This is a genomic window from Rhodococcus sp. T7 (assembly GCF_009872365.1).
GTDB lineage: Bacteria > Actinomycetota > Actinomycetes > Mycobacteriales > Mycobacteriaceae > Rhodococcus_F.
On sequence record NZ_WXYH01000110.1, the window covers coordinates 1 to 56,238 of the forward strand.

Here is a 56,238-nt window from a genome sequence, read left to right on the forward strand (position 1 = left end):
GGGGACAGTGGTGGCCGCACCCGGAATCAGGTGATGGCGGATTTGTTGTTCGACCGCGGCACCGGGGCCTCGGTGGCGTCGGGGGTGCCGGTGGCGGTGAATCTGGTGATCTCCGACGAGGCCTTGTTGGCAGGTGAGAGCGAGGCGGCGGATGTGGCGGGGTTCGGGCCGGTGCCGGCGGGGATCGCGCGGCAGTTGGTGGCGGATGCTCTAGATGGTGATACCGCGGTGACCTTGCGAAACGTGTACTCGTGTCCGTTGTCGGGGGCGTTGACGGCGATGGAATCGCAGTCGCGGGCGTTCCCGAAAAGTTTGCGGACGTTGATCGATCTGCGGGATCGGACGTGCCGGACGCCGTGGTGTGATGCGCCGATCCGGCATCACGATCACATCCTGTCCCGCCGCAACAAGGGTGCCACCACCGCGCACAACGGGGCCGGTTTGTGCGCGGCGTGCAATTACGCGAAGGAAGGCGACGGCTGGACCGCCGGCCCCGTCAGGCGGCACGGCCGCACGCATCTCTTCGACCTCGGCACCCCGACCAGGCATCACTATCGGTCGGCGGCCCCGCGCCTGCCGTCCGCGGCGCGACGGTCGGAGATCGAGGCGATCCTGATCGCACATCTGCGAGCGTCATGAACTCGAACCGGGTCGCCGCCGCGCGAAACGTCTCACGAAGCGGTGAGGGCGAACACCCGCATCGTGCGGTTCGTTCGGTGCTCGTAGACGCCGTAGACGCGCACCATCTCGTCGAATTCGCGATAGATCCGGGTCCACTCCGGTTCCGTGAGGAGGGTTGCGGTGACGGGGATGTTTTTCCCGCCGATGGTGACCTGCGCGTTCGGCTGGGCGAGGAGGTTCGCCGACCACGCCGGGTGGTGGTCCTGCCCGAAGTTGCTGCCCACGACGAAGATCTGCTGTCCTTCGCGGTAGTACAGGAGCGGGCTCGTCCGCGGCGCGCCCGACTTCCGACCCGTGGTGGTCAGCAGGACCACCGGTGCGGCGATGGGGCCGAGGATCGTGAAGCGTCCCCGGCTCTTCTGCAGGAGCAGGCGATCCACGCCTGCGAGGTTCCGGATCACCCACGATCCGGGTCGGGTGGCGGCAAACTTGGCGGCGGGTTCGCGGAGGAAGCTGGTCTCGCTGCCCCATCGGACGTCGGGGAAGGGTGATTCGGCCATACGCCATCTGACCGCCGGGCGGGAGCGGTGTCAATCACCCGGGAGGAGGTGTCCGGATACGCTATGGCCATGGCTGCGCCCGCGACACCCTCGCCCGTGAATCCACCCGTACGTCCTCAGCCGTCGAGTATCTTCATCGCCTCACCGGAGGGGGACACCGGAAAGTCCACCATCGCGCTGGGTGTCCTGCAGATGCTGTGTGCGTCGGCGGCGAGGGTGGGTGTCTTCCGTCCCATCGCCCGGTCGACGGAGGAGACCGATTACATCCTCGAATTGCTCCTCGAGCACACGACGGCGGACCTCGGGTACGAGGAGTCGCTGGGAGTCACGTACGAGCATGTCCACGCCGACCCGGAGGGTGCGCTCAGCGAGATCGTCGCCCGGTATCACCAGGTGGCGGCGCAGTGCGATGCCGTCGTGGTGATCGGCAGCGACTACACCGACGTGGCCAGCCCGAGCGAGCTCGGCTACAACGCCAGGATCGCCGTGAACCTGGGCGCACCGGTGTTGCTCGCCGTGAAGGGAGTCCGGCGCACCCCCGAGGAGGTCGCGCAGCTCGCGCAACTCGCCATCGGTGAACTGACCGCCCACCACGCGCACCTTCTGGCCGTGGTCGCCAACCGGTGCAACCCCGACGAACTCGACGCCGTCACCGACGCGTTGGCGTCCACCGGTGTGCCCGCGTGGAGTCTGCCCGAGATCCCGCTGCTGGTCGCACCGACGATGGCCGAACTTCTCGAGTCGATCGACGGCAGCCTGTTCAGTGGCGACCCCGAGTTGCTGCACCGGGAGGCGCTGCGGGTGCTGGTGGGCGGAATGACGGCCGAGCACATTCTCGAACGGCTGACGGAGGGCACGGTGGTGATCGCCCCGGCCGACCGGTCCGACGTGCTGCTGGCGATGGTGAATGCGCATGAGGCCGAGGGGTTCCCGTCGCTGGCGGGCATCATCATGAACGGTGGGCTGGTGCCGCACCCGGCGATCGCGAAGCTGATGGCCGGCCTGAAGCCGCGGTTGCCGATCCTCACCACCGATCTGGGCACGTTCGACACGGCCAGTGCGGCAGCTCAGACCCGTGGCCGGGTGGCGGTCGGCTCGCAGCGCAAAATCGACACCGCCCTGAGTGTCATGGAACTCCGGGTGGACGCGCCGACGCTGCTGGACCGGTTGAAGCTGCCCATCCCATCGGTGGTCACCCCGCAGATGTTCGAGTATCAGCTGATCGATCGTGCCCGCCGGAACCGCAAGCACGTCGTGCTCCCGGAGGGAGGTGACGACCGCATCCTCCGGGCGGCCGGGAGGCTGCTGCAACGGCAGGTGGCGCAGCTGACCATTCTCGGCGACGAGGTGCAGGTACGTCGCCGCGCGGCGGAACTCGGTGTCGACCTGGCGGACGCGCAGGTCCTCGACCCGCGGACGTCCGAACACGCCGGTCCGTTCGCGGAGGAGTACGCGCGGCTCCGCGCCCACAAGGGCATGAGTGTGGACCGCGCCCGCGAGGTGATGACCGACATCTCGTACTTCGGAACCATGATGGTGCACTTGGGAATCGCGGACGGCATGGTTTCCGGTGCCGCGCACACCACGGCGCACACCATCCGGCCGTCGTTCGAGATCATCAAGACGCAACCGGGTGTGTCGACCGTGTCGAGTGTGTTCCTGATGTGCCTGTCCGATCGGGTTCTCGCGTACGGAGACTGCGCGGTGGTGCCCGACCCCACGGCCGAACAGCTGGCCGACATCGCGATCTCCTCGGCGCAGACGTCGTCCCAGTTCGGCATCGATCCGCGCATCGCGATGCTGTCGTATTCGACGGGCGACTCCGGCAGCGGCGCGGATGTCGACAAGGTGCGCTCCGCGACCAAACTGGTGCGGGAACGCCGGCCGGACCTGTTGGTGGAAGGCCCCATTCAGTATGACGCCGCCATCGAGCAGAGCGTGGCGGACAAGAAGATGCCCGGTTCGGAGGTGGCGGGCAAGGCGACGGTCTTCATCTTCCCCGACCTCAATACCGGCAACAACACGTACAAGGCGGTTCAACGGAGCGCCGGTGCGATCGCCGTCGGGCCGGTGTTGCAGGGGCTCGCCAAACCCGTCAACGACCTGTCTCGAGGCGCGCTGGTCGAGGACATCGTGAACACCGTGGCCATCACGGCGATCCAGGCGCAGGGAGCAGAGCAGTGACCGAGGGTTCCGTACTGGTACTTAATTCCGGTTCGTCGTCGATCAAGTTCCAGCTGATCCACCCGGACACCGGGAAGTCGTCGGCGTCCGGGCTCATCGAGCGGATCGGGGAACCCGAGGGGCGCATCGTGTACCACCACCGCACCGGGCTGGCGGAGCGTCACGTCCACATCGCCGACCACCGCGCGGGGCTGAAGATGTTGTCGGACATCGTCGCCGAGGTGGGTCGCCCGCTGCGGGAGGCGGGGATCGTCGCGGTCGGACACCGCATCGTCCACGGCGGCGACGTGTTCTACGAACCTACGATAATCGAAGACTCGGTGGTGCAGGCCATCTCGGACCTGTCAACCCTTGCGCCGCTGCACAATCCGGCGAACGTGATCGGGATCGAGGTGGCGCGGGAGGAGTTGCCGGACATCCCGCACGTCGCGGTGTTCGACACCGCGTTCTTCCACACCCTGCCTGCGGAGGCGTCGACGTATGCGATCGACCGGAACGTCGCGCAGGAGCATGCCATCCGGCGGTACGGCTTCCACGGCACCTCGCATCAGTACGTGTCGGGGCGGGCGGCCGAGTTCCTCGGCCGGGACCTGTCGGAGCTGAATCAGATCGTGCTGCACCTCGGGAACGGCGCGTCGGCGTCCGCGATTCGCGGGGGACTGGCCGTCGACACGAGCATGGGCCTGACTCCGCTCGAGGGGCTTGTCATGGGCACGCGGTCCGGCGATGTCGATCCCGGGGTGATCCTGCACCTGCACCGCAGCGGCATGGGTGTCGATCAGATCGACGACCTGCTGAACCGGCATTCCGGACTCAAGGGACTGTCGGGGGTCAACGACTTCCGGGCACTGCTGGCACTCGTCGGCGAGGGCGACGAGGACGCGGCGCTGGCCTACGACGTGTACGTGCACCGGCTCCGCAAATACATCGGCGCCTACCTGGTGGAACTGGGTGGCGTGGACGTCATCACGTTCACCGGGGGAGTCGGCGAGAACAACGTCGACGTCCGCCGCGACAGCCTGGCGGGGCTGGGCCGCCTCGGCATCGTCGTCGACGACGACCGCAACCGCGAAGGTTCCCGTGACGCCCGCCGCATCTCGGCGGACGAGTCCGACGTCCAGGTGCTGGTCGTGCCGACCAACGAGGAGTTGGCGATCGCCCGCGCCGCGGTGGAGCTGATCGGGGCCTGAGCGTTACAGCAGACTCCTGGGCCTGATGGCGTTGGCGAGATCCACCAGCGTGTACCGGTGAGTGCGCTCGGGGGCGTTGCGGGCCAGCGCCCGCAGACCGGCCTCGGCGCCCTTGCGCAGGCCCCGTTCGGTGAACGGCACACCCAGGATCTGCTCGAGTTCCGTCTCCGACGTGTGACCGGCACGCATCCAGTCCAGTGCCGTGCCCAGTACGAGCGTGCGCATCTGCAGTGCCCGGCTCTCCTCGGGTGCGAGCGCGGTGACGCGGAGCGCCGCCTCCCGCAGCGCCAGCTCGTCGATCTCCTCGATCGGCCGTCCGGACAGCAGCATCAGCACACTCGTCATCCGGGCCATGGTGAAGTGCCGGGACGTCGGGGGAACCTGATCGAGGGCGGCGATGGCGCCGGGCAGATCTCCGCGTTCGGTGAGTTGGCGGGCCAGCCCGAATGCGGCACTCACGATGCTGTGGTCGGTGCGCCACACCGTCCGATAGTACGTCTCGGCGAACGTCCGCCACCGGTGGGAATCGGAGCTTTCGCAGTGCTGCAGAATCAGTTCGGCGGTGGCCGCCAGCGCGAGTTTGGGAGCCGTCTCACCGGGCATCGCCTGCAGCACGGACTCGAACCGGGAGAACGCCGTCTCGTGCTCGCCGTCGATCAGCGTCGCGAGTCCGGCGTACCAGTCGACGCGCCAGTTCCCGCCCATCTCTGCCTCCACATCGCGGAGGAGTGTGGTGGCGGTGGCGGCGTCCCCGAGGTCGAGGTGCGCCTTGATCTCGGCGAGGGTCAGTTCCCGGGAGAACGACACGTCCAGGTCGTCGACGACCCGCTCGATCCCGTTCTCGCGGGCGTGCCGAATGGAGTCCAGGGTCTGCTGCGGTTCGCTGTGCACCGCGGCTGCCAGGAGTTGGGCGTTGGGATCGGCCGGGTCGATCAGCGGCACCGCCAGCGCCTGCGCCACCGACAGCGGGTCGAGATTCCTGTCCCGTTCGACGCCGTCGACGTACACGTCCGTCTGCTCGACCGCATCGTCCGTGCCGAAAGTCGTTCGCTGCTTGCTGAACACCGTCGACAGTCCGGGATGCTCCTCGCCGGTCTGCTGCGCGAGCACCTCGCGGAGGACTGCGGTGAGCTGACCGGACATCTCCTCGGCGGACGCGAAGCGCCTGCGCGGATCGGGGTCGGTGGCACGCAACAGGAGCCGGTGGAAGAACTCGTATTCCGCGAGCACCGGCGCCTGTTCGGGGGACGGGATCCCGTCGAGGTACCGGCCCTTCTCGGACGGCATGTCGAGCGTCAGCACCGCGAGTGTGCGCCCCACCGTGTAGATGTCGGAGGCCACGGTCGGGCCGGTCCTGACGATCTCCGGCGCCTGATATCCGGGCGTGCCGTACAGGTACCCGTAGTCCTCGATGCCGGCGACGGCGCCGAGGTCGATCAACTTCAGGGCGTCCTCGGTGACCATCACGTTGTCGGGTTTGAGGTCGTTGTACACCAGACCGGTGGAGTGCAGATATGCCAGCGCGGGAAGGATTTCGAGCACGTACGCGATGGCCTGCTCGACGGGCATACGCTCGGGCCGGGTGTGCGTCGACAGGACGTCGCGTAGCGAATGACCGCCCACGTACTCCATGACGATGTAGCCCATCGGCGTCCCGTCCGCCCGGGGATGCTCCACGAAGTTGAAGATCTTCACGATGCTCGGGTGCGCCACCTCCGCGAGAAACTGACGTTCGGCCACCGCCACGGCCTGAGCCTCGGCGTCGCCGAAGTGCAACAGCCCCTTGAGAACCACCCACCGGTCGCTGACGTTGCGGTCGATGGCCAGGTAGATCCAGCCGAGGCCGCCGTGCGCGATGCAGCCCTGCACCTCGTACTGGCCGCCGATGAGGTCGTTCGGCTCGAGGAGGGGCCGGAAGTCGAAAGTCGCTCCGCACGAAGGGCACAGACCGAACTCGGAGGCCTCGGACGTGGGGCCGCCGCGGCCGACCGGCTTGTTGCACTTCCAGCAGAAGCGCTTGGCCTCAGGGACCTTCGGGTCGGTCATCACCGCCGACGCCGGGTCGAGTGTCTTGACGACGGGCACCTCGACGAGTCCGCCGCCGAGACGCAGGCGCTGCCCGGATCGGGTGCGCGGTGAGCGCGTCGAGCGACCGGTGCCGGACGCACCGGACGGCCGGGACGTCGGCGAAGCAGCCTGGGTGGCCGGCCCGTCGTCCAGTTCTTCCCGAACTGCTGCCTGCGTGGCCTCGTCCAGTTCTTCCCGGACTGCGGCTCGCGTGGCCTGGTCCAGTTCTTCCCGGACGGCGGCCTGGGTGGCCAGGTCCGGGTCGGTGGACTCGGGGTTCTTCGAATGTTGCGGCATGCGTCCCCTCAGTCCTGGTACACGGCGGATGGCGGGGCGGGGGACGGGCCCAGCACCGACAGCCACCGGTCGTACATTCTGGTCCAGGTTCCGTCGCCGCGGATCCGTTCGAGCGTGCGGTTGACGAACCGCACGAGGTCCTCGTTCGTCTTGGTGATGCCGATTCCGTACGGTTCGGCGCCCATGCTGTCCCCGACGATCTCGAGGTACGGGTCCTGGGACGCCAGGCCGGCAAGGATCGTGTCGTCGGTGGTCACCGCGTCGACCTGCCGCTGCTGCAGGACGACCAGGCAATCCGACCACATGGGGACCGTGAGGATCTCGGCGGTGGGCGCGACCTTCTGCAACCGGGTGAGCGACGTCGTGCCGCGGACGACGCAGACCCGCTTTCCGTCCAGGTCGGCGGCGCTGCGGATCGGGGAGCCCTTCACGACCAGAACCCGCTGCTGCGCCGCGAAGTACTCGGAGGAGAACGCCACCCGTTCCTTGCGGTCGCAGGTGATGGTCATCGTCTTCGCGACAATGTCGACCATCGACTCCTGCAGCGCCTTCTCACGATTCGCCGACGTGAGGATGCGGTAGTCGAGCCGGTCCGGGTCGCCGAACAGGTCTCGTGAGATCTCCCGGGCGACGTCGACGTCGAAGCCCTCGATGGCGCCGGTCGCGGGATCGCGGAAACTCATCAGGTTGCTGCCCGTGTCGAGTCCGACGACGAGACGTCCCCGCGCGCGGATGGCGTCGACCGTCGGCATCGGCGTGTCGGTGTCGGGGAACGGGCGCAGGCTCGCGGTGGGATCGCCGCAGTCCTTCTCGGGAGTAGGCGGGGCGGCGCTGGTCTCGGGGGCCGGTGCCGCGGCGGCAGGAAGCGGGGGTTCGGTGTAGGACACGCTCGGGGATCCGACGTGCTCCGGGGCGGCCTCCGCGCACCCGCCGATCAGCAACGCGGCCGCCAACAGCACCAGCGCGACCCGGTGCCGCCTCACTGGTATTCCCTCAACCGGGGCCACAACCCGATGATAATTCCGCAGAGCGCGACGAGTGTGAGGACGACGGCGCCGGAGCCGAGCGCGGTGAGCACCCGGGCTGCGGATTCGACGTTCGACCGCAGATGGTCGCGGGCGGTCCCGATGCCGTCGGTGAGCGCGTCGTCGACGGCATCGAACTGGGCCGCGGAATCCGAGGGTCCCGGCCCGATCGCAACCGTTGCCGCCGAGACGAAGTCGCCCTTCGCGAGGATCTCGTTCATGCGATCGTGCGCCGACGACCAGCTTTTCCAGGCCTCCTCGGCCCGTGCCACGTCGTCGTGGCCGACCGCGCGGTCGCCGTCGTGCGGATAGCCCGACAGCAGGGTGTCGAGTTGACCGGACTTGTCCTCGAAGGCGGCGTCGTAGTCGCCGTTGGAATCCCGGCGGACCAGTTTGAGTGTCTCCTCGGTGCGGGCCTGCTGCGCCAGGATGCGCGCCGCGGTCAACTCGTGCATCGGGCGGGCACCCTGGGTCAGCGCGCGCTTGGTGTCGACCGAGGAGACCACCCCGGCGACGAGCATCCACACCAGGAGTATGGCGGTGCACGACGACGCCAGGATCAACCCGAGATTGAACGTGCGCCTGCTGAGCCGCGCGAGGACGACCTGTGCGACGAGCAGTGCGACGAGTGCGACGAGGACCAGGATCAGCGCCGTCCAGGGCGGACGGGAGTAGTCGCGCTGGATGTCCGCGACGTCCGCTTCCTGCCGGGCGTGCAACTCCTGGGCCTTCGGCAGCATGCTCGTCTGCATCAGCGTCGACGCCTCGCTGAGGTAGGCCGCGCCCACGGGATGACCGGTGCGGTTGTTGGCCCGCGCGGTCTCGACGAGACCGGAGTAGACGCTGAGGTCGGTGGAGATGGAGGCGAGCAGGCGCCTGCTGTCCACGTCGCCTGCAGCGAGCCCGCCGGACGCGTACACGAGGTCGGAGGAGGCCGTGCCGAGCGCCTGCGCGTACGTGTCCCGGAGTTCGGGAGGTTCGAGACCGCCGGAGATGAACGCCGTCGTCGCCGCGGCGTCCGCCACCGACAGGGCGCTGTAGAGGTTCTGCGCCGAGAACGACAGCGGTTCGGTCTCGGCGAGGACGCTGTCGAGGGTGGCCTCCCTGCTGTTCACCGACGACGCGGCCACGAGACCGGCGGTCAGGGTGAGCAGCACCAGGAGCGCGCCGAGGGCGGTGAGCTTGGCGGGTGTCGACGCCAGGAACGCACGCAGTTCCTTACGACGTGCCACAGCGGGGTCGACGTCGTCGTCCGCGGCGGCAGACAGGGCGCGGCTGCCGTGGGGTTCGATCGACGGCGCCTCACGCAGAACCACGTCGCACCCCTCCCGTGTCACGGCTGCACCTTGTGGGGAGCATATAAGCAGGAGTCGGTGACCGGGGATATCGGGCACTTCCGGCAGAAACCGTTAGTGTGAGGGAACTGCAGGGAGACCCATCAGGTCGGACAGGGGTAGTCGATGCGTGGTGACGGTGACGGCTGGGCGACCGGGCCGGACGGCAGTCGTCATTGGGGCAAGCACGGTGCGGCCGGGTTGTTGCTGCGTGCGCCGCTCCCGGACGAGACGCCGGCCGTGCTGCTACAGCACCGTGCGGCCTGGAGCCACCAGGGCGGGACGTGGGCGCTGCCCGGCGGTGCCCGGGACAGCCACGAGACCACGACCCACGCCGCGGTGCGCGAGGCGCACGAGGAAGCCGGCATCGAGAGTGCGACCATCCGCGTCCGCACGGAGGTCGTCACCATGAAGGCCGCGAGCGGCTGGAGTTACACCACGGTGATCGCCGACGCCGAGCGTCCACTGCCCACCGTCGCGAACGGTGAGAGCACCGAACTGCGCTGGGTGCGGGAAACCGACGTCGCCGGGCTGCCACTACACCCCGGATTCGAAGCGGGGTGGCCGCAACTACGCACCACCGAGGTGCGACTGCTGCTCGACCGGCACGACGTGCTGGGTGAGAGCGGCGCGCCGGCGCAACTGTCGAGGGCGCTGCCCCGCACCGTGCACCTGCCCGGCGGCACCTACGGGTGGCTGCCGCGCATCGAGGTGCTCGAGGCACTGGACGCGGTCGGTCGCCTCGCCGAACCCGCAGGTCACGGCACCACGCTGGGCACGGTGACCGCGGTCGTCACCACCGACCCCGACCTGATCGAACAGTTGCCCGCCACCGTCGTGATCCTGCCGCCCGCCACGGTGCGCGACTGGCTCGAGCAGGCGTAACTACGCGTTCTGCTGCAGCAGGGCGGACAGTGAGCGCGCCGCGGCCTGCGGGTCGCGGGCCTCGGTGATGGCCCGGACGACGACGATCCGATCGGCGCCCGCGGCGAGGATCTCCGGAACCCGGGACTCGTCGATGCCACCGATCGCGAACCACGGGCGGTTCGGCGCGGAGTCGGCGGTCGAGCGCACCAGGTCGATGCCCGACGCGGTCCGTCCGGGCTTGGTGGGGGTCGCCCACACCGGTCCGGTGCAGAAGTAGTCGACGCCGTCCTCGATCGCCGCGAGGCTGGCCTGGGCGCGGCTGTGCGTGGACCGGCCGATCAGGACATCCGAACCCACGACGGTCCGCGCGTAGGGGACGGGCAGGTCGCCCTGGCCGAGGTGCAGGACGTCGGCACCAGCGGCCAGCGCCATGTCGGCCCGGTCGTTGACGGCGAGCAGCGCCCCGTGCCGCCTGGCCGCGGCCGCGAGCACCGACAGTGCCGCCAGTTCGTCCCTGGCGTCCATCGTGCCGAACTTCTTCTCACCGGCCGAGCCCTTGTCGCGGAGCTGGATGATGTCGACGCCGCCGGACAGCGCGGCCTCGGCGAACTGCGCCAGGTCGCCCTTCTCGCGCCGAGCATCGGTGCACAGGTACAAACGTGCTGTTCCGAGGCGGCGCCGACGGTCCGTGAGGTTGCTGTGATGCGAGGTGGTCACGGCATGACGGTAGCCTCTACGGTGAAAGTGCAACACGGGAGTCCCGGGGAACGTGGGGCTGAGAGGGGCTCACGCCGAGCCCGACCGTCATACCTGACCCGGATCATGCCGGCGCAGGAAGTGAGGTGGAGTTCAATGGCGAGATCGGTATCCGTCGTCGGAGGCGGAGTGATCGGCCTGTCGATTGCGTGGCGAGCAGCCCGCAACGGCTGGTCGGTGAAGCTGTACGACCCGTCGATCGGTTCGGGAGCGTCCTGGGTGGCGGGCGGCATGCTCGCCCCGTTGTCCGAGGGCTGGCCCGGTGAGGAGAGCGTCCTCGAACTGGGCAGCGCGTCGCTCGACCGGTGGCCCGAATTCGGGAAGGAACTGGAGGCCGGGGCCGGCGTCGACCTGTTCACGTCGGAGAGTTCGCTCACCGTCGCGCTGGACGGCGCCGACGCCGAAGATCTCCGGACCATCGCCGAGTGGGTGGGGGCGCAGGGCCGGGATCTGCAGATCCTGAATCGCGCCGAAGTCCGCGCCCTCGAGCCGATGCTGGGTCGCGGAGTCCGGTTGGGGCTCTTGGCCGTCGACGAACTGGCCGTCGACAACAGGCTGCTCCTGCAGGCGTTGCAGCGGTGCGCCGTCGACGCCGGGGTGGAGCTGATCGATGAGGCCGTGCGCAGTCTCGACGGCCTCGGCACGGACCAGATCGTCGTCACCGCGGGCATCGCGTCACCGGCACTGTGGCCGGGACTTCCGGTGCGACCGGTGAAGGGCGAGATCCTGCGGTTGCGGGCCCGTCCCGGGGTGACCCCGGCGCCGGGCCGGACCATCCGGGGCAGCGTCCACGGCAGGCCCGCCTACCTGGTGCCGCGCGCGGACGGCATCGTCGTCGGCGCCACCCAGTACGAATCGGGCAACGACACGCAGGTCACGGTGGCCGGTGTGCGGGACCTGATCGCGGATGCCGAGGCGCTGATGCCCGCCATCGGCGAGTACGAACTGCGTGAGACCTCGGCGGGTCTGCGTCCGATGACCCCGGACAACCTGCCGCTGATCGGCCGGGTGTCCGATCGGGTCGTGGTGGCGACGGGACACGGCCGCAACGGCATCCTGCTCACCCCGGTGACCGCCGACGCGACGGTGGCATTGTTGGAGGGCTCGGCACTGGTCGAGGCGAAAGCCGCCGACCCCGAACGTTTCGAGAAAGTAGCGAGGTAGAGATGAGTGAGCAGCAAGTAGTGGTGCCGATCGGCATCAGCGTCAACGGCGAGGATCACGAGTTCACGGAACCGTTGACCGTCACCGGGCTGCTGGAGGCGCTGAACCTGCCGACCAAGGGCATCGCGGTGGCCGTGAACGGCGCCGTGTTCCCCCGCGCCCGGTGGGACGAGTTCGTGGTCCGGGGTTGGGAGATCGAGATCCTCACGGCGGTGCAGGGTGGCTGACACGACTCCCGGCGTGCAGAAGGGCCTCACGATCGCGGGCCGCACGTTCGGTTCACGGTTGATCATGGGCACCGGCGGCGCCGCCAACCTGACGGTGCTCGAAGAGGCGCTCGTCGCGTCCGGCACCGAGCTGACCACGGTCGCGATGCGCCGCGTCGACGCCGTGGGTGGCACCGGGGTGCTGGACCTGCTGCGCCGGCTCGACATCGCGCCGCTGCCCAACACCGCGGGCTGTCGCGGCGCGGCGGAGGCGGTGCTGACGGCGCAACTCGCCCGGGAGGCACTCGAAACCGACTGGGTGAAGCTCGAGGTCATCGCCGACGAACGCACCCTCATGCCCGACGCCATCGAGTTGGTCAGCGCCGCCGAGCAACTGGTCGACGACGGATTCGTCGTCCTGCCGTACACCACCGACGACCCGGTCCTGGCCCGCAGGCTCGAGGACGTCGGCTGTGTGGCCGTGATGCCGCTGGGTTCGCCGATCGGCACCGGGCTCGGTATCGCGAACCCGCACAACATCGAGATGATCGTGGACGGTGCCGGGGTACCGGTCATCCTCGACGCCGGCATCGGGACCGCCAGCGACGCGACCCTCGCGATGGAACTCGGCTGCGACGCCGTCCTGCTTGCCACCGCGGTGACCAGGGCGAAGGATCCGGCGCTCATGGCGTCGGCGATGCGCGGGGCCGTGGTGGCGGGGTACGAGGCCCGGCACGCGGGCCGCATCCCCAAGCGGTTCTGGGCGCAGGCGTCGTCGTAGATCTCGGGGTCGCGTCGGGGTCCGGTTCAGGGTCCGACCGGTACCAGGGGACGAGTCGGGAGTAGACCTGCGGCCGATGCGCGCCGGCCGCAGGTTCCGGCATCCTTCTCATCATGATTGAAGTGAGGGGACTGACAAAGACCTTCGGTGCGACGAAGGCGGTGGACAACCTGACGTTCAACGTGAAGCCGGGTATGGTCACCGGCTTCCTCGGTCCGAACGGTGCAGGCAAATCGACGACGATGCGCATGATCCTCGGGCTGGACCGCCCCACGGCGGGCAGCGCGCTGATCGACGGCAAACCGTACAGCGACCTGGTGCAGCCGTTGCGGACGGTGGGGGCCCTGCTCGACGCGAAGTGGGTGCACCCCAACCGCTCGGCCCGAGCCCATCTGCAGTGGATGGCGGCGTCCAACTCGCTGCCGAAGAGCCGCGTCGACGAGGTGCTGCACCTCGTCGGGCTCACCGAGGTGGCGGGGAAGAAGGCAGGCGGGTTCTCGCTCGGCATGTCCCAGCGACTGGGCCTGGCCGCCACGCTGCTCGGCGACCCGAAGGTGCTCCTGTTCGACGAGCCGGTGAACGGGCTCGACCCGGAGGGCATCGTCTGGATCCGGAAGTTCATGCAGCGCCTCGCGGCAGAGGGCCGCACCGTGCTGGTGTCGAGCCACCTGCTGTCCGAGATGGCGCTCACCGCAGAACATCTGGTGGTCATCGGCCGGGGCCGGCTGATCGCCGACACCACCGTGTCCGAGTTCGTCAGCAAGTCCTCGGAATCGACGGTGCGCGTGCGGAGCCCACAGCTGGATGCGCTGCGCAGCGCGCTCACGTCCAACGGACTCACGGTGCGCGAGGACGGATCCGACGGGCAGCAGGCGCTCGTCGTGGTGGATTCGTCGACGGACGTCGTCGGCGGGATCGCCGGTTCGCAGGGCATCGTCCTGCACGAGTTGGCATCTCAGCGCGGATCGCTGGAGGACGCCTTCATGAAGTTGACCGGAGACGACGTGCAGTACCACGCAGAGGGCGTCGAAGATGTGATGAGGGGTGCACTGTAATGGCTGTTCTCAATGCCGAACGGATCAAGATCACGTCGACGAGGTCGCCGTGGTGGTGCACGGTCATCATCATCGTGCTGGGACTCGGCCTCGCCGCAGTCATCGGGCTCAGCGCGAAGGCCAGTATCAACTCCTTCAACAACCAGATCGCGGACGGTAGGCAACCGGATTTCGATCCGTTCCTGCCGCAGATGGCGGACGCGGTGGGCGGTGTGTCCGGATTCGGCGTGCTGGTGCTGATGATCCTCGCCGCGCTCGCCGTGACCAGCGAATACCGGTTCGGCGTCATCCGCACCACGTTCCAGGCCATCCCGAACCGGGCGTCCGTCCTGATCGCGAAGGCCGGCCTGATCGGCGCGTTCGGCGCCGTGCTGACGTTCGTCCTCACGTTCGGGGCGTACGCCATCGCGAAGGCGACGGCCGGCGACGAAGCGGGAGCGGCACTCACACTGACCGGTGCGGACGCGTGGCGGTCGATCTACGGCGTCCCGATCTACGCGTTCCTGTGCGTGGTCCTCGCTGTCGGAGTCGGCACCCTGCTGCGTCAGTCGGCGGGCGCGATCGCCCTGCTGCTGCTGTGGCCGCTGCTGATCGAGAGCCTGTTCAACCTGTTCGGCTCGTTCGGCCAGAAGATCATGCCGTTCCTGCCGTTCCTCAACGCCAACAACTTCCTGGGAGCGTCGCAAGGAGCCGATTTCCACTGGGGCCCGTGGGGCAGCCTCGTGTACTTCGCGGTGTTCGTCTTCGTGATCTTCGGGGCCGGACTGGTGGTCGTCAACAAGCGCGACGCCTGACACCCGATACAGTGATCTCGCCCTGCTCCTCCGCCAGGTGATCGTCGGGAGACCTGGCTGAGGGTGACGGTGGGGCGGGAGCCTGTGGGCCGGTGCGAAATCCATTCGCGCCGGCCCACAGGTGCTTCTGCGTTAGGCTCCCGACATGCGACTACGGGGAGTTTTCACAGTCGGAGTGGCCGGTGCGATGGTCCTGGCCGGGTGCTCGTCGACGAGCGAACCCGATTCGCCGCCGGTCGACGCGAGCGCTCTCGCGGCTTCGGTCACCGAGAGTGGTGTGGTGGGGCACCTCGAGCAACTGCAGACGATCGCCGAGAGCAACGACGGCAACCGCGCGGCCGGAACCTCCGGCTACGACGCGAGCGTCGACTACGTCGCACAGACATTGGAAGACAAGGGCTTCGACGTCCAGACCCCGGAATTCGAGTTCCACAAGTTCGACGTGCACACGGAGGCCCTGCGGTCCGGCGATCGTGACTTCGACGTCCGGGCGCTGTCGTATTCGCCGTCCACCGGTCCGCAGGGGCTCACCGCCCGCCTGGTGCCCGCTCGCAAGGACGACAGTCCGGGATGCGAGGCCACCGATTACGACGGCCTCGACGTGACCGGGGCGATCGTCCTCGTGAACCGCGGGGTGTGCCCGTTCGCGGCCAAGCAGCAGGTGGCCTCCGAGCGCGGCGCCGCAGGCGTGATCGTCGTCAACAACGAGGACGGACCGATGAGCGGCGGCACCCTCGGCGACCCGGACGTGGGCAAGGTGCCCACGGGCGGGGTGAGCAAGGCGGACGGCGCCGCGCTCGAGCAGGCCGGGGGCGACGTCACCCTCACGCTCGACACCGTCACCGAGTCGAGCACCGCGCGCAACGTCATCGCCCAGACGAAGACCGGCTCGACGGACGACGTCGTGATGGTCGGTGCCCACCTGGACAGCGTCCCCGACGGCCCCGGCATCAACGACAACGGCACCGGCGTCGCCGCGACCCTCGAAACGGCCGTGCAACTCGGCGGTTCGCCCGACGTCGACAACGCCGTGCGCTTCGCGTTCTGGGGCGCCGAGGAATTGGGTCTGCTGGGATCCGAGGCCTACGTCGACAGTCTCAGCGAGGAGCAGCGGAATGACATCGCGCTGTACTTGAACTTCGACATGCTCGGTTCCGAGAACGCCGGCTACCTCGCCTACGACGGCGACAATTCCGACAACGTCGGCGAGGGGCCCGGACCCGAGGGTTCCGCGGGCATCGAGCGGACGTTCACCGAGTTCCTCCAGGGCAACGGCATCGCCGCGGACGGCACGGACTTCGACGGCCGATCCGACTACGGACCGTTCATCGAGCACGGAATCCCCTCGGGCGGGGTGTTCAGCGGGGCCGACGAGACGAAGACTCCCGAGCAGGCGCAGAAGTGGGGCGGCACCCCGGGTGTCGTGTACGACAAGAATTACCACAGCGCAACCGATACCCTCGAGAACGTGGACCGGGCCGCCCTCGCCAAGAATGCCGCCGCGGTCGCATATGCCGTCGGGGTGTACGCGGAGTCGCTCACGGGTCCGAACGGAGTCCCCATCAGCGCGGACCGGGAGAAGGCGCGGGCCACCGAGTGAAGTCCGATTCGTCACGGGTTTGTGCATGTGACGCTGAGTTACTCTTACTCCCGTGAGCGACGACCCCGCCGAAGAGAGCAGTGCCCAGCCGGGCGCTGCGCAGACACCGAAACGGGGCGACAAGGTGCTGGGCTGGGTGGGATCGGTGAATCGGCAGCCGCAGCTGATCGAGGGGCTGCGAAAGGTTCGTCGCGCGCTCCCCGGCGATCCCGCGTTCGGCGACCCGCTTTCGACGGCCGGCCCCGGGAGCGCCCGGGCCATCGCCCGCGTCGCCGACCGTTTCCTCGACCACCAGCCGGGCGCGTCCCGCGAGATGAGCCTCGGCGCGCTGCAGGTGTGGCAGGCGCTGCTCGAGCGCACCGGACGTGGGCGGGGAACGCGGGAGGTGACCATCGTGTTCACCGACCTCGTGGGGTTCTCCAGTTGGTCGCTGCCCGCCGGCGACAGCGCCACCCTCGCCCTGCTGCGCGACGTCGCCCGAGCCGTCGAGACGCCCATCGTCGACCGGGGCGGGCACGTGGTGAAACGACTGGGCGACGGCGTGATGGCCGTCTTCCCCAGCCCGGACCGCGCGATCGACGCCGTCTTCGCCGCGCAGGAAGCCCTCGCGGACGTCGAGGTGGACGGCTACCGCCCCCGCATGCGCGTCGGCATCCACACCGGTTCGCCCCGGCAGATCGGCAGCGACTGGCTCGGCGTCGACGTGACCGTGGCGGCCCGGATGATGGAACTGGGGGGCGACGGCAACGTGATGGCGTCGTCCGCCACGCTGTCGAGCCTGCAGCCGGGCACCCTCGACGAACTGGGGGTCGGGGTCAAGCCGTGGCGGCGTGCCTTCTTCGCCCCCGCCCCCAGCGGAGTGCCCTCCGACCTCGGTATCTGGCGGTTGCGGCTCCGCCGCCCGTGAGTACTTGTTAACGTCCGGCGGTTAACAAGTACTCACGTGCCGCAGGCGCCACAAGGGGGACACGGGGCCGTGACCGGCACCCAGGTCGTACGACGCCTCCAGGCACTTGGTGACCCATTCCTTGCCGAACGCCACCGCGTCGGGCACGGACCACCCGTGGGCGAGCGCACTCGCGATGGCGGCCGCGAGGGTGTCGCCGCCGCCGTGGTCGTTGCCGGTGTCGATCCGGGGACTGCTGAACTCGAGGAATCGGTCGCCGTCGAACAGCAGATCGGTGCTCGACGCCGACGTCCGGAGATGCCCGCCCTTCACGATCGACCACTGCGCGCCGAGCGCGTGCAGCGCCTCAGCGGCCCGGCGCGCGGTCGCGTCGTCCACGACCTCGATGCCGGTGATCAACCGGATCTCGTCGAGGTTCGGGGTGACCACCGTGGCGATCGGGATCAGCGTGTTCCGCACGGCGTCCAGCGCCTCCGCGTGCAGGAGCGGATCGCCGTGCATCGACGCGCACACCGGGTCGACGACCAGCGGGACCGGCTGGTCCCGGCCGATCCCGACCTCGGTGCACACGGCCGCGACGGCCTCGATGATGGCCGTCGACGCGAGCATCCCCGTCTTCGCTGCCCCGACCCCGATGTCGTCGACGACGCACCGCACCTGCGCGGCCACCGTCTCCGGCGGAATCTCGTGGAAACCGCTGACGCCCACCGAGTTCTGCACCGTCACCGCGGCGACCGCGACACATGCGTGGACGCCGCAGAGCGCCATCGTCCGCGAGTCCGCCTGGATCCCGGCGCCACCGCCGGAATCGGTGCCGGCGATGGTGAGGACGCGGACGGGGGTCTGGCCGTCGGGGGTCAGGGGCAGCAGCTTCACGAAGGGGACCTTACCGATTCTCTGAGGTGACGGATTCGACGGGCAGATACACGCGGCCACCTGCGCCGACGAACTCGCTCGACTTCTCGGCCATGCCCGCCTCGATGGCTTCGATCGAATCGAGCCCGTGCTGCTGTGCGTACTCCCGCACGTCGGCGGAGATCCGCATGGAGCAGAACTTCGGGCCGCACATCGAGCAGAAGTGGGCCGTCTTCGCCGGCTCCGCGGGCAGCGTCTCGTCGTGGAACTCCCGCGCCGTATCCGGGTCGAGGGACAGCGCGAACTGGTCGTGCCAGCGGAACTCGAACCGGGCCTTCGACAGCGCGTCGTCCCGCTCCTGCGCCCGCGGATGCTGCTTCGCGAGGTCCGCGGCGTGCGCCGCGATCTTGTACGTGATGACCCCGGTCTTGACGTCGTCCCGATTCGGCAGCCCCAGGTGCTCCTTTGGGGTCACGTAGCAGAGCATCGCGGTGCCGGCCTGCGCGATCATCGCCGCCCCGATCGCGGACGTGATGTGGTCGTACGCCGGTGCGATGTCGGTGGCGAGCGGTCCGAGCGTGTAGAACGGCGCCTCCTCGCACAGCTCCTCCTCGAGCCGCACGTTCTCGACGATCTTGTGCATCGGCACGTGTCCGGGTCCTTCGATCATCACCTGCACGCCATGCGATTTCGCGATCTTCGTAAGCTCACCGAGGGTGCGGAGTTCGGCGAACTGGGCCTCGTCGTTGGCGTCCGCGATCGACCCGGGGCGCAGACCGTCACCGAGCGAGAACGTGACGTCGTAGCGGTGGAGGATCTCGCAGAGTTCGTCGAAGTGGGTGTACAGGAACGATTCCCGGTGATGGGCCAGACACCACGCCGCCATGATCGAACCGCCGCGGGAGACGATGCCGGTGACCCGGCGCGCGGTCAGCGGAATGTAGCGGAGCAGCACCCCGGCATGGACCGTCATGTAGTCGACGCCCTGCTCGCACTGCTCGATCACGGTGTCGCGGTAGATCTCCCAGGTGAGTGCCGTCGGATCACCGCCGACCTTCTCCAGTGCCTGATAGATCGGCACGGTTCCCACGGGCACCGGCGAATTGCGCAGGATCCATTCCCGGGTCTCGTGAATGTTCTTGCCGGTGGACAGGTCCATGATGGTGTCCGCGCCCCACCTGGTCGCCCACACCATCTTCTCGACCTCCTCTGCGATCGACGACGTCACCGCGCTGTTGCCGATGTTCGCGTTGATCTTGACCGCGAACGCCTTGCCGATGATCATCGGCTCGAGTTCGGGGTGGCAGCGGTTGGCCGGGATCACGGCGCGACCCGCCGCGACCTCGGCGCGCACCGTCTCGGGTGAAACACCCTCGCGTGCAGCGCAATACCGCATCTCGGGGGTGACGGTTCCGGCGCGGGCGGCGTCGAGCTGGGTGCCGGCCCGGTCGGCGATCCACGACGCCCGCAGGTGCGGAAGCCCCGCGTCGAGGTCGATCGTGGCGTCCGCGTCGGTGTACGGGCCCGACGTGTCGTACACGTCGAGGTGCTCACCGTTGGTGAGGTGTACGCGCCGGACCGGCACCCGGACCTCGCCCGACTGCAGGTACTGCTTGGTGCTGCCCTGGATCGGTCCCGTGGTGACGGACGTGGCTGTAGATATGGTTGTGCTCATCGATGATGCTCCCTACGCCGGCATTACCCGGACAGGTTCGACGGTCGACGGCCCCTAGCCGTCCTCTCAGCCCGCTGGTGCGAGCCCCCGTGGATGTGTAGTTGTCCCGGAGACTGTAACCGAGATCTCTGTGAGTGAAACATTCGGGGGAAACTTGGACAGGGCTTCCGTACATCGGTATAAAGGGTGATGAACATCACATTTCGATTACGACACATACCCCCAGGAGATAGCCATGCTGACAGATGCGCAGGTTGTGGACGTGATCGACAACGCCGATCAGAACCGATTCGAACTTCGACTGAGTGGTGACCTGGTCGGCATCCTCGGTTATTTCGCCCTCGCGGACACCCCGCCGGGTGCGGGTGCGGGAGTGGGCGTGGTGGCCCGGCCGCCGGGCCAGAGAGGCCGGGGGCGACAGGCTCCGGTGGTCTCGTTCATGCACACGGTGATCGTCGAGGACTTCGGTCACCGCGGACTCGCCGGACTCATGGTGGGGCGCTCCCTCGACCTCGCCCGCGGGTACGGCTGGAAGGTCCGGCCCGTATGCACCTATGTGCAGCGCTTCGTCGCGGGGCATCCCGAGTACCGCGACCTCGTGGTCCCGGTGGAGGCCTGACGGCGGTCGGTCGGGACACGAAACGACCACTCGTCGGCAACGAAACGGTTCCGGGGCCGGTGATTCCACTCGCGACGGTGCCCATGGGCTGATCTCATGAGTGGCATGGATCACTTTTCGAACGTTCCCGAGCCGTCGGGGAGCATCACGGCCACTGATGCTGGCATCACGGCCACTGATGCTCGCGTACTCGACAACCCCGCCCACGAACGATTCGACCTGTGGCTGGGGGACGAGCTGGTCGGCATCCTCGGCTATCGCGACGAGGACGACATTCCCGGGTTCACCGCCAAGCCCGGCGAGGTGGTCGCGTTCATGCACACGGTGATCGTGGAAGACCTCGGTGGCCGCGGCCTCGCTGCGGTCCTCGTGGGCGAGGCGCTGGGTTCAGCGCGCAGGCGGGGCTGGAAGGTGCGTCCCATCTGCACGTACGTCCGGCGCTACGTGGCGCTGAACCCGGAGCATCTCGACATTCTGGTCGCCGACTAGAAACCGGGGCGCCGTTCGTCTCGGGTTGCTGCGCCTCAGTCGCCGAGGTCGACGATGACCGGCGCGTGATCGCTGGCGCCCTTGCCCTTGCGTTCGTTGCGGTCGATCTCGGCCTTGTCGACACGGCCGGCGAGGGCGGGCGACCCGAGCACGAAGTCGATGCGCATGCCCTGCTTCTTCGGGAACCGCAGCTGGGTGTAGTCCCAGTAGGTGTAGACACCCGGGCCGGGGGTGTGCGGCCGGACGACGTCGGCGAATCCCGATTCGACGAACGCCTGGAAGGCCTCCCGCTCCGGGACGGACGTGTGGGTCTTGCCCTCGAACAGTGCCGGATCCCAGACGTCCTCGTCGGTGGGCGCGACGTTCCAGTCACCGACCAGCGCGATCTGCGCGTCCGGATTCCGGTCCAGCCATCCGACCGCATCCGTGTGCAGCTTCGCCAGCCAGTCCAGCTTGTACGTGTAGTGCGGATCGGCGAGCTCACGCCCGTTGGGGACGTACAGGCTCCAGATGCGGACGCCGTTGCAGGTGGCGCCGATGGCGCGGGCTTCCTGCGCGGGCGCGACCTCCGGGTCCTTGTGGAACCCGGGCTGATCCTCGAAGCCGATCTGCACGTCGTCGAGGCCGACACGGGACGCGATCGCGACACCGTTCCACTGGCTGAGGCCCACGTGCGCGACCTCGTACCCCAGTTCGCGAAACCGCTCGTACGGGAACTGCTCGTCCTTGCACTTGGTTTCCTGCATCGCCAGCACGTCGACGTCGGACCGCTGGAGCCAGTCCAGGATCCGGTCGGTACGGGCACGAACAGAGTTCACGTTCCAGGTTGCGATGCGCACGGCAGCCACCCTAGCGGCACTGGCCGACAGATTTTCAGCCGCCGGGTTCGGTGGCGTAGCGGTACCGGTGGTGCGTCACGAAGCCGACGTTCCGGTACATCGCCTGCGCGCCTTCGTTCTCGACGGCGACCTGCAGACACGCGTGGGTCGCACCGTGCTCGCGTCCCCAATTGATCATGTCGCCGCAGATCAGGCTGCCGATTCCGCGGCGGCGATGGTCCTGCGCCACCTCGACAGCGGTGAGCCCGACCCATCGACGGTCGTCGGGCGCGGTCGTGACGGATCCGCGGGCGACGGCGAGGAGCGTCGAGTCGGCGGCGCCGATCCGGCCGAAGCCGAGCGTCCCGCCGCGGACCGAGTTCAGCACGTCGACCGCGAAGTCGGGGAGCGCGGACCCGCGGTAGCGGTAGAGGGCGAGCCAGTCCGGATCGGGGTGATCGGTGACGGTCGTGGTCCGCGGACCCTCGGGCAGCGCCAGGTTGTCGACGTCGGCGGCCATCACGACCACTTCGTCGCTGACGTTCCAGCCCAGCGGCACCTCGCCCAGGCGGTCGGGGATCAGCAACCGCAGCGGGCGGTCCCTTTCGGCGTACCACTCGCGCAGGCGGTCGAGCGTGCCGCCGGGGGAGGGGTCGTCCAGACTCCCGACCGACCCGCGGTCGCCGAGCGGCGCCGCCGAGTTGGCGCGTCCGGTGAAGCCGTGGCCGTACCGGGCGAGCCAGCCGTCGATCCATGCGTGCTCGATCCCCGGCCAGCCGTCGGCGGAGGCCAGTTCGAGGGACCGGATCTCGCTCGCCCGCACGGGGCGTGCGGGGACCGCCTTCAGTGCGACCACCCGCTCCGGCTCCACTTCGATCGCGGAGCCGGCCGCGTCGCGGACGACCACGAGCGGCTCGACGCTCTCGAGTACCCCGATGACGTCGGTCATCGGATGGCTGGAACCGGGCGGCAGCTGGTATCGCAGCACCACCCGGCTTCCGAGCGGAATGTCAGTCGTCATGCCCGAACGGGTCTTCGACCGTTCCCGGCACCCAGCTGAGCCCGGGAACTCCCCAGCCGGCGCGCTTGATGGTCTTCTTCGCGGCGCGTGCATTGCGGCCGACCAGCATGTCGACGTAGAGGAAGCCGTCGAGGTGACCGACCTCGTGCTGCAGCATGCGCGCGAAGAAGTCGCGTCCCTCGATCTCGACGGCATTGCCGTCGGCGTCGGTGCCGGTGACCTTCGCCCACTCGGCCCGGCCGGTGGGGAACTGCTCGCCGGGAACCGACAGGCAACCCTCGACGTCGTCGTCCGGGTCCGGCATGGTCTCGGGTCGTTCCGACGTCTCGAGGACCGGGTTGACGACGCAGCCCCGCCGGCGGAACGGCTTTCCGGTCTCGTCGACATCCGGGCAGTCGTAGACGAACAACCGCAGCGGCAGGCCGACCTGGTTGGCGGCGAGCCCGACGCCGTTGGCGGCGTCCATCGTGTCGTACATGTCGGCGATGATGTCTGCGAGTTCCGCAGGTGACTGGGACACCGTCTCGGTCGGTTCGTGCAATACCGGGTCGCCCACGATCCGGATGGGGAGGATGGCCATGGTCGTCAAGGATAGTGCGGCGCGCCCGAGCCGTTCGCACTGCCCGCGGCGTTCGTCGTGGTTGAATAGTCGCTGAAGTACAGCTGTGTAATTCGTTGCTCGATCGGCCACGCGATCGAGGAGCCGGGGGAACGTGGTTTCGCTGAGGTCGGGCGAGAGCTAGTAGTCGAGGAGTGAGATGGACGGCGCAACAGCGCGTAGTCGGAACCAGTCCGAGCGCATCGACGGCGACACTTCCGTAGGGGTCGACGACGTCGGCAACGACGACGGTCTCTCGCGTCGGGAGCACGACATCCTGTCCTTCGAGCGCCAATGGTGGAAGTACGCCGGCGCGAAGGAAGAAGCGATCAAAGAGCTGTTCGACATGTCCGCCACCCGGTACTACCAGGTGCTCAACGCGCTGGTGGACCGTCCGGAGGCGCTCGCAGCCGACCCGATGCTCGTCAAGCGCCTGCGACGGCTGCGCGCGAGCAGGCAGAAGGCCCGCGCGGCCCGTCGCCTCGGGTTCGACGTCACGTAGCAACCGGTCGCTAAGGTCGACATCGTGAGTACTCCGAAACCCGAATCGTCCGGCCCGCCGTTACGTGCCCTCGCGATGGTGCTGATCGCCCTCGCGATTCTCTTCGCAGGTCTCGGGTTCGCCTCGCTCGGAGGTTCGGATTCGGAGGAAACCGCAGCCACCGTCACCACTTCGGCGGCTGCCACGACCACCGCCGCCCGTCCGACGACGGCCGCCGGAGCGGGGGGAGGCACCTCCGCTTCCGCGGCGAGCACGACCTCCGGTGCGTCCAGCACCACGAAGGCTGCCGACGTGGCGTCGGTGCCGGTGCGGGTGCTCAACAACAGCAACGTCACGGGGCTCGCGAGCCAGACCGCCACCGAACTGATGTCCTCGGGGTGGACGGTGTCGGAAACCGGCAACTACAGCGACGGCACCATCTCCGAAACCACCGTGTACTACGGCACTTCCGCCGCGGAGAAGGAAGCGGCCACCGAGATCGCGGCGCAACTCGGGGTGTCGGCCGAGCCGAAGTTCCCGGGCATCGCGAATTCGTCGGCCGGTGTGGTCGTCATCGTCACCTCTGCGCACTAGACCGGACGGTCGGTGCGCCGGCGCCGCGGTTATGATCAGGTGCACTTCTTCGCCACCTCAAAGGAGCGGTTTGATGGCCTCGAGTTCTACCCGTCGGATGTCCTGGCGCATTGTCACCCCGGTGGTGGCCATTGCAGCTTTCGGGCTGACCGCCTGCAGTAACAACGAGGCGCCGACCGACGTTCCCGGCACCACTCCTCCCGTCTGGACCGGCGCCGCCGATCCCAGTGCGGCAGGCGTTCCCGGCGACGCCGAAAGCGGTTCGGGCGAGAACGCGGAGAGCGGCGCGCTCACCGCGACGCTGAAGAACGCGGAGGGCCAGAGCGTGGGTACCGCCACGTTCAAGCAGTCGGGCAGTCACGTCGAGGTCACCGTGTCCGTGAAGGACCAGACGCCCGGATTCCACGGTTTCCACGTGCACTCCGTCGGAAAGTGTGAGACGAACTCCGTGGCACCGACCGGTGGTGCGCCCGGAAACTTCCTGTCCGCGGGCGGGCACTTCCAGGCCGCGGGCCACTCGGGGCACCCGGCGAGCGGCGACCTCACGTCGCTGCAGGTGCTGGAGGACGGCACCGCCGAGTTGGTCACCAGCACCGACGCCTTCACGGTCGAGGACCTGAAGAACGGCGACAGCGGCACCGCGGTCATGATCCACTCGGGTCCCGACAATTTCGCGAACATCCCCACCCGTTACGCACCCGCTCCCGATCAGGAAACCCTGAACACCGGTGACGCGGGCTCTCGCGTGGCCTGCGGTGTCATCGGCGCCGGCTGAGTTGCGTGACACCCCGGCTGCAGCCGGGGTGTCGGCGCGCTGCCGCGGGCTGCGGCCTGTGGTTGGATCGAAACCGTGGTAGTTCCCTTTCCCGGTTCGCCGCGGCCGACGCTGGGTGTCGAGTGGGAGATCGCGCTGGTCGACAGGGTCACGCGGGATCTCTCCAACACGGCCGCGGAGGTGTTCGACGCGGTCGAGAATCTCGCGGGTCCGGAGGATCCGCGGATCACCAAGGAGTTGCTGCGCAACACCGTCGAACTCGTCACCGGCATCCACTCCACCGTCGGTGAGGCGATGGACGACCTCGACGAGTCGCTCGACCTGCTGCGGCGGGCGGCGAACCCGCTCGGGGTCGATCTCATCTGCGCCGGAACGCACCCGTTCGCGCAGTGGTCGACCCAATTGGTCACGCGCACACCGGATTACGACGAGCTGATCGAGCGCACCCAGTGGTGGGGCCGTCAGATGCTGATCTGGGGTGTGCACGTCCACGTGGGGGTGTCTTCGCCGCAGAAGGTGTTCCCGATTCTCAACGCGCTGTTGCAGCGGTACCCGCATCTGCTCGCGCTGTCCGCGTCGTCACCGATGTGGGCGGGAGTGAACACGGGGTACGCGAGTAATCGCGCCCTGATGTTCCAGCAACTCCCCACCGCGGGGCTCCCGTACCAGTTCGCGAACTGGGCGCAGTACGAGGATTTCATCAGCGACCAGATGAAGACCGGGGTGATCACCAAGATCGGCGGGATGCACTGGGACATCCGGCCTGCGCCGCGGTGGGGCACCATCGAGGTCCGCGTCTTCGACGGCATCTCCACCCGCGCCGAACTCGGTGCCCTCGTCGCGCTCGTGCACTGTCTTATCGTCGACCTCGACCGGCGTTTCGAGGCGGGCGAGAACCTGCCGAACCTGCAGCCGTGGCACGTGAAGGAAAACAAGTGGCGGGCTGCGCGGTACGGACTCGACGCGGAGATCATTCTCGACGAGGACAGCAACGAGCGGCTCGTCACCGACGACCTGAACGACCTGCTGGAGAAGCTGGCGCCGACCGCCGTGCGACTCGGCTGCGCGGACGAATTGGCCGCCGTGGCCGAGATTCCCCGCCGCGGCGCCTCCTACCAGCGGCAACGTCAGGTCGCGGAGGCCACCGGCGGTGACCTGGTAGCCGTGGTCGATGCGCTGGTGAAGGAGCTCGGGACCTGAAAGTCGGTCTCGGGCAGGACACTCGTCCACTTGCCGTTCACGTGTTGTTTACACTTGGCGGGTGTCGATCGACGATGTTGCCGTTGTACGGCCGGGTGGGCCCGTCGATCGTTCCCGCATGTTCGTTGCGGGCGGGGCGCTCGGTGTGGCGATCCTGCTTGTCGTGGTCCAGTCGGTCGCGTCCGTCCAGGGTTTCCAGGGTCCCTTGGAGAGCCTGTTCCGCGACTACGTCCTGACCCCGAAGTCGGCGTCCGTCCCGTGGGCCGGCCTCGCGCTTGCGATGGTCGGGCTCACCAACCGGCAACGCATCGTCGCGCTGTCTTCGGCGGCAGGCATCGACGTGGTGGTCGCCGCTGTGCGCTACCTGTCGGGTGGCCCGCTGACCGTCGGGAACGGCGCGACTTGGGTACTCACCGCGGTCGGTGTCTACGCGGCGGTCCGGTGGACCGGCGAGCAGCGGCGCAGCGCCCTCAAAGGTGTCGGGCTGGGTGCGCTGCTGATTCTCGCGACCAAGTTCGGCGACGCCTGGCTGCAGGTCACGATCATGGCCGGGCCGATGGTCCTCGACGAGTTCGCCCAGCTCGCGGATCACGCGCTGGGAAGCCCGTCGTGGCACATGGGGCAGTTCGTCGACGCGCTCGGTCCCGTCGGGTACGGCATCCTGCACTGGGTCTACATCGAACTGCCGGTCGCGGCGATCGCGGTGGCCGTTTACCAGTTGCGGAACGGTTGGCCCTCGCACTACCTGGTGCGCACGTTCCTGCTGATCGGTCTCGTCGGTCCCGTCTTCTACGTGCTGTTCCCCGTGGTCGGTCCGATCTTCGCATTCGGTACCGACGGGCAGGGGTTCCAGGTCAGCGACTACTGGCCGAACCTCGTTCCGGCACCCGACTTCGCGCCCGAACCCCTGTCGTTCGATTCGACGACGCCGCGCAACTGCATGCCGAGCCTGCACACGGCGTGGGCCCTCGCACTGTTCATCCACTCCCGGCAGGGTGTCTGGTGGCTGCGGCTCGGCGGCACGTTCTGGCTGGTGTGCACACTGACCGCGACCCTCGGGTTCGGCTACCACTACGGCGTCGACCTGGTCGCCGGAGCGGTCCTGTGCCTGACCATCGAATCCGCGCTCCGCGACCCCGAACGGGGGTGGGGCTGGTTCCGGGTCCGCCTCGTCGGCGGCGGCGCGCTGGTGCTGGCGGGACTGCTGCTCAGCTACCGCTACCTCGCGGTGCCGATGAGCCGATTCCCAGAGGTGTCCGGACCGCTCGTTCTCGGTGCCCTCGCCGCGATGAGTCTCGGCTTCTACGCGACGTTCTTCGCCCGGCCCGACACCGCGCTGGCCCGGTGGGGCAGCGGCGCGAAGGCGGCGGTCACGGACGTTCTGGTGGCTCCAACTCGTTGATCATCAGCAGCCCGTCCTGATCGCGTTGCTCGCGGTACGCCACGCGGCCGACGCTGTGCGCGATGACCGGCGCGGTGAACAGGGTGAAGATGCCGACGAGGATCAGCATCCAGATGTCGACGTTGCCGCGCAATTCGAGGACGGCGCCCGCGAGAACCATGATGAGACCGACCACCTGCGGTTTGGTGGCGGCGTGCATGCGGCGCAGGGTGTCCGGGAACCGGACGATGGCGATGGCGGCCGTCAGCGCGAGCAGCGAACCGCACAGCATGAGGGTGGCCCCGATGACGTTCAGCACGGTGGTCACGACTTGTCACTCACCCGGAACCGGGCCACCGACACCGAGCCGATGAACCCCACCAGCGACAACGCGACGATGGCGGGCACGATCGTCGTGTCGCCGGTGTACGCCGCCCACACGGCGAGGCCGCACATCGCGAGCGCGATCAGGGTGTCGAGGGCGACGAGACGATCCAGCGAGTTCGGACCGTCGAGCAGCCGGAACGTCGTCAGCACCCCGGCGACGACCAGGATGATTCCGGATATGACCGATACGACTGTCATGAGCTGCCCTCCTGAGCGGGGTCGTCGTACTGCTGGTCGCGGTTGTGCCAGGGGCTCGGTTTCCAGTCGGAGTCCCGTTCGAACGCCTCGATGAACAACCGTTCCAACTGCGCGACGGTGCGGTAGAACTGGCTGACCGCCTTCTGCGAGCCCATGTCCAGGACGTGGACGTAGACGATCCGCCGGACCTGGTCGATCTCGAGGACCATGGTCCCGGGGATGAGGTTCAGCACGTCGATGCACAGGGTCAGCACGAGATCCGACTTGATCCCCAGCTGGTACCGCAGGACGCCGGTGACGGGCGGGGGTCCGGGCCGGAGTGCGAGCCACGCGATCTGGAGGCTCGACTGGAGCGAGTAGAACACGAACATCACAGCCAGCCGCAGCAGCGGCAGGAAGTGCACCCGGCCCTCCACGGGCACCCGCGGCAGGGGCATGAGCACCATGATGAGCGCGCCGACGGCGAGTCCGCCGAGAATGTTGCCCCAGCTGACGTTGCCCCACAACAGGATCCACACCGACATCAGCCACAGCAACGCGCCGAACTGGAGAATTCTCTCGCGTTTCATCGCGGTGCCTCCTGCGCTTCGCCGCGGGGGTGACCGCCGAGGACGGCGTCAATGTAGATGGACCGGTTCTGCAGATCGCTCGCGGCGCGATCGCTGATCTGGATGATCTGGCCGGCGAACACCGTCATCGCGAGCCCGACGGCGACGAGGGCGACGGTGGGGATCAGCATCATCGCGGGGATCCGGCCCACGTCGGCGCGGTCGTCGAACGCGATGTCGGCCTCGGACTCGTCGAGCAGCGCCGACGGGCTGACGTCTGCGAGGTCGCCCTCGGGGGCGTCGGCGCGGGCCCGCCAGAACGCCTTGGTCCACACGCGTGCGACGACGTACAGGGTGAGCAGGCTGGTGACGGTTCCGCCGGCGACGAGGGTCCACGCCAGCACGCTCGCGTCCGCGGAGCCGGCCTGCAACAACGCGACCTTGCCGATGAACCCGGAGAACGGGGGAATGCCACCGAGGTTGAGGGCCGGGATGAGGAACACGATGGCCAGGACGGGGCTGGCCGCGGCGAGCCCGCCGAGACGCCGCAACGACGAGGACCCGGCCTGGCGTTCGATGAGACCGACCACGAGGAACAGGGTGGTCTGCACGAGGATGTGGTGAGCCACGTAGTAGATGGCACCCGAGAGCCCCGACTGTGTGGACAGCGCGACACCGAACACCATGTATCCGATGTGGCTGACCAGGGTGAAGGACAGCAGACGTTTGATGTCGCTCTGCGCGATCGCACCGAGGATGCCGACGAGCATCGTCAGCAGGCCGCACACCATCAGCACGTTGTCGAGTTCGCCCTCCGGGAACAGCAGCGTGTGCGCGCGGATGATCGCGTACACACCCACCTTGGTGAGCAGACCGGCGAACACGGCGGTGACGGGGGCCGGCGCGGTGGGGTAGGAGTCGGGCAGCCACGTCGACAGCGGGAACACCGCGGCCTTGATGCCGAACGCCACCAGCAGCACGCCGAAGATGGCGGTGCGGGTGCCGGACGGGATGCCGTCGAGGCGGGTGGCCATGTCGGCGAGGTTGAGGGTGCCGGTGGCCGCGTAGGCGAACGCGATACCCGCCAGGAAGATCAGCGAGGACACCATCGACACCATCACGTACGACACACCCGCGCGGACGCGATCGGCGCTCGCGCCCAGCGTCAGCAACACGAAACTGGCGGCGAGGAGCACCTCGAAACCGACGTACAGGTTGAACAGGTCGCCGGCCAGGAACGCGTTGGAGATGCCCGCCGTCAGCGCCAGATACGTCGGCAGGAAGATCGAGACGGGCTGATCCTCACTGCCGTCGCGGATACCCTGACCCACGGCGTAGGCCATGACGGCGAGCAGCACGATGGACGAGACCACCAGCATCATCGCGGACAGTCGGTCGACCACCAGCGTGATGCCGATCGGCGAATCCCAGCCACCCACCTGAACGGCCGTCGTCCCGTCACGGTCCGCGAGGAACAGCAGCAGTCCCGACACGACGAGCACGCCGATCAACGCGACGAGCGTGATGATCCGCTGGGCCCGCGGACGCCGGCCGAGCACCAGCGTGGCCGCGGCGGCGAGCATCGGGACGAGGACGGGCAACGGCGCGAGCGCCGTGATGACGTGCGGGGAAATGGTCACGACTTCTCCCCGATCCCGGCCTTGTCGATGTCCTCGTCGTCGAAGTCACCCTCGTGCAGGTCTTCGTAGCATTCGAGGTCTTCGAGGTTCTTCAGTTCGTCCAGGGGAATGGGATTTCCGTCCTTGTCGAAGGCGTCGCCGCTGAAACTCGGCTCACCGGTGACCGGGTCGTCGGAGCGGTCGCGGTCCGGGGCCTCGGCAGGCGACCGCCGCCGCAGGACCTTGGTGTCCTCGAGGTCGTTCTCGACGGCGTCCTGCGTGGTGATCTTGAACGACCGGTACGCGAGCGCGAGCACGAAGCCGGCGATGCCCATCGTGATGACGATCGCCGTCAGGATCATCGCCTGAGCCAGCGGGTCGGCCATCGACTCGTGAATCGATTCGCGGCCGACGATGGGCGGATTGCCGTCCGGCCCACCGGACGTGAGGATGAGGAGGTTGATGCCGTTGCCGAACAGCAGCAACCCCAGCAGCATGCGGGTGATGCTGCGTTCGATGAGCAGGTAGACGCCGGCCGACACGAGGACGCCGATGATGACGAGAAATCCGAGGTTCGCGCTCATTACTGGTTCACCTCGACCTGTGCGTCGAGACGTGCCCCGAGGCTGCGGAGTACGTCGAGTACGAGTCCGACCACGATGAGGTACACACCCAGGTCGAAGAACAGGGCGGTGACCATCTTGACGTGACCGATCACCGGCAGTGTCACCTCGAAGACCGCGGACGAGAGCGCGGGGGCGCCGAGGAACAGCGACGCCAGCGCGGTGCCCGCGGCGAGGGTCAGCCCGAGCCCCAGGATCTTGCCCGCGTCGATCGGGACGGTCTCGCCGAGTTCGTACCGCCCGCCCGCGAGGTACCGCAGGACCAGCGCCAGCCCGGCGGTGAGGCCGCCGGCGAAACCGCCGCCGGGCGCGTTGTGACCGGAGAAGAAGAAGTACACCGACAACACCATGATGGTCGGGAAGATCAGCCGGGTCGTCACCTCGAGGACGAGCGAGCGGTGTTTCGGATCGATGAGGTCGCCGCCGAGCAGCCACGTGGTCTCGGAATGCGAGGCCGAAGACTCGGCCGTGACCGCGGGGGCGTCGGCCACCCGGGGGGCGCTGCCGAAGCGGCGGTTGCGGAACACCAGGCTCGCGACGCCCGTGGCCGCGACGAGCAGCACCGAGATCTCGCCGAGCGTGTCCCAGGCGCGGATGTCGACGAGCAGGACGTTGACGACGTTCTTGCCGTTGCCGAGGTAGTACGCCGCGTCGGGGAGCCGCTCGTAGATCGGCGCCGAGTTCCGTGCGTTGATGGCGTACGCGCCGATCGTGGTGATGGTGGCACCGACCGCGACCGCCAGCAGCGCCCGCGGAATCTTGAATCCGATCGCCCGGCGCTCGTCCACCTCGGCGGGCAGTTTCCGGAACACGAGGACGAAGATGACGAGGGTCAGCGTCTCCACCAGGAACTGGGTGAGCGCGAGGTCGGGGGCTCCGTGGAGAGCGAACAGCACACCGCAGCCGTAGCCGCTGAGACCGACGAGGATCACGCTGGCCAGGCGGTTGCGCATCACGGTCGCGGCGAGTGCGGCCGCGACCATCATCAGTCCGATCACGAACTGCACCGGCGAATCCCACAGGCGCACGTCGGCGCCGGTGTCGGTGCCCACGACGAGCAGCACCAGCGGCACCAGCACCAGGGTCCCGAGGATGGTCGCCTGGGTCAGCGGCAGCGAACCGCGCTGGGTGGCGCCGGTCAGCCGCATCGACAGGGCGTCCATGCCGCGCAGCGTCGCGTCGTAGATGCGGTCGGCGTTGCCGAGCGGGGGATGCTCGAACCGCAACCGGTTGACCCAGCGCTGCGCCACGAACAGCGCGGTGCCGACGGCGAACACGAGCAGCGTGAGCAGCAGCGCGGTGTTGACGCCGTGCCACAGCGCCAGGTGGTAGTCGGTGGCGGCCTCCGCGGGCAGCGTGCGTGAGTACGGGGTCAGCAGCTTCTCGAGCTGCGGTGCCGCCAGTCCCGCCACCAGGCTCAGCACCGCGAGAACGGCAGGCGCGGCGAGGAACAACGGTCCGGGAGCGTGCATGCCCTGCACGGCCGGGCTCGGCCGCGCGAGCCGCTTGCGGCCGAACGCGCCCCACATGAACCGCACGCTGTAGGCGAGCGTCAGGATCGAACCCAGCACGACGACGCCGACGGTGGCGATCCGCGCCGGGTCGGCGAGGACCGTGGTGCTCAGCAGGGAGTCGAACGCGGCCTCCTTGCCGACGAACCCGAGGAACGGCGGCAGCCCGGCCATGCTGGCCGCGGCCAGCGCGGCGAACACCATCAGCGCAGGCGCACGATTGCCGAGGTGCGCGAGTTTGCGGATGTCGCGGGTCCCCGTCGTGTGGTCGATGATGCCGACCACCATGAACAGTGCGGCCTTGAACATGGCGTGCGCGACGACCATCGTCATGCCCGCGAGCGCGGCGTCGCGGGTGCCGAGACCGACCAGCACCATCATGAAGCCGAGCTGACTGACGGTGCCGAACGCGAGCACCAGTTTGAGGTCGAAGGCGCGCATCGCCCGCCACCCGGCGAGGACCATCGTCAGCAGGCCGAGCGTGATGATCGTGAACCGCCAGGGCGCCGCGTCGGCGAAACCCGGCGACAACCTGGCCACCAGGTAGATGCCGGCCTTCACCATCGCGGCGGCGTGCAGATAGCCGCTGACCGGGGTGGGGGCGGCCATCGCGCCGGGCAGCCAGAAGTGCAGCGGGACGATCGCCGACTTCGACAGCGCACCGATGAGGACGAGCACGACGGCGACACCGGCGAGCCAGCCGCGAGGCGCGACCTCGATCAGTTCGGACAGGTTGTACGTGCCGCTCACCTGGCCGAGGATGATGATGCCGACGAGCATGGCCAGACCACCCGCGGTGGTGACGAGCAGGGCCTGCGTCGCGGCGCGGCGGCTGGAGGCGCGTTCGGCGTAATGCCCGACCAGCAGGAACGACAGGACCGTCGTCAGTTCCCAGAAGATGTAGAGCAGCAACATGTTGTCGCTGGCGACGAGCCCGAACATGGCCCCGGCGAACGCCACCATCTCGGCGGCGAAGATGCCGAGACGGGGTTCGTCGTCGGTGAAGTAGCGGGCGCAGTAGACCAGGATCAGTGTGCCGATGCCGAGCACCAGCACCGACATGATCGCGGCGAGCGGATCGAACCAGAAGTCGAGGTCCATCGACAGGCCCGGGGCCCACTCGACGGACACGGTCTGCACCGTGCCCCAGTTCGCGATCACCCATCCGAGTGACACCAGCGGGACGAGGGACAGGGGATAGAAACCGTTGCGGCCGAACTTGCGCACCACAAGCGGAGCCAGAACGGCGGCAACGGCATGGGCGAGCAGAACAGCAAGCAAAAGGCACTCCGTCGGGGGTCAGCGGGCGGCGGGGTGTCGGAACGAAACGAACCGAGTCGTGTAGACCGTTCGCTCAGCTAGCGAACTGGGCTACGGGTACATCCTACTGGGTCGGTTATTCGGGCCCACAATCGCGGCAAATCGGACTAAAGGGGCGTGCTGTGTTATGGGCGCGAGGTTATGGGTGCGTGCCCGACTGATCTATCTTGGGTCGGTGCCCGCCGAGATCCGAACCGCCGCGCTCGCCCACATCCGTGACCGCAAACTCCTCCAGACGCGTTCGGTGGGGAAGACCGCGTTCTACATGGCCGGCGGCAAGATCGACCCGGGCGAGAACGCCGAACAGGCTCTGCACCGCGAGATCCGGGAAGAACTCGACGCCGGAATCGTCGACGGGACACTCGCACGCCTGGGGGTTTTCGAGGCTCCCGCATACGGACATCCCGAGGGCACGGACCTGCACATGACCTGCTTTCTCGCCGAACTGAGCTCCGAGCCGCGGCCGACGAGCGAGATCGCCGAATTGCGGTACTTCACCGTCGACGAATACGCGGCGATGCCGGACGTCGCGCCCGACTCGATGCTCGTGTTCCGCCGACTGCAGTCGCTGGGCCTCCTCGATTAGGTGAGTGGCGCGGTGCCCTCCGGTGCACTGTGGCGCTCACGGAGCGAGTAGACGCAGAACGCGACGACGAGCAGCATCGCGACACCGGCGAGATGGTCGGACGCGGCGGTCGAGGCCGGCGAAGACGGCAGATGGTGCTCGCTGGGCGCACCCGAATAGACCACCCGGCTGCGGGGGACCGTGGTCGCCGCGACGAACACCAGCGACGCGAACGGCAGCGCCAGACCGAGCACCGCGACGGGCGCAGAACCGGGCAGCGCGGAGGCGAGCGCGAAACCCGTCCCTCCGCCCAGGACCGCCAGCCGGAGCAGGAGCGCGACGCCGTCGTTGCCGAAGTCGGGGGAGATGGTGGCGACCAGCGGAACGACGGCGGCGAGACACAGACCCCACCCGGGCCGTCGCCACTTCGGCGGAACCCTGACCGCCACCGCCATTCCCGCGGCGAGGGTGACGACGCCGACCGCCAGCAACGCCGGCGCGGGCGTCGTCACCCGCGGGGTGCGGAGGTCGTCGAGGACGAGCACGGCCGCGGCGGTGACCCCGGTTGCCGCGAGGAGGAAATGTCCGTCGATCCCCGGGAGCCGTCGCCCGATCAGCACGGTGACCGTCAGGATCACGGCGATCGAGAACGCGACGATCAGCCAGACCGTCAGGGGTTCGCCGAATTCCTGATCGTCGATCCACGCCCCGAGCAGCCGGTTGAGCAGCGCGAGTCCGAGGGCCCCGACCAGCGCGGTCAGCAGGGTCTTCCGTTCGAGGCGTTGCACCCGGAACTGCGACCGTGCCAGCACCGCCGACGCGAGCGTGAGGACGAGAACTCCGACAAGCAGCCACTGCGGAGGTTCGCCGATCGCCGAGGTGCTCATGCTCGCGGGTTCGACATACGCGGCGTCGCCGCGCGGCAGTTTCTGCACACTTGCGAGGAGGAACGCGCCCGCGACCCCGAGAGTCAGCGCCAGCTGTGACGCCCAGCGACCCCACACCGCGGCGACCGCCGCGCCCAGCAGGAACCCGGCAGTCGCCGTCTTGGCGAAGTGCAGCGCGATCAACGTGTCGACGCTGCCGGCGCCGGGCACCGCCCAGCGCGCGCCGATCAGGATGACCGCGCACGCCGCGGCCAGGAGCCACGACACCCGGCGGGAGCCCGACCGTTGCAGACCGCCCACCGCGATGACGGCGAGAACCAGGGCCACCACCACACCGGTCGGCTGACTGCTGATCCACCGGTCGATCTCGCGATCGGAGGCGTTGATCGTCCACGCCCGGTTGCGGGGATTGGTGAGGACGAACCCGGCAAGTGCGCCGGACGCGAGAGCAGCCGCGGCCGACAGGGGTTCCCGGAAGTCCATCTGCTCACGGTACTCGAGCGGGTAGGAATGGAAATGGCGAACCCGGTGTTGGCACCGAAGGCGTGCCCGAGAACGACTCCGATCGAATACCCCGAGGCGAGGAGCCCCCTATGACGTCGATCAACGAGAAGGCCACCACCCTGCTGGAGCTGCACCGGCCCGGCAACCCCGTCATCCTGCCCACCGTGTGGGATGCGTGGTCCGCGAATCTGGCTGTGTCCTCCGGGTTTCAGGCGCTGACGGTCGGAAGCCATCCGGTGTCCGACTCGATCGGCAAGCCTGACAACGAGGGAATCACGTTCGACGAGTTGCTGCACCGCATCTCGCAGATCACCGCCGCGGTCGAGCTGCCGCTGTCGGTCGACATCGAATCCGGATACGGGCTCGAGCCGGCCCGCCTCATCGAGGGTCTGATCGGTGCGGGCGCGGTGGGTCTGAACATCGAGGACACGGTCCACAGCGAGGGCGGACGCCTCCGCGAGCCGCAGGAGCATGCCGACTTCGTCGGAGGGTTGCGGCAGGCCGCCGACGCCGCCGGGGTCCACGTGGTCGTGAACGCGCGGACCGACCTGTTCGTGAAGCAGGTGGGCGACGAGTCCGACCGTGTCGACCGGGCGATCGCGCGACTGAAGCTCGCCGCCGAGGCCGGAGCCGACGTGCTCTACCCCGTTGGCCGTCACGACGACGCCACCCAGAAGCGGCTCACGTCGGAGCTTCCGCTGCCCGTCAACGCGATCGGGCTGCCCGATCAGGACGATCCGGCGAGCTTCGGCCCGCTCGGCGTCGCGCGGGTGAGTTTCGGTCCGTTCTTCCAGGCCGCCCTCGCCGCACACGCGGCCACTCTGCTCGGCCGCTGGTCCTGACCCGTGAGTACTTGTTAACCGCCGGCGGTTAACAAGTACTCACGGGCGCGACAGCGCATACGCCTTCAGGTGCGCCACTTGCTCGGGATCGAGTGAGGGGCGCACCTTTTCGCGTGCCTCGGCCACGTCGGCCGCGGTGACGTCGGCGGCGTCGATGTTCCGGCGCATCGCGGCCAGCGCGGCTTCCCGCAGCAACGCCGAGCAGTCGGCGGCCGAGTAGCCGTCGAGATCGTCCGCGAGGGCGTCGAGATCGACATCGTCGGCGAGGGGGACCGCCTTCCCGGACGTCCGGAGGATCGCGCGGCGGGCGTCGCCGTCCGGCGGCGGCACGAACACCAGCCGCTCGAGGCGGCCGGGGCGCAGCAGGGCCGGGTCGATGAGGTCGGGCCGGTTGGTGGCGCCGACGACCACCACGTCGCGCAGCGGTTCGACGCCGTCGAGTTCGGTGAGCAGCGCGGCGACCACCCGGTCGGCCACCCCGGAATCGGAACTCTGGCCGCGGCGCGGCGCGAGAGCGTCCACCTCGTCGAGGAAGATCAGCGACGGCGCCGAATCCCGTGCCCGCTGGAACAGTTCGCGGACCGCCTTCTCGGACGCGCCCACCCACTTGTCCATCAGCTCGGCGCCCTTGACGGCGTGCACACTCAGATGTCCCGAACTGGCCAGCGCCCGAACGAGATACGTCTTTCCGCAGCCGGGCGGACCGTAGAGCAGCACGCCGCGCGGGGGGTCGACACCCAGCCGGGCGAACGAATCCGGGTGCTGCAACGGCCACAGCACCGCTTCCGTCAGCGCCTGCTTGGTCTCCACCATGTCCCCGACGTCGTCGAGGGTGACGCTGCCGATCGCGAGTTCCTCGCTGCCCGACCGCGACAGCGGGCGGATGACGTCGAGTGCGCCGAGGAGGTCGTCCTGGGTGAGCGCCGGTTCGACGGGTTTCCTGGCCGCGCGGGACGCGGCGCGCAGGGCGGCTTCCCGGCACAGCGCGGCGAGGTCGGCGACGACGAACCCCGGTGTGCGGGCCGCGATCGCGTCGAGGGCGATGCCGTCGCTGGGCACCTTCCTCAGGAGCAGTTCCAGCAGGGCCCGGCGGGTGGAGCCGTCGGGCAGGGTGAGGGCGAGTTCGCGGTCGCACAGGTCCTGCCCCCGCAACCGGGTGTCGACCGACTCCGGGTGCGCCGACGTCGCGACGAACGCGACCCCGACGGTCTCGACCGCGCCGCGGAGTTGCTCGACGATCAGTGCCGACACCGGTTCCGGGGTGGACGGCAGCAGGGCGTCGATGTCCGTGATCAACAGGACCCCGCCGCTGCGGACCGCCTCGACCGCTGCGGTGACCCGCTGCAACCGGGAGCCCGCCTCGAGCGCGCCGGCACTCGGCCCGTCGAGTTCGACCACCCGCCGGGACGCGAGAACCGAACGGGCGAGCGTCGCCTTCCCGACACCGGCGGGCCCGGTCACCAGGACGCCCAGATGGGGTGAGGCCCCGAGGGTGCGGAGCAGTTCGGGTTCGTCGAGGGCCAACCCGAGCCACTCGGTGAGTTTGGCCGCCTGGGTGCGGGCGCCGACGAGGTCCTCGACCGGGACCGGGGGTACGTCCTCGGCTGCCCGGACCGGCGGCGCGGGCAGCCGCGACGGCGACGCGGTCACCGTCGCGCGCACACCCTCACCCCACCCGACCGCAGTGTTGGGCTGCACGCTCACCGCACCACCGGCCGGGTCGACCCCGGTCACGGTGAGCAGTTCTGACGTCCAGGCGACACCGAACGTCCGGGACAGGGCCTGGGTCGCGGGGGCGGTGCTGGTTCCGGGGCCCAGATCGCGGGGGAGCAGCGACACCGTGTCGCCGACGGTGAGGACCTTGCCGAGCAGGGCGTGACGCAGGGTGACGTCGGAGACGGAGTTGACGGCCAGATTGGAGCCGCTGACGGTCACCGTCTTCCCGCCGTACACCGTCACCGGTGTCACGACGACGGTGCTGTTCTCGGACAGCCCGGCATTGGACAGCGTCACGTCGTCGAGGAGCGCGGTCCCGGTGGGGGTTCCGGCCGGCGCGCGACCGGCAACGGCGGCAGTGCGGCGCGCGCCGATCAGGGCGATCGCGTCCCACTCGCGGAGTCCCAGCGCGGCCAGGGCTTCCGGATGCAGCCGGACCACGCCGCGCCGGGTGTCGGCGGCCGAGGTGTTCAGTCGGACTGTGAGCGCGAGTTCCGGTGAGGTCACGCCGTCGAGCCTACGTGCGGGAGCGACCTACCGGGCCCGGGGACGGCGCAGTCCGAGCCGCGCCGCGGACCGCCTGCCGCGGGCGTCGGGCTGACGCCGGATGGCTCGCCGCTCGGACGGCTTGATGTCCCACGTCTCGGGTCGCGCGGCCACCCACCGCTTCGAGTGGACGGCGAACGGAATGTGCCCGAGGTACACCGCGACGAGGACGATCAGCAGGATGTACGGGTAGGTGACCAGGGCCGCCGCCGCGAGCGCCACGAGGACGAGCAGACCGGCCGCCATGTGCGGGGGCACGGACACCGTCTTCAGTGCAAGCGTGGGGATCCGGCTGACGATCAGCGCCGCGGAGAGCACGGTCCATGCCACGACGACGGGATACGACGACCACCAACCGTCGCCCCACTGCGCGGCGGCGGCCAGCGGGGCCAGCGCGACCAGCGCACCCGCCGGCGCCGGGACACCCGTGAAGTACTCGTTGGCGTACCCCGGCATGTCGTCCTCGTCGAGGAGCGTGTTGAACCGGGCCAGCCGCAGCACGATGCTCACTGCGTAGATCAGGGCGATGATCCAGCCGAAACTCTGCCCGTCCAGCAACGTGACGTAGAGAACGAGAGCCGGGGCGACGCCGAACGAGATGGAATCGGCGAGCGAATCCAGTTCGGCGCCCATCTTGCTGGTGGCGTCGAGCAGTCGCGCGATCCGCCCGTCGAGCGAGTCGAGGACCGCGGCGGCGCCGATCATGGCCAGCGCCGTTCCCAGGTCGTCGTCCAGCGCGAACTTGACGGCGGACAGTCCCGCGCACAGCGCGAGGATCGTGACGACACTCGGCAGGAGCCGCACCGCCTGCTGAGGTCGTCCCCTCCGCTGTTTCTTCGCGTTGGCGATCACGGCAGTTGAGCGATGACGGTCTCGGCGCCGATCGTCCGCTGTCCCCGCTCGGCGAGCAGCGTGGTGCCCGCCGGGAAGTATGTGTCGACGCGGGAGCCGAACCGGATCAGGCCGTACGTGTCACCGATCGGGAGAGTGTCGCCGACCTTGGCGTCGCAGACGATCCGGCGGGCGAGCAGACCGGCGATCTGGACGACGGCGACGTCGTGGCCCTCCGATGTGTGCAGCAGCATGCTGTTGCGTTCGTTGACCTCGCTGGCGTCGGAAAGGTCGGCGGAGAGGAACTTGCCCGGCCGGTGGACGACCTTCGTCACCTCACCGCCGACGGGGCTGCGCTGGACGTGCACGTCGAGGACGGACAGGAAGATGCTGACCCGGGGGAGCGGCTCGGTTCCCATGTCGAGTTCGGACGGCGGGACCGCGGAGTCGACGAGCGCGACCTCACCGTCGGCGGGTGCGACTGCGACGCCGACGCGGTTCGGCGGAACGCGGTGCGGATGCCGGAAGAATGCGGCGCAGGCAGCGGCGGAGGTCAGTGCTCCGCGACGAACCCACTTGCGGTTGCGGCCGAGGACGGCCACGCCGAGTGGTGCGAGGACGAAGGGCAGCCCGGCCGGATGCAGGGGCGGAACTGCTCCGCGGACGAGGTCGACGATGTGCCCGACGCTCGTGGCTTGGGGGGTTCCGGGGGGTGTGGGCTTGCGTGCCACGGGCTCCTCTAACTGTGTTCGGACGGACGTGCTGCCTGCGCGCCATCGCGCCGCACCCACAGATTACGTGAGCGCTTCCGGCTGCAACGGCATCAGGAGAGAGTACGCACTCGCGGGGTCCGATGTGTGAACGGATCGTGGCCGGATGGCGAGGGGCGTGATGGGTCCACCGACCCGGAACGTCAACTGCTCGCCCGGCAGCGCATCGACGGCTTCGAGGAGAAAACGGCGTTCACCTGCACGTGGAAGCGGACGGGCTGGTCGGTGCCCGAGTGGCCGACGACGATCTCACCCGACTCGAGAACCCCCAGATCCACCCGGTCGCCCCCTTCGGCCAGGAGTGCGCGCAGGGTCGCCGAGGAGAAGGTGTGTTCGATTCCCGGGTCGCTGGGCGACAGGCTGCGATGGTCGGGGAAGGCGCCGTCGACGAGGCCGGTGGTGAGCTGTTCGCGGCCGCAGCGGAGGGTGATGGAGTCGGCGCCCACGACGACGGTCACCGTGCGGTGGCGCCGCAGCAACCCGGCAGCGTCGTCCAGGAACGTGCACGGGACGACCACGGAGATCGATTCAACCAGCGGTTCGAGCACGGCCGCCGCTGCGACCGCCAGCCGGTAGCGGTCGGTGGTGACGAGCCGCAGCACGCCCTGGTCCGTCTCGAAGAGGCAGCCGCGCAGCACCGGGAACTCCGAGTCGGCGTCGGCGGCGAACCGCACCGCACCGACCGCGGCGAGAAGGTCGGCGGTGCGGAGGACGACCGTCCGCGTCCGGTCCGCTCGGGCGTCGAGCAGGCGGTGGATCCGCGTCAGTTCGCGGCGGGCGTCGTCAAGGCCCTGCTCCAGCCGGCCGAGATGCCGGTCCAGAAGTCCGTGCGCGTCGGTGCCGCTCAGCACGGCGCCCATCTCCTTCACCGGCATCCCCACCCGGCGCATCGCGGCGACGAGGACGGCGGCATCCACCTGCCGGTCCGTGTACCAGCGGTACCCCGTGCGCGGGTCGACCGCGTGCGGGGTGAGCACCCCGGCCTTGTCGTAGAACCGCAGCGCGCTGACCGACAGACCGGACGCGCGGGCGAGTTCACCGATGCTGAGCACGGCGCCCACTCTGCCCCGGCGGTCCGACAGTCGCGTCCAGTTCGGCGCGGAGTCGGGCGATGCCCCCGCGGATCATCCGCCCGTAGCCGTCGTCCGCGAGGTGTTTGCAGCACTGCGCTGCCCGATCGAGATGGTGGCGTGCCTCAATCGACTGGCCGAGGGCGTGACGAGCGGCCGCCACGTTGAGGTGCAGCGATGGGTAGAAGCCCGCGACCGACAGTGACGAGTGATGCTCATTCGCGCGGTCGTCGGTCAGCGAGTCGGCGGCATCCAGGGCTCGCAGGTCCCAGCGCAGTTCCTCGGCGGGGTCGGTCTGGACGTCCGCCATGTAATGAGCCAGCGTAACGATGTGCAGCGGGTCCGGCGCGGTGTCGCCGGAGCCCTGGAGGGCGTCCCACACCTCCTCGAAGATGCGGCGGGCGCCCTCCCGGTCACCCGCTACTGCCCGTTCCTGCCCCTGCGCGATCCTCGCCATGACGGCGTCGGGTGTGTCCATGCGGACAACGCTGAGGCCTCGACCAGGTCGAGGGTCAACCCGGCTACTTGCCCTCGGCGGCGGACTTGATCCGGGCGAGGGTGGTGTTCATGCCGTTGACGAGGTCGACCTCGAAGTCGTCGTTGCCGCCGAGGACGGTCTTGACGAGGAACTGCGACACCTTGGACGTTCCGGTCGGGGCTTCGCGGCGCTCGATGACCTTGGTTCCGTTTGCGGTCGGCTCGAGTTCGTACGACCAGATGGTGCGGTTCTCGAGGATCCGGAAGGCGATGGCCTTGTTGGGCTGGAACGTCACGACCTTCGACGTGGTCGGCCACACGAGGAGACCCTTGCGGTTGATGTTGACGGTTTTCGTGCCCTCTTCGACGACGCCACCGAGGACGCGCATCTTTCGGCACTGGGGGCTCCATTCGCCCATCCGCTTCAGGTCCGAGACGACGGCCCACACGTCTTGCGGGGTCGCGTCGATGTCGATGCTTGCTTCGAGGGTGGTTGCCATCGGCTGTCTCCAGTCAGGGAAGGTGGTACGTAAGGTAACAATTACTTTTGCGTCATGGTAGGCCTTGTGGCCAAAGGGCTGTGCGGTAGGTCACTGAAACCGTGCCCGGACCGCAGTTTTCCAGCACTTCCGCGCGCCTCATCGAAACCGTGTAACCAAAGGGGCACGATTGGCGATGAGTCAATAGTGCGACGAACTGTCGCCGATGCAATGGCGCAAATTGGAAAGTTGTCGAGTCGGTGTTCGGAAGTGATCGGTAGTGAATGTCCATTCGATCCTGCGGTGGGACCGCAGCCCTCTCCCTCTACTCGAATCAGCCCGATTGCAAGGACGTCCGTCCTCGTGGCCGAGTGAAAAACTCGAACGTTTGATGACGCCACGCGAAATCGAGGAAGCTCTCCGCGGCCGGTTGTAGACGCCGTCGTGGCTCCCGCAATCCCGTCACTCTCCGCCCAGACCCGGGGGAGACTGGGGTTGTGGGAGCCGAAGAGTGTGTCGTGGTCGGAACCGGTGCGGTCTCCGCCGAAGAAGTGATCCGGGTGGCGCGCCACGACGCGCCGGTGCGGATCTCGCGCGACGCGATATCGGCGATGGCGGAAACCCGCAAGCGCATCGAGGCGCTGGCCGAGGACCCGAAGCCCGTCTACGGCATCTCGACGGGGTTCGGGGCCCTCGCCACCCGGCACATTCCCTCCGCCCTGCGTACGCAACTGCAGCGCAGCCTCGTCCGCTCGCACGCCGCCGGAAACGGGCCCGAGGTGGAACGCGAGGTGGTGCGCGCTCTGATGCTGCTGCGGCTGTCGACCCTCGCCACCGGCAGGACCGGCGCCCGGCCGGACGTCGCGCAGGTCTACGCCTCGCTGCTGTCGGCGGGGATCACTCCCGTGGTGCACGAGTACGGCAGCCTCGGGTGCTCCGGCGATCTGGCGCCGTTGGCCCACGTCGCGCTCGCGGTGATCGGCGAGGGCACCGTGCGGGACGCGGACGGCGCACTCGTGCCGGCCGCGAGAGCGCTGTCCGCTGCGGGGATCGCGCCGGTGGTCCTCGAGGAGAAGGAGGGGCTCGCCCTCATCAACGGCACCGACGGCATGCTCGGCATGCTGCTGCTGGCGTGCGAGGACCTGCGCGCGCTGCTGCGGTTGGCCGACGTCACGGCGGCGATGAGCGTGGAGGGACTGCTCGGCACCGACAAGGTGTTCGCCCCCGACCTGCAGGCGCTGCGGCCCCACCCCGGCCAGGCGCGGGCCGCCGCGAACATGGTCCGGTTGCTCGCCGGCTCCGAGATCGTGCAGAGTCACGCCAACCCGAGTTGCACCGTGGTGCAGGACGCCTACTCGTTGCGATGCGCGCCGCAGGTCGCGGGCGCCGCGCGGGACACCCTCGCGCACGCCGAGCAGGTGGCGTCGTGGGAACTGGCGAGCGCCGTCGACAACCCGGTCGTGACCCTCGACGGCCGGGTGGAGTCGAACGGCAATTTCCACGGGGCGCCGGTCGGGTACGTGCTGGACTTCCTGGCCATCGTCGTCGCGGACGTCGCGAGCATGAGCGAGCGCCGCACCGACCGATTCCTCGACGTCGCCCGCAACCATGGGCTGCCGCCGTTCCTGGCGGACGATCCCGGTGTCGACAGCGGCCACATGATCGCGCAGTACACCCAGGCCGCGATCGTGTCGGAACTGAAGCGGCTCGCGGCGCCGGCGAGCGTCGACTCGATTCCGTCGTCGGCGATGCAGGAGGACCATGTGTCGATGGGGTGGTCCGCCGCCCGGAAGCTGCGCCGGGCGGTCGACGGGCTCACCCGGGTCCTCGCCGTCGAGGCGCTGACGGCTGTTCGGGCGCTCGACCTGCGGGCACCGCTCGCACCGTCGCCGGCGACGGGGGCGGTGCGGGACACGATCCGTGCGCATGTTGCCGGGCCGGGAACCGACCGTCACCTAGCGCCGGAGATCGAGGCCGCGGTCGCCCTCGCCGCCTCCGGCGCACTGGTCGCGAGCGCGGAGTCGGTGGTGGGGCGGCTGGACTGACGCCGTACCGTGGACTGCAGGAGATGGTCCGCATGGCACTCGCGGAGTTCGACACGCGCCGGAAGACCGTCGACACCGACCGTGGACCGGTCAGCTACCTCGATTCCGGCACCGGACGGGTGGCGTTCTTCATTCACGGTGTCGGCACGTCCGGCTACCTCTGGCGCAACGTGATCCGTCAACTCGAGGACGAACGACGCTGCATCGCCCTGGACCTCCCGCTGCACGGTCACACCCCCGCCGCACCCGATCAGGACTTCACGCTGGGCGCACTGGCCGACGTCGTCGCGGCCACCTGCGACGCGCTGGGCCTGGACAAGGTCGACGTGGTCGCCAACGACACCGGCGGCGCTGTCGCGCAGATCTACGCCGCCCGGCACCCCGACCGGTTGTCGACCCTGACGCTGACGAACTGTGACACCCACGACAACGTGCCGCCGAAGGCGTTCCTGCCCACCGTGTTGCTGGCCCGGGCCGGACTGCTTGCCCGCACCCTGCCGCCGTTGACGAGGAACGTGACGAGGGCTCGTAAGCTGTTGTACGGCACCGGGTATCAGAACGTGCGTTCGCTACCGGAAGAGGTCGTGGCGGCGTACGTCGAGCCGCTGCTCGGCACCCGCGACCGCGCGTTGCTCTTCCAGCGCTGGATCGCGTCGCTGAATCCGCGCGACCTGCTCGCGGTCGAGTCGGACCTCGCGGCGCTCGAGGTGCCCACACTCATCGTGTGGGGCACCGGAGACCTGTTCTTCCGGACCCCGTGGGCCTACCGGCTCCGCGATCTCATTCCGGGAGCCCGGGAAGTCGTGGAGATCCGGGGTGGCAAGTTGTTCTTCCCCGACGAGCGTTCACGCGAACTGGTCGTCGAACTGCGCAGATTCTGGGCGGCCCGGTCCTGAGCCTGGTTCAGCAGCCTGGTTCAGCGCAGCGGGTCGAAATGCCGCATGACGGCGGGAACCTCGCCGCCGGTCATGGAGTCGGCCATCATGCGTCCGGTGAGCGGCCCCAGGGCGATGCCCCACATGCCGTGGCCGCCCGCCACGTGCACACGGGGGGAGCGGGTGGCGCCGACGAGCGGAAGCCCGTCGGTGGTGCAGGGCCGGGATCCGACCCACTCCTCCTGACGCGACTCCCAGTCGATGCCGGTGAACATGGGCGTCGCGGCCGCGATGATCGCCTGTACCCGGCGCGGATCGAGAGGTGCGTCGGGACTGCGGAATTCCATCATTCCGGCGACGCGGAAACGGTCGTGCAGCGGGGTGCACGCCACCCGCTGGGTGGGGAAGTAGATCGGGTTCTTCGGCATCTGCTCGGGCTGGACGCTGAAGCTGTACCCGCGGCCGGCCTGCACCAGGGCGCGGACACCGAACGGGCGGGCGAGCGTATTGAGGTGTGCGCCGCCGGCGAGGACGACGGAATCGGCGGTCACCGTGTCGCCGGAAGCCGCGACCAGTCGGACGCCCGACTGCCCCCGATCCTGCACCGCCACCACGTCGAAGCCGGACCTGATCTCGCCGCCCCGGGCGCGGACCGCGTCGGCGAGCGAATGCACGAAGCGCGGTGGGTCGATGAAGCGCTGGTTGCGCAGCCGCAGCCCGGAGTGCACGCCGTCGCCGAGACTCGGCTCGAGAGAATGAATCTCGTCGCGGTCGACGCGGTCGTACTCGACCTCGCCGCCCGCGGCCTCGACGTGACGGAACTCGTCGACGAGCGCTTCGCGGTCCTCGTCCGACTTGAACGCGGTGAGGAACGGGTCGGCGAGATGCGTGTGCTCCCGGACGCCGCCGTCCGCGAGTTCGTCGTAGGCGCCCAGGGAGATCCGGTTGACCTCGGCGTACACCTTCATCGCGTCCGCCCACCGGGAGGGCGTGCAGTGCCGGGCGAAACCGACGAGGAAACGTACCAGCCGCAGATCCGTCGTGAACGGAACGTAGACCGGCGAGGACGGATTCAGCATCGCGCGCAGGCCGTACCGCAGCACGGCCGGCTCGGGCAGCGGCAGCGTCAATGCCGGTGCGAGCCAACCCGCATTGCCCCACGACGCATCCGCCGCGACACCCGCGCGGTCGACGACGGTGACGCGCACGCCACGCTCCTGGAGGAACCACGCCGTGGACAATCCGACGACGCCTGCTCCGACGATCGCGACATGGTCAGGGCGCTGCACTGTGCTCATGACTCCATGATCGGCGGGCGAGGGAGCCGGGGCAGTAGCCGTTCGGCCAATTCCGGACAGCGCCCCCTGTGCAATCGGCCAGGGGTCACAAATCCCGCAGTCCCGTCAGCTTCAGGTGCAGCATCAGGATGAGCCGGGTGTCGGCGTCGGCCAGGTCCACGTCGCACGAATCGACGCAGCGCCGCAGCCGATTCCTCAGCGTGTTGGGATGCACGTGCAGCGCGGCGGCGGCATCGGCGACGTCGCCGCCGTGCGCCAGGAAGGCGCGGGCCGTGGCGACGAGGTCGGTGCCGTGCTGCTCGTCGTGCCGGGTGAGCGCGGCGAGCGGGGTGAGCTCGCCCAGGCCGTCGAAGATGTCGGCGACGCGCAACGCCAACACGGACGCGAGACTGTCCCGCATCGTCCCGGCGATACCACCGGACCGGGCGTGCTGCAGCACGGTGAGCACCCGGTCGGCGTCCCCGCGCGACAGGTGCGCCTGGCTGGCCGTGCTCACCTCGCGTCCGACGGCGACCACGAACGTAGCCCCGCTGCGGGCGCGACCGAGGAAGTCCTCCGCGAGGCGCCGGACGTCCTTCTCCGACGCGGCGATGACCACGTAGATGACGTCGTCGAGTTGCGCGGCCACCGAATCGACCGCCAGCGTGTCGAGGTACAGGCCAAGGGAGGCGAGTAAACCGGAGGGCAGCGGGCGCCCGATCGCGACGGGGGCGGCTGCCGCGACCGTCAGCCGTCCCTCCAGCCGGAGGTCGTCGGCGGCGCGGAAAGCGGGCTCGCCGCCGTTGATCAGCGCACGCACGCGGTCGACCTGCATCCGGCGTGTCACGTCCACCCGTTCCCGCTCCGCCGCGATGTGCTCGGCGACGACCGGGACCGCGGACCGCAGGATCGATTCCTGTTCCGGGGTGGGGGCCGACGTCATCGCCGCCCAGATCGACCCGACCGACCGTCCCGCGTCCCGCACCGCGATCACCGCGCGGGGAGTCATGTTCGGCAGTCGCATGTCCACGTAGAAGACGTCGGTGTCCCGGTGCAGACGCTCGAAGACGCCCGCGTCCTCGAGGAGTTGCCGGTACTTACCGGGCACCTGCCGTCCCAGGATGGTCTCGATGCGCGCTTGGTCCACGGCCTGCTCGCCGCTCGAATAGGCCAGGACCGTCGAGTTCTCGTCCTCGATCGTGATCGGGGCCCCGATCAGCTCGGCCAGCGACCCCGCCACCGTGAACAGGTCTTCACCGCGCAGGTCCATGGGTGCGAGCCTAGTTGCCGGACGCGATCCGGCAGGGTCTTCGCCGCGGTCCGTGTCCTCGAGACACGGGCCTCTTCGGTCCTGGCGGTGGCCACCCGTCACGGGCATTGTGGGGGTATGGCGGCGACGCAGGGCGGAACCGGAACGATGACCGCGTGGCGCGTGGTCGCTCCGGGGCCCGTCGCGGGCCACCCGCTGGAACGGGACCGCGAGCGAATCCCCGAGCCGGGACCGGGCGATCTTCTCGTGAAGGTCCTGGCGTGCGGAGTGTGCCGCACCGACCTGCACGTGACGGAGGGGGATCTCCCCGTGCACCGGCCCCGGGTGATTCCCGGCCACGAGGTGGTGGGAGAGGTTGCCGCGCTGGGTGATTCGCTGGCCGGGTCCTTCGCCGTCGGGGACCGGGTGGGCATCGCGTGGCTCCGGCACACGTGCGGACAGTGCGCGGCCTGCCTGCGCGGCGCGGAGAACCTGTGCAGGCAGTCGCAGTACACGGGATGGGACGCGGACGGCGGGTACGCCGAGTTCGCGACGGTCCCGGCCGGCTACGCGCTGCACCTGCCGGAGGGGTACACGGACACCGAACTCGCCCCGCTGCTGTGCGCCGGGATCATCGGCTACCGGGCACTCGAACGTGCCGCGGTCCCCGTCGGCGGCACGCTCGGCATCTACGGCTTCGGCGGCAGTGCGCACCTCACCGCCCAGGTCGCGCTGGCGCGCGGCGCCCGGGTGCACGTCATGACACGAGGGGCGGAGGCCCGGGCGCTGGCGGAGCGACTCGGGGCGTCATCCGTGCAGGGCGTGCGCGACACACCGCCGGAGCCCCTCGACTCCGCGATCCTGTTCGCCCCGGTCGGCGACCTGGTGCCCGTCGCGATGGAGGCGCTCGCCGACGGCGGCACCCTCGCCGTCGCCGGAATCCACCTCACCGACATCCCCGCGCTCGAATACCAGCGGCACCTGTTCCGGGAACGGCAGATCCGCAGCGTCACCGCCAACACCCGTTCGGATTCCGTCGAATTCCTGCGCATCGCAGCGGAACACCGGCTGAGCATCGACACCCACCCGTACCCACTCGACCACGCCGACCGGGCCCTGAAGGACCTGGCGGTCGGAAAGTTCAGCGGTGCAGCAGTTCTCGAGCCGTAGAGGGAGAGAGATATGAGCGAACAAGCAGGGTCACCCGTCGTCGTCGGTATCGACGGTTCCCGGGCCGCGCTCGACGCGGCGCGCTGGGCCGCGGGCGCGGCGGCCCGGCTCGGCGCCCCGCTCCTGCTCGCCCACACGTACCCGGACGAGGCCACGTTCTACAACGGCACCGCGATGATGATCGACGCCCAGTTCATCCAGGAACTGCGCGAGGACGGCAACACGATGCTCGACGCCGCCACCGCCGCCGCCCTGCAGGATCAGCCCGGCCTCGCCGTCGAGCGCGACGTCCGATCCGGGACCGCGGCGTCCCACCTGATCGAGCTGTCGCGGGCGGCGCGGATCGTCGCGGTCGGCGCGCAGGGTGCGGGTGCGGTCACCGACTACCTCCTCGGATCCACGGTCCTGCGGACGGTCAACCACGCGCACAGCCCGGTCGCGGTGGTCCGGGGAGCGCCTGCGCCGGCCTCACCGGACGCCCGCCCGATCGTCGTCGGCGTCGACGGCAGCCAGGTCAGCGAGAACGCCGTCGAGGAGGCGTTCGCACTCGCGTCCGCGTTCGGGGTCGGTCTGGACGCGGTGCACGCGTGGAGCGGAGAGAAGCAGCACGGGCTCGCGCACGCGTCGAAGTACGTCGACTGGGCCGCCTACGAAGAAGGGGAGAAGGCCGTCGTGTCCGAATGCCTCGCCGGCGCCCGCGACGAGTATCCCGACGTGCCGGTGACCGAGGTTTCGACGCAGGGGGCGTCCGCCGACGTCCTGCTGCGGCACGCGGCGACCGCGCAACTGCTGGTCGTCGGAAGCCACGGCCGGGGCAAGGTGATGGGTGCCCTGCTCGGATCCGTCAGCCAGAATCTCGTGCATCACGCTCCCTGCCCCGTCCTCGTCTGCCGGACTCGGCAGTGATGCCGGGATAGGCTCCTGTCATGGCTGGGGTCGAGGGTGTCCTGCTCGATATCGACGGTGTGCTGGTTACTTCGTGGCATCCGATCGACGGTGCCGCCGCCGCGGTGCGGGAGGTGCGCGAGCGCGGACTCGCGTGCGCATACCTCACCAACACGACGTCGAGGACGTGCGACGAGATCGCCGACGCCCTCCGGTCGGCAGGCATCGAAGCCGACTCCGACGAGATCGTCACCGCGGCGCGGCTCACCGCCGAGTACGTCCGGTCGACATATCCCGGGTCGCGGGCCTGGGTCCTCAACAGCGGCGACATCACCGCCGATCTGTCCGGGATCGAACTGGACGACGAGAACCCGGAGGTGGTGATCCTCGGCGGCGCCGGGCCCGAATTCACCCACGGCGCACTCAGCCGCGTGGTCGAGTTGATGCTCGACGGCGTCCCCGTCGTCGCGATGCACCGGGGCACCACGTGGGCCACCCACGACGGGCTGCGCATCGACACGGGCACCTACCTCCCCGGGATGGAGGAGGTCGCGGGGACCAACGTCGTGTCGGTCGGCAAGCCGTCGCTCGCCGCGTTCCTCACCGCCACCGATCTGATGGGTACGGGACCGGACGTGACGATGATGGTCGGCGACGACCTGACGGGTGACGTCCTGGCCGCGCAGCGGGTGGGACTCACCGGGGTCCTGGTACGGACGGGCAAGTTCCGCCAGTCGATTCTGGACCTCGTCGCGCAGCGACCGGACCACGTCGTCGACTCGGTCGCGCAGCTGCCGAAGCTCCTCGACGAACTCGCCTGAGCGGGGTCCGGGACTAACCGGCCCGGAGCGGGTACTCTCGCGGCGAATCCTCCAATTCGACGTTCCCAGAAGGAGCTTCCATGCTCGCTGTCTCCACCCCCGTCACCTCGACCGCCTCGGCATCGCGTACTCGTATCTCGACTCTGTTCGGCCGACGGCTGGCACGTGTGGGAGCGGCGATGGCCGTGGGTCTGGGCGTCGCGGCGGGAATCTCGGTGGCCGGCGCAGGCGTCGCCGGTGCCGCCCCCGTCAACTGCGTCTCCCCGCCGTCGGCCAACGACGTCCAGGTGTCGGACACCGCGAGCTGCGGCGCCAAGGCGACCGAGGCCGGCACCGCCCACGCGATGGCCGCGGACAGCGGCACCGCGGTGAGCGTGGCCAACGGGCACAGCGGCGCCACCACGTACGCCAACGGATACGGAACGTCGCTCGGTGCGTCGACGGGCTCGGGTCAGGCGTACGCCGTCTCGCTCGGCGGCGGCATCGCCCGTTCGGGCGCGGCCGACGGCACCACCACCGTCGCGATCGCGGGCTGGGGTTCGGGTGCGACGGCCGACGCGAACGGCGTCGACTGCGTCGGCGCGCTGTCCCTCGCCTTCAACCTGAACACCGGTCAGGTCTGCGCGATGCGCTGATCGCCCCGCACAGCGCTTCCGCCCCGACCTTGCACTCACCCTGTTCGAGTGCTAAAAATGCACTTGGCACTCGCCACGGGTGAGTGCCAGGTCGGGACGGTGAGACCGGGAACCACAGACACCCCTGGTCGTCCGTCGCGGGCACCGAACTCGGCCGAAGGCGTAAATGAGGCGACCCGACTAGCGGTCGCCTTGTGTGTCACCCCCAATCCGGAGGATCACTTCGCAATGGCCAAGATCATCGCGTTCGACGAAGAGGCCCGTCGCGGCCTCGAGCGGGGACTCAACGCCCTCGCCGACGCAGTCAAGGTGACGTTGGGCCCCAAGGGTCGCAACGTCGTGCTCGAGAAGAAGTGGGGCGCCCCCACGATCACCAACGATGGCGTGTCCATCGCCAAGGAGATCGAGCTCGAGGACCCCTACGAGAAGATCGGTGCCGAGCTGGTCAAGGAGGTCGCCAAGAAGACTGACGACGTCGCCGGCGACGGAACCACCACCGCTACCGTTCTCGCCCAGGCTCTCGTCCGTGAGGGCCTCCGCAACGTCGCTGCCGGCGCCAACCCGCTGGGTCTGAAGCGCGGCATCGAGAAGGCCGTCGAGGCCGTCACCGTGCGTCTGCTCGAGACCGCCAAGGAGATCGACACCAAGGAGCAGATCGCTGCTACCGCTGGTATCTCCGCAGGCGACCCGTCCATCGGCGAGCTCATCGCCGAGGCCATGGACAAGGTCGGCAAGGAAGGCGTCATCACGGTCGAGGAGTCCAACACCTTCGGCCTGCAGCTCGAGCTCACCGAGGGCATGCGCTTCGACAAGGGCTACATCTCGGCGTACTTCGCCACCGACCCGGAGCGTCAGGAAGCCGTCCTCGAGGACGCGTACATCCTGCTCGTGAGCTCCAAGATCTCCACGGTCAAGGACCTGCTGCCGCTGCTGGAGAAGGTCATCCAGTCCGGCAAGCCGTTGGTCATCATCGCCGAGGACGTCGAGGGCGAAGCCCTGTCCACCCTGGTGGTCAACAAGATCCGTGGCACCTTCAAGTCCGTGGCCGTCAAGGCTCCCGGCTTCGGTGACCGTCGCAAGGCTCAGCTCGCCGACATTGCCATCCTCACCGGTGGCGAGGTCATCAGCGAAGAGGTCGGCCTCTCCCTGGAGACCGCCGGACTCGAGCTGCTCGGCCAGGCACGCAAGGTCGTCATCACCAAGGACGAGACGACCATCGTCGAAGGCGCGGGAGACCCCGAGGCCATCGCCGGTCGCGTGTCCCAGATCCGCGCCGAGATCGAGAACAGCGACTCCGACTACGACCGCGAGAAGCTGCAGGAGCGCCTGGCCAAGCTGGCCGGTGGCGTTGCAGTCATCAAGGCCGGCGCTGCCACCGAGGTGGAGCTCAAGGAGCGCAAGCACCGCATCGAAGATGCCGTGCGCAACGCCAAGGCTGCCGTCGAAGAGGGCATCGTCGCCGGTGGTGGCGTGGCTCTGCTGCAGTCGGCTCCCGCACTGGACGACCTGAAGCTCGAAGGTGACGAGGCCACCGGTGCGAACATCGTTCGCGTCGCCCTCGAAGCACCGCTGAAGCAGATCGCCTTCAACGCGGGCCTCGAGCCCGGCGTCGTTGCCGAGAAGGTTCGCAACCTGCCCGCAGGTCACGGCCTCAACGCCGCGAACAACGAGTACGGCGACCTGCTCGAAGCCGGCATCAACGACCCGGTCAAGGTCACCCGCTCCGCGCTGCAGAACGCAGCGTCCATCGCGGCTCTGTTCCTGACCACCGAGGCCGTCGTCGCCGACAAGCCGGAGAAGGCCGGAGCGCCCGTGGGCGACCCGACCGGCGGCATGGGCGGTATGGACTTCTAAAGGCGGCTACGCCTCCCGTGCGTGGCTGAGGAGTCCCCGGACTCGTTTCCCACTCACGGGCACGAAGTGCTCCGAAAGAGCCCGGGACACCAACTGGTGTCCCGGGCTCTTTTCGTCGTCTCAGTGTCCGGCAGGCATCAGCATCCAGGCGGCGAGGTAGACGAGGGCCGCGGTGCCGCCGGTGACCAGGGTGGCCACCACGGTGAGCAACCGGACGAGGTTGACGTCCACCGAGAAGTATTCGGCGACGCCGCCGCAGACGCCTGCGAGCATCTTCTGGCTGTCGGAACGGGCGAACTGGCGGGGGGTGTTGCTGTCGAATGTCATGTTTCCATCCTGTTCGCCGAAACCGGCCGGCACATCGGGATGTACCCCGATCTCCACCCTGGTCTTTCACCCTGAGCAGCGGCGACGCGCCGAAGAACTCGATATCCCACACTTCGGTTCGAATTGGTGTAACACTTAAAAATTTTGTTTGCAGTATTTCTATTTCTGGACAAATGGGATTCGTGTAGCACGGCCAAAGAAGAGATGTGCGAAATTCGCCAACTCATCGTTTCTTCGGCGGGAAATTCGAGGGCGAGGACAAGAAAAGGTCCGGAAATGGCGAAGCAAAGTGTGTTCTGTCGCTATTCGGTTACGGGAGCAAGGCTCGGGAGGTCGAAATTGCGCATCTTCCCTGGTTATGAGGCCCGTTCTGCAGGCAATTGGGGATTAGCCGGGCAATCAAGCAATCTACACCCGGGTAACAGTTTGAAATGTTACAAATATTCTCTTTGGTTGATACGTCGCGTCCGGTACAAATGAAATGCGTCCGACGGCGCAGCTCGAAACCGCCACACATAGATCAGGAGTGACTGGATATGAATCTCGAGACCCTCTTGGAATTCGTCCTGAAAGTCCTAGCCCTCGGTAGCTCCTGAGGAGCCCCCGAACTTCACGGACACTGGGGCCCGCATGCGACACTGTGGGCCCCAGTTCGGTGCTCGGAGGAAGTGCGAGCAGCGCCCAGACGGAAGGTGAAGGATGGTCAACCGCACTGCAGCGGGTAGGTATGGGGTTCGGCTGGCGCTCGCGGTCGCTCTGACGACGGCCATTCCGTGCCTCGGGGTCCAGGCGTCCGCTTCCGCCGATCCCGCCGAAGACGCCACTGTCGCGGCCGGCGGCTCCCACCTGGTGAGCACCGACCCGATCGACGACCGGCAGTCGACCATTCACGTGTACTCGGCCTCCATGGACCGGGAGATTCCGCTGCGGGTGATCACTCCCGCGGACACGAGCGCCCCGAGGCCGACGCTGTACCTGCTCAACGGTGCGGGCGGCGGCGAGGACTCCGCGACGTGGCAGGCCCGGACCGACGTCGTCGACTTCTTCGCCGACAAGAACGTCAACGTCGTCACGCCCATGGAGGGCGCATTCAGTTACTACACCGACTGGGAGCAGACCGACCCCGAACTGGGCAACAACAAGTGGACGACGTTCCTCACGCAGGAACTTCCGCCGATCGTCGACTCCGCGCTCGACACCAACGGCGTCAACTCGATCGCCGGCATCTCGATGGCTGGTAGCTCCGTGCTGAGCCTGGCGCAGTCGGCGCCAGACCTGTACCAGAGCGTCGGCGCCTACAGCGGGTGCGCGATGACCAGCACCGACCCCGGCCGCGCGTACGTACAGATGGTCGTCGAGGGTCGTGGCGGCGGTGACACCTCCAACATGTGGGGTCCTGAAAACGGTCCCGGCTGGGCCGCCAACGACCCGTACATCAACGCGGAGAAGCTGCGCGGACTCGACATCTACGTCAGCAACGGATCCGGGCTGCCCGGGGCCGGCGATCAGCTGAACGCACCGGGAATCAACGGCGACGTCGGAACGCTCGCCAACCAGATTCTCGTCGGCGGCGTCATCGAGGCCGCCACCAACCAGTGCACCCACGCGCTGGCGGACAGGCTGAACGAACTGCAGATTCCCGCGACGTTCGACTTCCGGCCCACCGGCACCCACTCCTGGACCTACTGGCAGGAAGACCTGCACAAGTCGTGGCCGATGCTCGCCGCGTCGATCGGCCTGTAGCGTCCGGTCTCGGAACAGAATCGACCCCCGCAGATCCCGGATCTGCGGGGGTCGAGCCGTCTAGTCTGACGAAGTGGAGACAGTACCGATCCAGATGCCCGACGGAACCACCACTCCGGTTCGCCTGTTTCCCGGCCCGGACGACGCCCCCGTGGTCGTGGTGTTTCCCGGCCTGGGAATTCCCGCCGGCTACTACGAACCCTTCGCCGAGGAACTCGTGTCCCGGGGATTCAACGCGGCGATCGGCGAACTCCGCGGCCAGGGCGACAGCCGCCCCCGCCCGAGCAGTGACAGCACGTACGGTTACCACGAACTGGTGGCCCTCGACTTTCCCGCGATCTTCGAGGTGGTGCGGGAACGTTTTCCGGCCGCGACGCCCTTCCTGCTCGGGCACAGCATGGGCGGTCAGCTCGGCGTGATGTACGGGGCACGGATCCGGGGCAGGCTCGGCGGGATCGTGCTCGTCGCGTCCGGGTCGCCGTATCACCGGGGGTTCCCCGGGATCCACGCCCCGCGGATGCTCGTCGGCGCCGCGGCGATGTCGATGACC

At 68.7% G+C, this 56,238-nt stretch carries 54 protein-coding genes, 1 pseudogene and 2 riboswitches (1 of these 57 only partly in view); of the genes and pseudogenes, 29 read left to right on the top strand and 26 right to left on the bottom strand.

Annotated features, from left to right (window positions below; genetic code table 11):
- Positions 1-639, top strand: a 639-nt coding sequence (locus tag MLGJGCBP_RS12890) for an HNH endonuclease (RefSeq protein ID WP_201453050.1), incomplete at its 5' end; no start/stop codon positions are given.
- Positions 640-671: 32 nt separating this feature from the next.
- Here the strand turns inward: MLGJGCBP_RS12890 and MLGJGCBP_RS12895 are convergent.
- Positions 672-1,181: a nitroreductase/quinone reductase family protein gene (locus tag MLGJGCBP_RS12895; protein ID WP_160096045.1), complete on the bottom strand. Its 510-nt coding sequence runs from the start codon at positions 1,179-1,181 to the stop codon at positions 672-674.
- A gap of 63 nt (positions 1,182-1,244) precedes the next feature.
- Here MLGJGCBP_RS12895 and pta point away from each other — a divergent pair, with 63 nt between their 5' ends.
- Both pta and MLGJGCBP_RS12905 read left to right on the top strand, forming a co-directional pair.
- Complete coding sequence (gene pta, locus MLGJGCBP_RS12900; protein WP_160096047.1) at positions 1,245-3,365, top strand: phosphate acetyltransferase; 2,121 nt, start codon at positions 1,245-1,247, stop codon at positions 3,363-3,365.
- A complete protein-coding gene (locus MLGJGCBP_RS12905) occupies positions 3,362-4,555 on the top strand; it encodes an acetate kinase (protein ID WP_160096049.1) in 1,194 nt (397 codons plus the stop codon). The genes pta and MLGJGCBP_RS12905 overlap by 4 nt, the downstream gene beginning before the upstream one ends.
- A gap of 3 nt (positions 4,556-4,558) precedes the next feature.
- Here the strand turns inward: MLGJGCBP_RS12905 and MLGJGCBP_RS12910 are convergent, their stop codons facing one another.
- Genes MLGJGCBP_RS12910 through MLGJGCBP_RS12920 form a run of 3 tightly spaced genes read right to left on the bottom strand, consistent with a single transcriptional unit; the run spans position 4,559 to position 9,281 of the window.
- Complete coding sequence (locus MLGJGCBP_RS12910) at positions 4,559-6,919, bottom strand: serine/threonine-protein kinase (RefSeq protein WP_160096051.1); 2,361 nt, start codon at positions 6,917-6,919, stop codon at positions 4,559-4,561.
- Between the two features lie 8 nt (positions 6,920-6,927).
- The gene (locus tag MLGJGCBP_RS12915) at positions 6,928-7,902 is read right to left on the bottom strand and encodes a glutamate ABC transporter substrate-binding protein (protein WP_160096053.1); all 975 of its coding nucleotides are present in this window, start codon (positions 7,900-7,902) and stop codon (positions 6,928-6,930) included.
- Positions 7,899-9,281 carry a hypothetical protein gene (locus MLGJGCBP_RS12920; protein ID WP_160096055.1) on the bottom strand — a complete coding sequence of 461 codons (1,383 nt, stop codon included), beginning with the start codon at positions 9,279-9,281 and terminating at the stop codon, positions 7,899-7,901. Before MLGJGCBP_RS12920 ends, MLGJGCBP_RS12915 begins: the two co-directional genes overlap by 4 nt.
- A 123-nt stretch (positions 9,282-9,404) precedes the next feature.
- Between MLGJGCBP_RS12920 and MLGJGCBP_RS12925 the strand changes: the two genes are divergently transcribed.
- Positions 9,405-10,163, top strand: coding sequence for an NUDIX hydrolase (locus MLGJGCBP_RS12925; RefSeq protein WP_160096057.1), 759 nt, complete (start codon positions 9,405-9,407; stop codon positions 10,161-10,163).
- Here MLGJGCBP_RS12925 and thiE read toward each other — a convergent pair whose 3' ends face one another.
- On the bottom strand, positions 10,164-10,862 hold the full coding sequence (thiE, locus tag MLGJGCBP_RS12930; RefSeq protein WP_072948505.1) for a thiamine phosphate synthase: 699 nt from the start codon (positions 10,860-10,862) through the stop codon (positions 10,164-10,166). It lies immediately after the preceding gene.
- Positions 10,863-10,886: 24 nt separating this feature from the next.
- Positions 10,887-10,999: riboswitch (TPP riboswitch) on the top strand.
- Here thiE and thiO point away from each other — a divergent pair.
- The 7 genes from thiO (at position 10,998) to MLGJGCBP_RS12965 (ending at position 17,408) form a co-directional block, all read left to right on the top strand.
- Positions 10,998-12,065 (top strand): glycine oxidase ThiO, encoded by a 1,068-nt coding sequence (gene thiO / locus MLGJGCBP_RS12935; protein ID WP_087558913.1) that lies wholly within the window; start codon positions 10,998-11,000, stop codon positions 12,063-12,065. Its footprint overlaps the riboswitch before it by 2 nt.
- 2 nt (positions 12,066-12,067) lie before the next feature.
- A complete protein-coding gene (thiS, locus tag MLGJGCBP_RS12940; RefSeq protein ID WP_087558912.1) occupies positions 12,068-12,292 on the top strand; it encodes a sulfur carrier protein ThiS in 225 nt (74 codons plus the stop codon).
- Positions 12,285-13,052 carry a thiazole synthase gene (locus MLGJGCBP_RS12945; protein ID WP_179220279.1) on the top strand — a complete coding sequence of 256 codons (768 nt, stop codon included), beginning with the start codon at positions 12,285-12,287 and terminating at the stop codon, positions 13,050-13,052. The genes thiS and MLGJGCBP_RS12945 overlap by 8 nt, the downstream gene beginning before the upstream one ends.
- Before the next feature lie 113 nt (positions 13,053-13,165).
- The gene (locus tag MLGJGCBP_RS12950) at positions 13,166-14,107 is read left to right on the top strand and encodes an ABC transporter ATP-binding protein (RefSeq protein WP_005251715.1); all 942 of its coding nucleotides are present in this window, start codon (positions 13,166-13,168) and stop codon (positions 14,105-14,107) included.
- On the top strand, positions 14,107-14,901 hold the full coding sequence (locus MLGJGCBP_RS12955) for an ABC transporter permease (RefSeq protein WP_087558911.1): 795 nt from the start codon (positions 14,107-14,109) through the stop codon (positions 14,899-14,901). The genes MLGJGCBP_RS12950 and MLGJGCBP_RS12955 overlap by 1 nt, the downstream gene beginning before the upstream one ends.
- 145 nt (positions 14,902-15,046) lie before the next feature.
- Positions 15,047-16,501, top strand: a complete 1,455-nt coding sequence (locus MLGJGCBP_RS12960; protein WP_201453051.1) for a M20/M25/M40 family metallo-hydrolase — start codon at positions 15,047-15,049, stop codon at positions 16,499-16,501.
- A gap of 52 nt (positions 16,502-16,553) precedes the next feature.
- Positions 16,554-17,408, top strand: coding sequence for an adenylate/guanylate cyclase domain-containing protein (locus MLGJGCBP_RS12965; RefSeq protein WP_087558909.1), 855 nt, complete (start codon positions 16,554-16,556; stop codon positions 17,406-17,408).
- 21 nt (positions 17,409-17,429) lie between these two features.
- Here the strand turns inward: MLGJGCBP_RS12965 and thiD are convergent, their stop codons facing one another.
- Together thiD and thiC are read right to left on the bottom strand one after the other, a co-directional pair.
- On the bottom strand, positions 17,430-18,284 hold the full coding sequence (thiD, locus tag MLGJGCBP_RS12970; protein WP_160096059.1) for a bifunctional hydroxymethylpyrimidine kinase/phosphomethylpyrimidine kinase: 855 nt from the start codon (positions 18,282-18,284) through the stop codon (positions 17,430-17,432).
- 10 nt (positions 18,285-18,294) lie between these two features.
- On the bottom strand, positions 18,295-19,938 hold the full coding sequence (thiC, locus tag MLGJGCBP_RS12975; protein WP_160096061.1) for a phosphomethylpyrimidine synthase ThiC: 1,644 nt from the start codon (positions 19,936-19,938) through the stop codon (positions 18,295-18,297).
- A riboswitch (TPP riboswitch) is annotated at positions 19,931-20,039 on the bottom strand. (Overlaps the previous gene by 8 nt.)
- Before the next feature lie 134 nt (positions 20,040-20,173).
- On the opposite strand from thiC, the gene MLGJGCBP_RS12980 reads away from it, so the two are divergent.
- Both MLGJGCBP_RS12980 and MLGJGCBP_RS12985 read left to right on the top strand, forming a co-directional pair.
- Entirely contained in the window at positions 20,174-20,557 is a 384-nt protein-coding gene (locus MLGJGCBP_RS12980; RefSeq protein WP_160096063.1) for a GNAT family N-acetyltransferase, read from the top strand.
- Positions 20,558-20,662: 105 nt separating this feature from the next.
- Positions 20,663-21,046: a GNAT family N-acetyltransferase gene (locus MLGJGCBP_RS12985; protein ID WP_201453052.1), complete on the top strand. Its 384-nt coding sequence runs from the start codon at positions 20,663-20,665 to the stop codon at positions 21,044-21,046.
- A gap of 35 nt (positions 21,047-21,081) precedes the next feature.
- Here MLGJGCBP_RS12985 and MLGJGCBP_RS12990 read toward each other — a convergent pair whose 3' ends face one another.
- The 3 genes from MLGJGCBP_RS12990 to MLGJGCBP_RS13000 are packed head-to-tail and all read right to left on the bottom strand — an operon-like array spanning position 21,082 to position 23,465.
- Complete coding sequence (locus MLGJGCBP_RS12990) at positions 21,082-21,885, bottom strand: exodeoxyribonuclease III (RefSeq protein ID WP_087558904.1); 804 nt, start codon at positions 21,883-21,885, stop codon at positions 21,082-21,084.
- 34 nt (positions 21,886-21,919) lie between these two features.
- Positions 21,920-22,885 (bottom strand): N-acetylglutamate synthase, CG3035 family, encoded by a 966-nt coding sequence (locus MLGJGCBP_RS12995; protein ID WP_160096067.1) that lies wholly within the window; start codon positions 22,883-22,885, stop codon positions 21,920-21,922.
- Positions 22,875-23,465, bottom strand: coding sequence for a peptide deformylase (locus MLGJGCBP_RS13000; RefSeq protein WP_087558902.1), 591 nt, complete (start codon positions 23,463-23,465; stop codon positions 22,875-22,877). Before MLGJGCBP_RS13000 ends, MLGJGCBP_RS12995 begins: the two co-directional genes overlap by 11 nt.
- 178 nt (positions 23,466-23,643) lie before the next feature.
- Between MLGJGCBP_RS13000 and MLGJGCBP_RS13005 the strand changes: the two genes are divergently transcribed.
- The 5 genes from MLGJGCBP_RS13005 to MLGJGCBP_RS13025 all read left to right on the top strand — a co-directional run bounded on the left by MLGJGCBP_RS13005 (position 23,644) and on the right by MLGJGCBP_RS13025 (position 27,935).
- On the top strand, positions 23,644-23,985 hold the full coding sequence (locus MLGJGCBP_RS13005) for a DUF3263 domain-containing protein (RefSeq protein WP_087558901.1): 342 nt from the start codon (positions 23,644-23,646) through the stop codon (positions 23,983-23,985).
- A 24-nt stretch (positions 23,986-24,009) separates the two neighbouring features.
- On the top strand, positions 24,010-24,558 hold the full coding sequence (locus tag MLGJGCBP_RS13010; protein WP_160096069.1) for a LytR C-terminal domain-containing protein: 549 nt from the start codon (positions 24,010-24,012) through the stop codon (positions 24,556-24,558).
- A gap of 73 nt (positions 24,559-24,631) precedes the next feature.
- Positions 24,632-25,333, top strand: coding sequence for a superoxide dismutase[Cu-Zn] (sodC, locus tag MLGJGCBP_RS13015; RefSeq protein ID WP_160096071.1), 702 nt, complete (start codon positions 24,632-24,634; stop codon positions 25,331-25,333).
- A gap of 75 nt (positions 25,334-25,408) precedes the next feature.
- Positions 25,409-26,533: a glutamate--cysteine ligase gene (locus MLGJGCBP_RS13020; RefSeq protein ID WP_160096073.1), complete on the top strand. Its 1,125-nt coding sequence runs from the start codon at positions 25,409-25,411 to the stop codon at positions 26,531-26,533.
- A 118-nt stretch (positions 26,534-26,651) separates the two neighbouring features.
- A complete protein-coding gene (locus MLGJGCBP_RS13025) occupies positions 26,652-27,935 on the top strand; it encodes a phosphatase PAP2 family protein (protein WP_160096075.1) in 1,284 nt (427 codons plus the stop codon).
- On the opposite strand, the gene mnhG is transcribed toward MLGJGCBP_RS13025, so the two are convergent.
- Genes mnhG through MLGJGCBP_RS13055 form a run of 6 tightly spaced genes read right to left on the bottom strand, consistent with a single transcriptional unit; the run spans position 27,904 to position 34,081 of the window.
- Positions 27,904-28,242, bottom strand: a complete 339-nt coding sequence (gene mnhG, locus MLGJGCBP_RS13030; protein ID WP_005264391.1) for a monovalent cation/H(+) antiporter subunit G — start codon at positions 28,240-28,242, stop codon at positions 27,904-27,906. The genes MLGJGCBP_RS13025 and mnhG overlap by 32 nt on opposite strands.
- Positions 28,239-28,499, bottom strand: a complete 261-nt coding sequence (locus MLGJGCBP_RS13035) for a monovalent cation/H+ antiporter complex subunit F (protein ID WP_005251754.1) — start codon at positions 28,497-28,499, stop codon at positions 28,239-28,241. Before MLGJGCBP_RS13035 ends, mnhG begins: the two co-directional genes overlap by 4 nt.
- Positions 28,496-29,068: a Na+/H+ antiporter subunit E gene (locus MLGJGCBP_RS13040; RefSeq protein WP_087558896.1), complete on the bottom strand. Its 573-nt coding sequence runs from the start codon at positions 29,066-29,068 to the stop codon at positions 28,496-28,498. Before MLGJGCBP_RS13040 ends, MLGJGCBP_RS13035 begins: the two co-directional genes overlap by 4 nt.
- Entirely contained in the window at positions 29,065-30,687 is a 1,623-nt protein-coding gene (locus tag MLGJGCBP_RS13045) for a Na+/H+ antiporter subunit D (RefSeq protein WP_160096077.1), read from the bottom strand. The genes MLGJGCBP_RS13040 and MLGJGCBP_RS13045 overlap by 4 nt, the downstream gene beginning before the upstream one ends.
- On the bottom strand, positions 30,684-31,250 hold the full coding sequence (locus tag MLGJGCBP_RS13050) for a Na(+)/H(+) antiporter subunit C (protein ID WP_160096079.1): 567 nt from the start codon (positions 31,248-31,250) through the stop codon (positions 30,684-30,686). Before MLGJGCBP_RS13050 ends, MLGJGCBP_RS13045 begins: the two co-directional genes overlap by 4 nt.
- Positions 31,250-34,081 (bottom strand): Na+/H+ antiporter subunit A, encoded by a 2,832-nt coding sequence (locus MLGJGCBP_RS13055; protein ID WP_160096081.1) that lies wholly within the window; start codon positions 34,079-34,081, stop codon positions 31,250-31,252. The genes MLGJGCBP_RS13050 and MLGJGCBP_RS13055 overlap by 1 nt, the downstream gene beginning before the upstream one ends.
- Positions 34,082-34,265: 184 nt before the next feature.
- Between MLGJGCBP_RS13055 and MLGJGCBP_RS13060 the strand changes: the two genes are divergently transcribed.
- Entirely contained in the window at positions 34,266-34,706 is a 441-nt protein-coding gene (locus MLGJGCBP_RS13060; protein WP_236581066.1) for an NUDIX hydrolase, read from the top strand.
- Here the strand turns inward: MLGJGCBP_RS13060 and MLGJGCBP_RS13065 are convergent.
- Complete coding sequence (locus tag MLGJGCBP_RS13065; protein WP_160096085.1) at positions 34,703-36,055, bottom strand: hypothetical protein; 1,353 nt, start codon at positions 36,053-36,055, stop codon at positions 34,703-34,705. The genes MLGJGCBP_RS13060 and MLGJGCBP_RS13065 overlap by 4 nt on opposite strands.
- Positions 36,056-36,165: 110 nt before the next feature.
- Between MLGJGCBP_RS13065 and MLGJGCBP_RS13070 the strand changes: the two genes are divergently transcribed.
- A complete protein-coding gene (locus MLGJGCBP_RS13070; protein WP_160096087.1) occupies positions 36,166-36,918 on the top strand; it encodes an isocitrate lyase/PEP mutase family protein in 753 nt (250 codons plus the stop codon).
- A gap of 39 nt (positions 36,919-36,957) precedes the next feature.
- Here the strand turns inward: MLGJGCBP_RS13070 and MLGJGCBP_RS13075 are convergent, their stop codons facing one another.
- The 6 genes and pseudogenes from MLGJGCBP_RS13075 to MLGJGCBP_RS13100 all read right to left on the bottom strand — a co-directional run bounded on the left by MLGJGCBP_RS13075 (position 36,958) and on the right by MLGJGCBP_RS13100 (position 42,828).
- Positions 36,958-39,141, bottom strand: coding sequence for an AAA family ATPase (locus MLGJGCBP_RS13075; protein ID WP_160096089.1), 2,184 nt, complete (start codon positions 39,139-39,141; stop codon positions 36,958-36,960).
- 27 nt (positions 39,142-39,168) lie between these two features.
- On the bottom strand, positions 39,169-40,032 hold the full coding sequence (pssA, locus tag MLGJGCBP_RS13080; protein WP_087558888.1) for a CDP-diacylglycerol--serine O-phosphatidyltransferase: 864 nt from the start codon (positions 40,030-40,032) through the stop codon (positions 39,169-39,171).
- Complete coding sequence (locus MLGJGCBP_RS13085) at positions 40,029-40,742, bottom strand: phosphatidylserine decarboxylase (protein ID WP_087558887.1); 714 nt, start codon at positions 40,740-40,742, stop codon at positions 40,029-40,031. The genes pssA and MLGJGCBP_RS13085 overlap by 4 nt, the downstream gene beginning before the upstream one ends.
- Before the next feature lie 63 nt (positions 40,743-40,805).
- Positions 40,806-41,842: pseudogene (locus MLGJGCBP_RS13090) on the bottom strand (MerR family DNA-binding transcriptional regulator).
- Positions 41,817-42,329, bottom strand: coding sequence for a hypothetical protein (locus MLGJGCBP_RS13095; protein ID WP_160096091.1), 513 nt, complete (start codon positions 42,327-42,329; stop codon positions 41,817-41,819). The pseudogene MLGJGCBP_RS13090 and the gene MLGJGCBP_RS13095 overlap by 26 nt, the downstream one beginning before the upstream one ends.
- Positions 42,330-42,372: 43 nt before the next feature.
- Positions 42,373-42,828, bottom strand: coding sequence for an SRPBCC family protein (locus MLGJGCBP_RS13100; protein WP_087558884.1), 456 nt, complete (start codon positions 42,826-42,828; stop codon positions 42,373-42,375).
- Between the two features lie 476 nt (positions 42,829-43,304).
- Here MLGJGCBP_RS13100 and hutH point away from each other — a divergent pair, with 476 nt between their 5' ends.
- Positions 43,305-44,852: a histidine ammonia-lyase gene (gene hutH / locus MLGJGCBP_RS13105; RefSeq protein WP_160096093.1), complete on the top strand. Its 1,548-nt coding sequence runs from the start codon at positions 43,305-43,307 to the stop codon at positions 44,850-44,852.
- 32 nt (positions 44,853-44,884) lie between these two features.
- Complete coding sequence (locus MLGJGCBP_RS13110) at positions 44,885-45,748, top strand: alpha/beta fold hydrolase (RefSeq protein ID WP_160096095.1); 864 nt, start codon at positions 44,885-44,887, stop codon at positions 45,746-45,748.
- Positions 45,749-45,768: 20 nt separating this feature from the next.
- Here MLGJGCBP_RS13110 and MLGJGCBP_RS13115 read toward each other — a convergent pair whose 3' ends face one another.
- Positions 45,769-47,025 (bottom strand): NAD(P)/FAD-dependent oxidoreductase, encoded by a 1,257-nt coding sequence (locus MLGJGCBP_RS13115; protein WP_160096097.1) that lies wholly within the window; start codon positions 47,023-47,025, stop codon positions 45,769-45,771.
- An 85-nt stretch (positions 47,026-47,110) separates the two neighbouring features.
- Entirely contained in the window at positions 47,111-48,274 is a 1,164-nt protein-coding gene (locus MLGJGCBP_RS13120) for a helix-turn-helix domain-containing protein (protein ID WP_160096099.1), read from the bottom strand.
- 147 nt (positions 48,275-48,421) lie between these two features.
- Between MLGJGCBP_RS13120 and MLGJGCBP_RS13125 the strand changes: the two genes are divergently transcribed.
- From MLGJGCBP_RS13125 to groL, 5 genes are all read left to right on the top strand, one after another.
- Positions 48,422-49,423, top strand: coding sequence for a zinc-binding alcohol dehydrogenase family protein (locus MLGJGCBP_RS13125; protein ID WP_201453053.1), 1,002 nt, complete (start codon positions 48,422-48,424; stop codon positions 49,421-49,423).
- A gap of 12 nt (positions 49,424-49,435) precedes the next feature.
- Positions 49,436-50,329 carry a universal stress protein gene (locus tag MLGJGCBP_RS13130; protein WP_087562201.1) on the top strand — a complete coding sequence of 298 codons (894 nt, stop codon included), beginning with the start codon at positions 49,436-49,438 and terminating at the stop codon, positions 50,327-50,329.
- Positions 50,330-50,349: 20 nt separating this feature from the next.
- Entirely contained in the window at positions 50,350-51,129 is a 780-nt protein-coding gene (locus MLGJGCBP_RS13135; RefSeq protein ID WP_087562200.1) for an HAD-IIA family hydrolase, read from the top strand.
- A gap of 80 nt (positions 51,130-51,209) precedes the next feature.
- Positions 51,210-51,764: a DUF6764 family protein gene (locus MLGJGCBP_RS13140; RefSeq protein WP_124396047.1), complete on the top strand. Its 555-nt coding sequence runs from the start codon at positions 51,210-51,212 to the stop codon at positions 51,762-51,764.
- A 228-nt stretch (positions 51,765-51,992) separates the two neighbouring features.
- Positions 51,993-53,618: a chaperonin GroEL gene (gene groL, locus MLGJGCBP_RS13145; RefSeq protein WP_087562199.1), complete on the top strand. Its 1,626-nt coding sequence runs from the start codon at positions 51,993-51,995 to the stop codon at positions 53,616-53,618.
- A 120-nt stretch (positions 53,619-53,738) separates the two neighbouring features.
- Here the strand turns inward: groL and MLGJGCBP_RS13150 are convergent, their stop codons facing one another.
- Complete coding sequence (locus MLGJGCBP_RS13150) at positions 53,739-53,945, bottom strand: PspC domain-containing protein (RefSeq protein ID WP_160096103.1); 207 nt, start codon at positions 53,943-53,945, stop codon at positions 53,739-53,741.
- Between the two features lie 699 nt (positions 53,946-54,644).
- Between MLGJGCBP_RS13150 and MLGJGCBP_RS13155 the strand changes: the two genes are divergently transcribed.
- Together MLGJGCBP_RS13155 and MLGJGCBP_RS13160 are read left to right on the top strand one after the other, a co-directional pair.
- Positions 54,645-55,688: an alpha/beta hydrolase gene (locus MLGJGCBP_RS13155; RefSeq protein ID WP_160096105.1), complete on the top strand. Its 1,044-nt coding sequence runs from the start codon at positions 54,645-54,647 to the stop codon at positions 55,686-55,688.
- 94 nt (positions 55,689-55,782) lie between these two features.
- On the top strand, positions 55,783-56,238 hold the 5' portion of the coding sequence (locus tag MLGJGCBP_RS13160) for an alpha/beta hydrolase family protein (RefSeq protein ID WP_087562197.1). 357 nt of this gene lie beyond the right edge of the window; only the first 456 of its 813 coding nucleotides appear in the window; its start codon is at positions 55,783-55,785; the stop codon falls past the right edge of the window.

Bases quoted from the DNA above. Each gene is read 5' to 3' on its own strand.
- MLGJGCBP_RS12895 (WP_160096045.1), bottom strand. From the start codon at position 1,181: ATGGCCGAATCACCCTTCCCCGACGTCCGATGGGGCAGCGAGACCAGC.
- pta (WP_160096047.1), top strand. From the start codon at position 1,245: ATGGCCATGGCTGCGCCCGCGACACCCTCGCCCGTGAATCCACCCGTA.
- MLGJGCBP_RS12910 (WP_160096051.1), bottom strand. From the start codon at position 6,919: ATGCCGCAACATTCGAAGAACCCCGAGTCCACCGACCCGGACCTGGCC.
- MLGJGCBP_RS12925 (WP_160096057.1), top strand. From the start codon at position 9,405: ATGCGTGGTGACGGTGACGGCTGGGCGACCGGGCCGGACGGCAGTCGT.
- thiO (WP_087558913.1), top strand. From the start codon at position 10,998: ATGGCGAGATCGGTATCCGTCGTCGGAGGCGGAGTGATCGGCCTGTCG.
- thiS (WP_087558912.1), top strand. From the start codon at position 12,068: ATGAGTGAGCAGCAAGTAGTGGTGCCGATCGGCATCAGCGTCAACGGC.
- MLGJGCBP_RS12950 (WP_005251715.1), top strand. From the start codon at position 13,166: ATGATTGAAGTGAGGGGACTGACAAAGACCTTCGGTGCGACGAAGGCG.
- MLGJGCBP_RS12955 (WP_087558911.1), top strand. From the start codon at position 14,107: ATGGCTGTTCTCAATGCCGAACGGATCAAGATCACGTCGACGAGGTCG.
- MLGJGCBP_RS12960 (WP_201453051.1), top strand. From the start codon at position 15,047: ATGCGACTACGGGGAGTTTTCACAGTCGGAGTGGCCGGTGCGATGGTC.
- thiC (WP_160096061.1), bottom strand. From the start codon at position 19,938: ATGAGCACAACCATATCTACAGCCACGTCCGTCACCACGGGACCGATC.
- MLGJGCBP_RS12980 (WP_160096063.1), top strand. From the start codon at position 20,174: ATGCTGACAGATGCGCAGGTTGTGGACGTGATCGACAACGCCGATCAG.
- MLGJGCBP_RS12985 (WP_201453052.1), top strand. From the start codon at position 20,663: ATGGATCACTTTTCGAACGTTCCCGAGCCGTCGGGGAGCATCACGGCC.
- MLGJGCBP_RS12995 (WP_160096067.1), bottom strand. From the start codon at position 22,885: ATGACGACTGACATTCCGCTCGGAAGCCGGGTGGTGCTGCGATACCAG.
- MLGJGCBP_RS13000 (WP_087558902.1), bottom strand. From the start codon at position 23,465: ATGGCCATCCTCCCCATCCGGATCGTGGGCGACCCGGTATTGCACGAA.
- MLGJGCBP_RS13005 (WP_087558901.1), top strand. From the start codon at position 23,644: ATGGACGGCGCAACAGCGCGTAGTCGGAACCAGTCCGAGCGCATCGAC.
- sodC (WP_160096071.1), top strand. From the start codon at position 24,632: ATGGCCTCGAGTTCTACCCGTCGGATGTCCTGGCGCATTGTCACCCCG.
- MLGJGCBP_RS13025 (WP_160096075.1), top strand. From the start codon at position 26,652: ATGTTCGTTGCGGGCGGGGCGCTCGGTGTGGCGATCCTGCTTGTCGTG.
- MLGJGCBP_RS13035 (WP_005251754.1), bottom strand. From the start codon at position 28,499: ATGACAGTCGTATCGGTCATATCCGGAATCATCCTGGTCGTCGCCGGG.
- MLGJGCBP_RS13040 (WP_087558896.1), bottom strand. From the start codon at position 29,068: ATGAAACGCGAGAGAATTCTCCAGTTCGGCGCGTTGCTGTGGCTGATG.
- MLGJGCBP_RS13050 (WP_160096079.1), bottom strand. From the start codon at position 31,250: ATGAGCGCGAACCTCGGATTTCTCGTCATCATCGGCGTCCTCGTGTCG.
- MLGJGCBP_RS13065 (WP_160096085.1), bottom strand. From the start codon at position 36,055: ATGGACTTCCGGGAACCCCTGTCGGCCGCGGCTGCTCTCGCGTCCGGC.
- MLGJGCBP_RS13070 (WP_160096087.1), top strand. From the start codon at position 36,166: ATGACGTCGATCAACGAGAAGGCCACCACCCTGCTGGAGCTGCACCGG.
- MLGJGCBP_RS13095 (WP_160096091.1), bottom strand. From the start codon at position 42,329: ATGGACACACCCGACGCCGTCATGGCGAGGATCGCGCAGGGGCAGGAA.
- MLGJGCBP_RS13100 (WP_087558884.1), bottom strand. From the start codon at position 42,828: ATGGCAACCACCCTCGAAGCAAGCATCGACATCGACGCGACCCCGCAA.
- MLGJGCBP_RS13110 (WP_160096095.1), top strand. From the start codon at position 44,885: ATGGCACTCGCGGAGTTCGACACGCGCCGGAAGACCGTCGACACCGAC.
- MLGJGCBP_RS13115 (WP_160096097.1), bottom strand. From the start codon at position 47,025: ATGAGCACAGTGCAGCGCCCTGACCATGTCGCGATCGTCGGAGCAGGC.
- MLGJGCBP_RS13120 (WP_160096099.1), bottom strand. From the start codon at position 48,274: ATGGACCTGCGCGGTGAAGACCTGTTCACGGTGGCGGGGTCGCTGGCC.
- MLGJGCBP_RS13125 (WP_201453053.1), top strand. From the start codon at position 48,422: ATGACCGCGTGGCGCGTGGTCGCTCCGGGGCCCGTCGCGGGCCACCCG.
- MLGJGCBP_RS13130 (WP_087562201.1), top strand. From the start codon at position 49,436: ATGAGCGAACAAGCAGGGTCACCCGTCGTCGTCGGTATCGACGGTTCC.
- MLGJGCBP_RS13135 (WP_087562200.1), top strand. From the start codon at position 50,350: ATGGCTGGGGTCGAGGGTGTCCTGCTCGATATCGACGGTGTGCTGGTT.
- MLGJGCBP_RS13140 (WP_124396047.1), top strand. From the start codon at position 51,210: ATGCTCGCTGTCTCCACCCCCGTCACCTCGACCGCCTCGGCATCGCGT.
- groL (WP_087562199.1), top strand. From the start codon at position 51,993: ATGGCCAAGATCATCGCGTTCGACGAAGAGGCCCGTCGCGGCCTCGAG.
- MLGJGCBP_RS13150 (WP_160096103.1), bottom strand. From the start codon at position 53,945: ATGACATTCGACAGCAACACCCCCCGCCAGTTCGCCCGTTCCGACAGC.
- MLGJGCBP_RS13155 (WP_160096105.1), top strand. From the start codon at position 54,645: ATGGTCAACCGCACTGCAGCGGGTAGGTATGGGGTTCGGCTGGCGCTC.